We start from the raw sequence: 57,671 nt of genomic DNA on the forward strand, positions 1-57,671 counted from the left end.
TTGAAGATAAGTGCAACGGAATTAACGTCGTAAGTCCATTGGAACAGGCCATTTATGTTCAGGTCAAAGAAATACTATCGTCAGCATCAAACCAAATTTTGTTTGAAGATCATTTTCCTAAAAAATCAATTCCCAGAAGAAATACTGGTTATGCTTTAGATTTACTGGCCGATACAATGCCTTTTAAAGATACAGAAGAGCAATTCAACTTCTGTAAATTAATAGCAGGATCAGAAGGAACTTTGTTCTTTTCGACTGCTATCAAATTAAATTTGGTCGACGCGTTAAAACCTTATTCTGCATTGGTGTGCATTCATTTTGAAAGTATTAATGAATCACTTAAAGCCAATATTGAGGCTTTAAAATTTCAACCGGACAGTGTGGAGTTAATCGATCACTATATTCTGGAATGTACAAAAGAAAATATTGAACAAAGTAAGAATCGTTTTTTTGTAAAAGGCGATCCTCAGGCGATTTTAGCCGTTGAATTTTTAAGAGATTCTCCTGAAGAAATTGACACCATTGCCAAAGAAATGGAAGCTTTGCTGCGTTCTAAAAATTTAGGGTATCATTTCCCAATTGTTTATGGTGAAGATACCAATAAAGTCTGGGCTTTGCGCAAAGCTGGATTGGGCTTGCTGTCTAATATTCCCGGTGATGCCAAAGCGGTTGCCGTAATTGAAGATACAGCGGTAGATGTAAACGATTTACCCGATTTTATCGAAGATTTTAATGCTATTCTAAAAAAACGAAATCTAAACTGTGTACACTATGCGCATGCGGCAACAGGAGAATTGCATCTTCGTCCTATTATTGATTTAAAAACCGAAGAAGGGACGGTGCTTTTTAGAACTATTGCGACAGACATTGCGCATTTGGTTAAAAAATACAAAGGCTCTTTAAGCGGTGAACATGGAGATGGAAGGCTTAGAGGGGAATTTATTCCGCTGATGTTAGGAGAGGAAATCTATCAATTGTTTGTTCAGATTAAGGAAGTTTGGGACCCGTGGGGTATTTTCAATCCCGGCAAAATTGTGAACACACCACCGATGGATACAAACTTAAGGTATACTGCCGGACAGGATACCCCGATGCCGGAAACTTATTTTGATTTTTCGGAACACAATGGAATTTTGCGTGCTGCCGAGATGTGTAACGGATCCGGAGATTGCCGAAAAACCGAAAAAGGTGGCGGTACCATGTGTCCGAGTTATATGGCCACACGTGATGAGAAACATACCACACGCGCCAGAGCAAACATGCTGAGAGAGACGATAACCAATTCTGCCAAAGCTAATAAATTTGACGATGACAATCTTGTTGCCGTATTGGATTTGTGTTTGAGCTGTAAAGGCTGTAAATCAGAATGTCCTTCGAATGTGGATATGGCCAAATTAAAAGCTGAAACTTTACAACACTATCACGATAAAAATGGAGTGAAATTTCGTTCCAGACTTATCGGAAATACTCCTAAAATAAACAGCTGGTTTGCTGCGATTCCTTGGATGTATAATTTATCTACAAAAGGGGTTTTGGGGAATGTGGTTAAAAAAACAACAGGATTTGCTACAGAACGAAAATTGCCCTTGATGCATAAAATTACTTTCGCTAAGTGGATGAAAACGTATCGTCAAAAGGGTGATTTTGGTAACGGGAAGGTATATCTGTACAATGATGAATTTTTAAATTATTATGATGTCGAAATAGGGCAGACCGCGGTACAATTACTGAATCGTTTGGGGTATCAGGTCGAAATTCCAAAAATAGGGATTAGCGGCAGGACGTACCTTTCAAAAGGAATGCTAAAAGAAGCGCGTAAAATTGCAGAAAAAAATATTAAGGATTTTGAGCAGGAGATTCCACAGGATGGTATTTTGATCGGAATTGAACCCTCGGCGATCTTAACTTTTCGGGACGAATATCCCGATTTATGCCGAGGAGAATTAAAAGTGAAAGCAAAAAAAACTGCTGCAAAAGCTTTTCTGATCGAGGAATTTTTGGCAAAAGAGCTAGAGGAAGGCAGAATTTCTTCAAGTAATTTTACCGACAGGCAGGAACGTATACGCATGCACGGACATTGTTTTCAAAAAGCCTTATCGTCATTGGTGCCTCTTAAAAAAATACTGGCTTTGCCTGAAAATTATACCGTTTTGAACATTCCGAGTGGTTGCTGTGGTATGGCTGGGTCTTTTGGCTATGAAAAAGAACATTATGAGTTGTCGATGCAAATTGGCGAGTTGGTTTTGTTTCCAACCATTCGTTCTGAAGAAGAAGCCACTTTAATCTCTGCCTCAGGCACTAGCTGCAGGCATCAGATTGCTGATGGTACGGGTAGAAAAGCACAACATCCGGTTGAGATCTTGTACAAAGCGTTAAAATAGGCTGTAATGGGCCGTTTTTGAGTTTTTAAATAATTATAAAATGTAAAAAGACAGATTTTATCATTGAAATTAAGGCGTTTAACTTTCAAAAAAAACAAAAAGTGTAGTGGAAATAGTTTTCGACGAACGATTTTTTCATCTCCGCTAATCAGGACTGTGGCAGCTTGTTAATCAATTGTTTATAGTTTGTTGATAAATAATAGCTTATGTTTGTTTTTTTAACAAGCATTCAAAAGAATAATATTTAAATTTGAGTAGAGGTTAAAGGTTTGTCATTTTAAAACATCTATTATGGAAAAAGCTATAAAACTAAAAGTTCGCAAGGAATTAGATGGTCGCCAACAGTTGAACATTATAAAACTTAAAGGAAGTTTAATTTCTAAAGGGTATACAGAAATCATACATATTCTGGATCAGGATGATGAATTTCATATTAACTCTTTTGAAACACGATCTGAAAGTACTAACGAAGTTCAGGAGTTTATTACAGCTTTTATACACAGAGAAAACCTAACCGATACAATCTCGTTTTATAAATAATACTTTTGCAGTAAACGATAAATAATGCATAAAAAACAAGAACCCCGTTTCTATACCGAAACGGGGTTCTTTGTTTTAAAATAGTTTGTCCAAAGTCAAAGTTTAAAGTTCAAAGTTTCAAGTTTCAAGTTGAAACCTAAAATCTAAAACCTGAAACTTGAAACCTGAAACAGAATGTTTATCACATCCCACCTCCTAAAGCTTTGTAAAGTAAGATTTGTGCATTTGCATTTTTCAACTGAATATCTACAAAATCAAGTTCGGCCTGCAATTTGTTTTTTTGCGCATTGATGATTTCAAGGTAATTGGCGTAACCACTCAGATACAAATCATTGGAAACATTTACAGCAATTTCAAGATGCTCAATCTCTTTAGATTTATATTTCAGCACATTTTCAAAAGCTTCAGTTCGGTGCAGTAAAGCACTTAGTTCATTATAAGCGGTTGTAATGGTGTTTTGATAGTGTAGAAAAGAAATTTCCTGTCTTCGGTTGGCAGTAAAAAATTCCTGTTTGATTTGTCCTTTATTGAAAATCGGAGCAGTGATTCCGCCTAATAGTTGCCAGGCAAACGAACCGCTGTCAAAAAAAGTAGTCAAAGAAAAAGAGTTCATTCCTACGTATCCACCTAAATTTAGAGTGGGAAAGAAGGCTGCACGAGCCGCTTTAGCATCTGCATTTGTAGCCCTCAATTCAAAGTAAGCTTCTGATACATCGGGTCTTTTGTGTATGATAGAGTCTACACTTATTTTTTGATTTAAGACTTTAAGATAACCCGACGAAAAATCAGTGTTTCTTTCGATTTTTCCGCCGTATTCTCCAAGCAGCGTAAGTAGTGCCTTTTCTGCCTGATTGATTTTAAGATTTAATTGTTCTGCCTCAGCCAATATATTGTTGTTTTGCGCATTGAATTGCTGTACGGCAAGTTCTGTTGCTTTTCCAACAGATCGCTGTGCCGAAACGATATGCAGTGCCTGCTGCTGTGTATCAAGGTTTCGTTTGTAGATTAGTGCTTGTTTGTCTAAGGCTACTAATTCGTAGTACAGTTCTGCAATATCGCCTAACAATTTAGTCTTCAGCAATCGCATTCCTTGTTGAGAGGCAAAATATCGGTCACGTGCCGCTTTCTTCCTATTGCTTAGTTTTCCCCATATATCAGCTTCCCAGGATACTTTTCCTCCCAGGAAAAAGTTAGGAGTAGTAGCCGTTGCAATTCGTTGTTTGTCGGATATGTTTTGAGACAAATTAGTATCAAAGTTTCCAACACCCTCCATAGTATATTTGCCATAACGGGTTCCTGAAGCATCGGCCTGAAAATCCAATGAAGGCAATAAAGCCAGTTTAGCTGCTTTCAGATGCGAGTTGGCTATTAAGATACGCTGTTCCATGATTAAATAATCCGGATTCTGAGCCATCGCTTTGTCTAATAATTGTTCTAATTTTTGATCCTTAAAATAAGTGGCTGTTTGCAGCGGAACAAAAGTTGTTCCGCTGTCAGTAGCTTTTTTTGAAGTAACATCGAAATTTTTGGGCAGTGCTTTAGCAGCGAGATTATCATTAACTTTTGGAGCAGAACAAGCTGTGAATAACAGAATTCCGGTTACCAATAAGAGTGAAAACAACTTAAACTTATAGTTTTGATCAGTAACTGCTTTATATTGATTTAGTGATTTTTTCATTATTGTGTTTATTTTTTCAGTGCTTTTTCAAATTTGGCAAACAGTATATAAAGACCCGGTATGATAACAAGTCCAAACACCGTTCCGATGAACATTCCTCCCGCGGCGGCTGTACCAATCGAACGGTTACCAACGGCTCCCGCACCCGAGGCGATACATAAAGGAATCAGTCCTGAAATAAAAGCAAAAGAAGTCATTAAAATAGGTCGGAAACGCAGTCGGGCTCCTTCGATGGCAGCCTCCGTGATGTCCCGTCCAATTTTGTTCTGCGCCATCGCAAATTCTACAATCAGAATGGCATTTTTGGCGAGCAACCCGATCAGCATGACGAGCGCTACCTGAGCATAAATGTTATTGTCGAGTCCCACCATTAACAGCGCGAGATACGATCCGAATACTCCCACAGGCAAACTTAAAAGTACCGGAAACGGAAGCAGTAAACTTTCGTATTGGGCAGCAAGAAGTAAATAGACAAACAGTATGCATAAAGCAAAAATGTAAATCGTCTGATTCCCGGACAGGATTTCTTCACGCGTCATACCTGACCATTCCAGTTCAAACCTGCTCGGAAGTTTTTCGGCAGCGATTTTCTCCACAGCAGCAATTGCCTCACCGGAGCTGTATCCGTCAGCAGGTTCTCCGTTGATCATAGCCGACATGTACATGTTGTATCGGGTTAAAACTTCGGGACCGTACACACGTTCCAGTTTGATGAAAGTAGAGAACGGAACCATTTCGCCGGCATCATTCTTAAGATACATATCCAGAATACTTTCGGGATTCTTCCTAAACTGAGGACTGGCCTGAACCATTACTTTATACATTTGTGAGAAACGAATAAAATTAGTCGCATAAAAAGAACCCAGCATCGTTTGCAGAGTCGACATGGCATTGTCTACCGAAACTCCTTTTTTAGCCGCCTGATCGTAATCAATATGAATTAAATACTGCGGGAAAGTAGCATCAAAACTGGTAAAAGAGTTTTGTATTTCAGGTGAAGCATTGAGTTCCTTGATGAAATTTTTGGTTACGGCATCGGTATTAGTAATCGTTCCGCCCGATTTGTCGAGTAAGCGAAGTTCAAACCCGCTTGTATTTCCAAAACCGGGTACCGTTGGCGGTGCAAAAATCTCAATCTGAGCATCAGAAATGTTCTTTGTTTTCTCTCCCAGTTTGGTGATGAATTCGTTTACCGAGATATCACGATCGTTCCAGTCTTTTAAATTGATCATTCCCATTCCGTAAGAAGCTCCTGCAATTTCGGTTACAATACTGTATCCGGCAAGAGTGGTCACGTTGTCGACACCCTTAATTTCTTTGGCTAATCGGGTAACCTCATCCAGTACTTTTTCAGTACGTTCTACCGTGGCGCCCTGAGGTGTAGTCACACTTACATATACCATTCCTTGATCTTCAGAAGGAATAAATCCACCTGGAACAAATTTACTGGTTCCCCAGGTAAGCAGACAGAATAAAACCAATAATCCGGCTGTAACGGTAGTACGGTCTGCAAATTTGGCCAGTATTCTGATATAACCTGCCGTTACATTATCAAACCATTTATTAAAAGCGTCGAAGAAACGATTCAGTAAAGAAGTCTTCTTCTCGTCCGGATTATGCGGTTTAAGCAATATAGCACAGAGCGCAGGAGTTAAAGTAAGTGCATTGATACCTGAGATCACAATACTAATCGCCATGGTTAAAGAAAACTGTCTGTAGAAAACTCCAACCGGACCGCTAAGAAAGGCAACAGGAATAAACACAGCACTCATTACTATCGTTATGGCAATAACTGCTCCCGTAATTTCTTTCATGGCACTTATGGTTGCCGGAAGTGGAGCCATATGTTCTTCGGAAATTTTAACGTGGACGGCTTCGACGACTACAATGGCGTTGTCGACCACAATTCCGATCGATAGTACTAAAGCAAACAAGGTTAGCAGGTTGATCGAAAAGCCCATCATCGACATGAAAGCAAACGAACCAATAAGCGCTACTGGTACGGCTAAAACCGGTATTAAAGTAGAACGCCAGTCCTGAAGGAATATAAAAACCACAAAGGCTACCAAGATAAAGGCTTCGACAAGTGTTTTTAAAACCTCATCGATCGATGCGTCCAGAAAGCGCGATACATCGTAAGCAATATTGTAATCCATTCCGGGAGGGAAGGAAGTCTTTTGAAGTTCGGCCATTTTTTCTTTTACGCTGGCAATTACTTCAGAAGCATTTGAACCCGGACGCTGTTTTAGCATGATAGAAGCCGAGGGTTTACCATCGGTTTTGGAAACCATTCCGTAACTCATCGATCCAAATTCGATCTTAGAGATGTCTTTTAATTTTAAGATGGTTCCATCTGAATTGGCACGAATCGGAATTTCTTCATACTGTTTGGGTTCGTAAAATTTCCCTCCGTATTTGATTACATATTGAAGCTGATTGTCCAATTGTCCGGAGCCTTCACCTACTTTTCCGGGTGCAGCAGAGATGTTTTGTTTTTGAAGAGAAGCAATGACCTCATTTGCCGATATAGCATAAGAGAGCATTTTTTGAGGATCAAGCCATACCCGCATCGAGTATTCTTTTTGTCCCATAATTTCAGCACGTCCGACACCATCTATACGTTTCAGTTCCTGTAGAATGTTGATATCGGTGAAGTTAAAGATAAATTGCTCGTCCTGAGTTTTATCCGTACTCGTAATATTCAGGTACATCAGCATACTGTTCACTTCTTTCTCGGTCGTTACTCCGGCACGAATTACCTCTTCAGGCAACTCATCGAGTATAGTAGTCACACGATTTTGGACGTTTACGGCTGCCAAATCGGGATCGGTTCCCACTTCAAAAAAGACTTGTATCAGCGTCAGACCGTCGTTTGACGTAACCGTTGACATGTAGGTCATACCGGGAACACCATTAATAGCGCGCTCTAAAGGCAGTGCGACGGCATTGGCCGAAACTTCGGCATTGGCTCCTGTATATTTAGCCGTTACCGTTACAGATGGCGGAACAATATCAGGAAATTGTGTAATAGGCAACTGAAACAAGGCCAGTATACCAAGGAGCACTATCATAACCGAAATGATTAACGATAGTATTTTTCGTTTGATAAATAACTCTATCATTTTATATTTTTTTGATACTAATTAATAAGGAACTATAAGCTTGCGTTTTGGATGTTAATTTTGTCACCGTCCCGTAGTGATTGAGTTCCTTCTTGTACAATCAGGTCGTCGCTTTTTAATCCTTTGTTGAGGATAAATACATCGTCAAGCGTGCTTCCAATACTAATGTTGGTCATTTTTACAATTCCTTCTTTGTTGACAAGAAATACAAACTGTTTGTCCTGAATCGAAAAAACAGCTTTCTGCGGAATTAGAATCACATTCTTTTTAGGTTCTGATATAATTAGTTTTCCCGATGTTCCGTGTTTGATAAAACCTTGCGGATTATGAAATTTTGCTTTGTACTGAATAGAACCTGTTTGTCGGTCAATTTCACCGTCGGCAGTTCTTAATTCGCCTTTTTGGTTGTATACGACTCCGTTTGGTAATTCCAGTTTAATATCGCCTCCTGCTTTGTTCAGAGTTTTGTCGGTCATCATTTGAAAATAGATGTTTTCAGGGATCGAGAAGTAGGCGTAGATATCATCCAGTTGAGAAACCGTTGTCAGCAGGGAGCCATTCTCTACAAGACTGCCTTCTTTGAACGGGATACGATCGATCGTTCCGTCAAAAGGAGCCCTGATAGTGGTGAAACTAATCTGCTGATTGATTGCTTTTCGTTCGGCAACTGCATGGGCAACTTTGGCAGAAGCGGCTTCATACTTGGCTTTTGAAAGTTCCAGTTCTTTGTCGGCAATTACTTTCTTGTTAAACAGGGTTTGTGCCTGCTCAAGCTCGACTGTAGCAATCCTCAGGTCTGCCATGGTACTTTTGTATACCGCCTGAGCTTTTAGTAATTGTATTTGGAGCTCAACATCACTGATTTTAAAGAGCAGTTGCCCTTTTTGTACCTTTTGTCCTTCGCTCACATAAACCTTATCCAGTAATCCGGGAATGCGAACGTGTATTTCTACATTGTTTTTGGCGTGCACATCAGCCACAAACCGGTTAGAAACGATGGTGTCCTGCAAGGTGACTTTGTAGACGGGCAGTGTCTTGATTTTCGAAGTCTCTTTTTTGGTTTTATCTCCACAAGAGCTCAGAAATAAAACAGATAAAACAATTAACAAGAATTGATTTTTTGTAGTGTTCATAATGAATTTTTAAATAGGGGTATATAAATGAAGGTGCTCCCCAACATTGATTTGCAGGGAGTCGTGAATAATTTAAATGTTAAATAAGGGATATTGTAACGACTACTGCTTTTAGAGAGCAGTAACGTTTGGATAGAATTTTTTTATATCACAAGCTGTCCTTTGCAATAAAACACAGAAAGTGCATTGCATAAGAGGAATATAAAAATGAAACGGATTATGACCTAGAATAACTGGTACAGGTGCAGATGGGTATGACGCTGAATCTGGTAGACAGTGGCCATACCATAAATTAAGCGATTTTTGAAAATTCTGAATGGTACTAATTTGGTATAGTACGGTGTTTTTAAAGTACTGCTGTCTGAAGTTGTAGCACGGTGTTTGATCTTCTTTTTGACAATGAAATGAATGTCAAGATCTTTGGGACTAACCAAAGCGGAAGACGAAAATTGAGGTACTTCTGAAGCAGTGAAGTTTTCCTGAAGCTGACAAATCGTAAGTTCAGCAGTATGTTTACCAGATTCTCCTCCACTTAAAAAAGGGAGTAAGAACAGCAAAATAATACCTATGAACTTTAGTGGTTTCATGTATGCAGTAAAAAATTGTAGCTTGTCATCTGTAAAGACAACTTCTATTTGATATGGGCCAAATATAGGCATTTGCAAAATAAAGGATTCTTAAAATTTTAAGAAAATATTAAAAATTGAGGATAGGATAACATTCCGGAAAGACACCATTCATTTTTAGGACGGTTTTATAGAGGCTTGATGTTATAAAAACAGAATTCATTCTTAATTTTGTAAAATGACAAAGAAGCATTAAAATTATTGAAATGAATAAAGTATTCTCCCAACAGGGCACATTTTTATTAGGAACAGATCGATCAGAACAATTTGTTCTGAGTACACCTGTTCAGTTTAGCGAGTATACTGTTTTATTCGTTAGTGAAGGCGAGGGGATTTTTCATGCTGATTTTGCCTCTTTTCATTTTAGAGGCCCGGTTCTTTTGTTCTCAACACCTCAACAATCTATTTATATAAAAGAAATTAAACCTCTTGTATATAGTGTTTTACAATTTCATAGTGACTTCTATTGTATTGAGTATCACAGGAATGAAGTTGCTTGTAACGGTTTACTTTTCAATAATATATATTTAGAACCTTCTATACTATTAACGGTTGAACAGCATCAATTATACACACAATTAATGGATCAGATTACGGATGAACTAAAGCAGGAAACTCCATCCGAGATTGTATTGAGAGCTTATATTCAGTTGTTCTTAGCCAAATCGAGCAGTATCAAAATAAACAGCATGGAGAAGCAGGAACTTCAAAAAGATGAAAAAATGGATCAGTTTCGCCTACTTTTGGAGGAGTATTTTCTAACCCTTCATAAACCAAGTGATTATGCGTCCTTATTAGCGATGACTCCAAATAGTTTTACCAAACAATGTAGAAAACGCTTCCATAAAACTCCAACGCAAATGATTCAGGAACGACAAATTCTTGAAGCTAAGAAACACCTGCACCTGACCAGAATGAGTATTAAAGAAATTGCTTTTGCTTTGAAGTTTCAGGACGAATACTATTTTAGCAGGGTCTTTAAAAAAAGGACAAACATTTCTCCGCAAACTTTCAGAAAAACAACCGGAATCTCGATCGTGGCAGATTTGTCTAGTTAATATCCTTTTTCGTCCATTCTTTACCAAACCTTTGAACGGTAGTTTTGCTGTGTTATTTAAAAACAAATAATTTAAAAACTACAGCAATGAAAAATACCATTTTGAATACAATTGCAAATTTAGATCAGTTAGGGAAAAAAGCAGTACGTGCCGGAATCGTAATTGTTTTTTTATGGATTGGCGGACTTAAGTTTTTTACCTACGAAGCAGACGGAATCGTACCTTTTGTAGCCAACAGCCCTTTTATGTCTTTCTTTTACAATCAGCCCTCTGAGTACAAAGAATTTGTCAATAAGGAAGGGGAGCTGGTTACCGAAAACCATGAATGGCAGATCGCCAATAATACGTACGGGTTTGCCAATGGTCTCGGAATTTTGTTAATCGGAATAGGGATTTTGGTAGCGATTCATCAATGGGCACCTTTGGCAAGTCTGATCGGAAGTATACTGGTTTTTATACTGACTATTGGAACATTATCTTTTTTAGTCACAACACCCGAAAGCTGGGTACCACATTTAACGGATGAGCAATATGGCTTTCCTTATTTGTCAGGCAGAGGACGTTTGGTTCTAAAAGACATTGTGATTCTGGGAGCTTCCTTAATTACGATGAGCGAATCGGCCGCATTGTATCTCAAGAGACCGTCTTAAAAAGCTAAATCACAGTAATACCAGAAAAGCCTTTAGTGCTCAGGGCAGCTAAAGGCTTTTGCATTTTCAATTATTAAAGCTTTAAAACTATTGCACGGTTACGGCATAACTTAGATTTGAGGTTGCAGTACCTCTTTTAAATCTCATTCTGTTGTATGCTCCGACAGGAACTCCGGCAGGAATTTTCAGTACGGCTTTATAAGAAGAAAGACTTACAATTTCTAAAGGATAGGTGACAGCAGTGTTAGTTGTATTGTAAATTTCTACTGCAGTAAGTTCATTTAATAAACCGCCTCGCACTTCAAGAGTTTCTCCTGAACGTTTAGTAGTTGGAAAACCAAATCTCTCTGTTTTGAAATAGTCAGGTTCTGTTACTTCAATCTTAAATCTGTTTTCTACACTGGCATTCTGAAGGGTGTAAGCTCCATTTTTAATGCGAAGATCATATAATCCCAGTGGCATATTTTCCGGAAGAAAGTAATATACTCCATACTCAAGAAAAGGCGCTGTCGTTTCACCATTGCCTAAGTACACGATTTCTGCTGTGTATTCTGTTTTTTGATCGGCAGCAGATACAAAGTAAACTCTGGTATCTTTAAGACTCATCCATAAATCATTGATGATCGCCGGATCGCTCGTACCACGATTGGTGATTTTTGCCATAAAACCTTTGGCTAGTGGCTCTTCCTGTGTTGAAGTCCATGTACGCGGTTCCTTTTGCCTGAAATCTATTTTTAGGGTGTATTTTTTTGTAGTACCTGCTTTTGATGTAACGGTATAAACGGTACCGTCTTTAAAAGCTACCTCTGCACCAGATGCTGGAGAGATAGTAGCCTCGGTACCCAGAATGATTTCCGGTTTAACCGTTTCGGGAAGTGTTATGTGGTTGCTCCAGGTAATTACTATATTTTCCTCAGTCAGAGCGGCACTAATCGCATTGTTTTCAGTATCCTTGATGGTAAAAGATTCAATATGGGTGTAACCCGGAACTTTAATAACATCGGCCGGAATAGTATTTACCTTGTCGATATACTCCGTTTCGCACGAAACACATGCCAATGCTATAAAAAGCAGGGTCATTTGATATAAAAAGACAGGATTATGTATTCTTTTAGTCATGATTGTGTTGTCTATGTAATTATTACTTGATTTTATTTATTAGTTTTGCCACTTATTGGATAAGCGGGTTATTATTTTTAAAATGCCTGTTTTACAATGCTTACGGTAATTTTACAGAGCCGTTTGTGGTCATGGGGGAATGATTTAGGGAATAGGGTATTTTGCAGTCGATCGCCGGTCAGCATTTGCTGCAGTTACTTTTATCTATTTCGTGCTCCCATGTTCTTTTTTTACGCTGTTGTTAATTATTTTACCTGAGTCCAGTTATAGTTTACAGTACTGTTTGAAGATCCCGGAGTAATACTGGTTACCTTAACCAGGTAAGCTTCTAATGCTGATGCAGGACTAGTAACTGATTGTGAATTTGTACCAGAATTAGTTCTCCAGATTACAATAGCTTTTGCAGGAGTCATAACATGTGTAAGGATGTTGTAAGAGTAGTATCCTAAACCATAATTTGCGCCGGATATAGTTCCGTTGTATCCTAACACATTGTACGGATCTGCAGGTGAAGTACCCACATTACCAGATGCGTTTTTAACTACAATAGCAGAGTTCCAGCTATCCCAGTCGTCGCAAGTCTGATTTAAGTTAACAGTACCCACATACCATTTACCGGCATTACCTACCGGACGGATTGACCCTCCGTAAATACCTTCCCATTGAACGTTAACACCTCCAATTGCAGCCGCAACAGGAGTCCAGTTCGTATAGGTAGAAGACGGTGCAGCAGTTCTGTTTACCGTAACAGAGGTAGAAGTAACTGTACAAAGAGCTAAAGCAGATTTCTTAGTTAAATTGGATCCTTGCGATTGTTCTTTTGCTACCGCTTGTGTTTCGGCATTTTGTTCGTCAGTACTACAAGATGTAAATGAAATAGCAGCCACTGCTAAAATTGATAGAATTATTTTTTTCATAATGATTTATATTTGATAGATTAATTGGCTTCTTTCATTACCCTCGCAGTGTAAACAGGCATTTTTTATTTTCTTAAATTTAATTGGTGATCCTGAACGGATATTTCATGGTAGTTGACAGATTGTAACTTTCCATCATTAACCAGTAATCGGTATCCGGTTGAAGAGGTACAGTTGTATTGGCAGCATCTGCAAAAACATACATGACATAAAAACTTCCAATATCAAGACCTTCATTGTATTGTTTCATCTGCCATTTTTTGTTGCCTTGCGCGTCTACCACAAATACTTTTGTCACCTCATAAGACGGCAGGAAGTTTTGCCCTTTTACCGTAAGCGGACTATCGGTACTAATCGAGAAAGTTTCTGTTGGACTTGATACTTCATTTACGACTAATTTAGGCTGTTGTATGACAACGTTCACTGTGTAAACCGCGGTTGTTCCGTCTGCTGCCTTTGTGGTATAGGTTACCGGAGTTTTACTAAAAACAGGTATCAGTTCTTTTGCGGCAGGAGAAATAGTGGTATTTGCCGGTAATGTTATGGCAGCTTCAAGATATTGATACTCATAATAAGAAGGCAGGTAAACTGTAATGGTCTTTTTGAGATTATTTACAGCACTATGAATGGCCTGAGTGGTGCCCGGATTGGTTACACGAAAAGATATAATTCTCTTAGCATCCAGACCGGTAACTATTTCTGTAATGGGTGCTTCTTTTACATCTGTCCATCTTTCTTCCTCACTGCTGCATCCTGTTAACAGAGTAAGTAGTGTAAAAGCTGAAGAAAATAAAGTTGTTTTTAATGGGGTAATTTTACTATTCATGTGAATTAAATTGATTATCGGATTTCAAATTTGGTACTTCCCGCTGGTACCATTACATATTCAAAAGTGTAATACATGTGTGGAGTGTCTTTAAACCAATCTTTAGCGCTGTATACATCTTTATAAACAGATATCATTTTGATTTTTGCGTAATTACCGTTAGCGGTTTTCAGGATAATCGTTCTGGCCGGAATTACAGTCCCGTTTGCAATTTTTAACGATTCCCCAAGTGCATAAGCCACATGTGCTTTCTGCGGATTCTTTCCATCCGATACCACTTCACCTCCAAAATCATACAAGTACCATCCTGTTCCGTTTCCAAATGAGCCCGCATCATCAGTACCGATAAGGTCAATTCCGGTTTTAAACTGACTGTCTGCAGGAATATCGATAACTTCGTTAAAAGGTTTGGCTACAATTGTGATTCCACCAACACCTCCCGCAAGAGAGCCGTTGTTTTGGGAGTTACTTCCATTGTTTCCGGATAAAAAGCTCGCGTAAAGCCCGCCAAAAGCCAGATCCCATTTGCGGGTTTTTTTATAAGATCCTTCTACAGCTTTATTTTCTTCAAGACTGTAGTAAAGTGTTGCTGAAGGAGCAGTAGGATTTGCATCAGAAGTACTCCCTTGATAGTTTTTGACCTGTATTACTTTATAGAATAAACCGGTTGAAGGAATTTCGGTTTTCGGATCGGTTGCCTTATTTTCGTCTGCTGAGCAGGCGGTAAACAAAACAGTTAGGAGAAAAATGACCAGTAAGGTTCCGGGCATTTTTGGGGTTAGGGTTTTGATTTTTGTCATGTTGTTAAATTAATTGGTATTTAAATTTTTACTTCCGTCCTGCTGTACAAAGTATTTGAAAGTAAAATAGGGAGCAGGCCAGTTTAAATCAGTTACAGCAGGGGGATTGCCTTTGTAAGCATTTATGAGTTGTAGTTTTGCATATTTTCCATTAGGCAGACGTAACGCGTAAGTACGATCCGGAATAGCCTGCATGATATGACTGCTCAGGCTGTAATAAAACCAACCCGCAGAGCTTTCAGAGGAAGACCATCCAATTTTAGTAACTTCACTGTTGTTAAAATCAGTATCTGAAGGTGCCTGATTGACATTTTTATAAGCCTCTTTCAATAGTATTACCGCTGTGTTTTTTGCCGGACCGCCGTAACCGGGATTGTACTGGTATTTTGTGTTGTTTATAAAAACCTCACTATTGTAAGGCCCTGTAAAAGCAATGTCCCAGTCGTTTGTTTTCATGAATTGTAAAGAATCTGCTTTTGTATGCAGCCAGATTTGTTTCTGATCGCTAAAGCGAAAAAGAAAAGTATGGAAACTTCTTTTTTCCTTGCCCTTTGTGTCGGTGCTCATAGAAGCTCCGGTATCTCCGGCAAGATCTGAAACTACGGTACTTTTGCCATCCGTCAAAGCAGCTGTTGGATTTTCGTCAGTGCTGCTGCACGAAAGAAAGTTCATACTTAGAATAAGTAGTAGTAAAGGCCATTTTTTGAATCTATTATTTGTTATCATGATGAAATATTTAAGGTAAATTATAGTTTTATTGATCTTTAAAAAAACGATAGCTTATGCCGGCAAGTACTATTCTTCCGGGCTGTCCGGGCATTAACGGATCGGTATAGTTGAAAATATTATCAGCTGTAAATCGAATACTGAGATGGTCTTTTAACAGTTGTTTTTCTATACTGGCATTAGTAAGCCAATAATTCTTCACAAAAATGTCGTATTGGTCAATGAATTGATTGCCGTTTCGATCTCCGAAAGGATACTTGCCTCTAAAATTAACCCTGATATTTGCATTAAGTTTCCACGGAGTGTAGCGATAGAAAATAGAGGTATTGGCCATGTGGCGGGAACGATTTTCGATACCCCAGTAATCAGACGGACTGGGTTTATACGAATTTCCGGTTGCAGGATCATGTATGTTTTGGCTATAAGGCCATTTACCCGCACTGATGCTATCTTTAATACTAAGATCTTTAGCAATTAAATATTGATAACCGGCACTTATTTCCAGATTCTTTATCGGACTGAGCTTTAAAGCAATTTCAAATCCTTTGTTAACAGCTTTCGGCAGGTTTTGATACGTATAAATAATTTGACTGTTCGTTCCTGTAGCGACTTGAATGCTATTGATTTGATTGGTTATTTTATGATAAAAAAGATTTCCTTCTATTTTAAACTTTTTGGAAGATTCCAAAACTAACCCTGCATTGTACGAAGTACTCTTTTCGGCCTGAAGATTTCCGGCAGTTTGATTGAGCACATATTGCCTGATTTCACTAATCTGACCGTCCTGTTTTAACTGCTGTAGTGTAGGAGCGAGAACCGCATTACCAATAACCAGATAATTTCCGTTAGGATTAAAGAAAACGAGGTAATTGGTTTTAAAATCAGGAGCTTTAAATCCAGTTCCAATACCTGTTTTAAAAGTCAGTTTAGGCGTAAGGAAGTATTGTAATCCAAAACTAGGATTGAGTCTTCCTCCAAAATTATTAGTATGATCGTAACGGAGTCCGCCCACAGCTTTTACTTTCTGAACAGGAGACCATTCACCCTGAACATAAGAGAAAAAAGTCTGTAGAGAATTGACGCCATTCAGCGATTTATCGTTCATATTTTCCAGACTTCCGCCAATGCCGCCAACAAGCTGGTACGAATTGTTATTACTGTAGGAGAATTGCTGTTCTATGCGGTGAAGTGTCTGTTTGAAAACATCCTGACTAACAGCATTATTGCTTTGCTGCCAGGCCACACTCATATCGGCAGTATAATGAGTGAGGTAGTATCGCGTAATGCTTCTTAAATTAGTATTGAAACGGTGATCGAACGAAAGTGAAAGGTTAAGATCCTGCTCGTCCTGATGGTCTCCGGAAATGTGTCCAAGACCAAAATCCTTTTGCATAAAAGAACGTCGCAGACCGTAACGACCGCTTAAATTTAAATAACTCTCAGCACCAGTTTGATAGCGTGATCTTCCTTGTAAGCTATAATTGTCGTAGGGTGGAGAAGTGGTACCTTTAATGTACTTTGAATTGGTATTAAAGCCATCGGTTCGATAATAATTTGCCGCTAAATTGGCAGTTCCCTTATTTTGCGCGAATGGAGTTTCACCTTCTACAGTGGCATCAAGAATGTTCAATGAACCATAACTTACAGAAGTCTGTAGCTGCGGATCAACTACGCCGTGTCGGGTAATAATATTAATGGTACCACCCAACGCTTCACTGCCGTAAAGACTGGAAGATGCTCCTTTTATGATCTCAATACGTTCAATGTTAGATATACTGATTCTTGAGAGATCGAAGTTACCATTGTTGCGTCCCACCATAGGCTGACCGTCAATAAGTACCATGATGTATTCGCTGCCAAAGCCCTGCATTTGAACACCTACAGATCGTGCGCCTCCACTAATATTGTTGACAATTGCAATTCCCGTCTGCTCTTTTAAAACCTCATCAAGTCTTCGGCTGCCCATTAATTCGATGGTTTTACGATCAATAATGGTTACGGGCATCGCACTATACTGAGCATTGACAAGACTTTCGGGATTACTCTTTTTGGAACGACCTTTTACGCTTACTTCATTCAGATCAATACCCGGCTCCATAGTAATGTGCAGTGGCTTCATAGCGGAGCCATTCAAAACAATCTGTCGGATGTAATCTTTAAATCCCATGGTGGTGATTCTGATGTTGTAAGTTCCATTTGATACACCGCTAAATGAAAAGTATCCCGTACGATCTGATAGTACTGACTTGCCTGAAGACTCCAGTGTTACGAGAACCTTTTGAAGCGGATTTCCGCCATGATAGACAAAACCGCTAAAATCGGAACTGTTTTGAGCCTGAACAAAACTTATATACAAAACAAGCAAACAAGTAAGTATTGTTTTTTGGACAGAGGCGTTGGTATTTTGGTTTTTCATTCTTTGTGTTATCCATTGTCTAAAGAAATAAGTGCATTATTAAATCACTATTCTTATTTAGACTGTGTAAAAATAATAATTAATACTATTGTAATAGTAATTTTTTTACAGAACGGGTGGAAATTAAGTAGGTAAAAGATTATCAATGTGAATTTAAACTTGAGCTAAAAGGTTTTAGCTGATTGTTAATTAGTCTTTTAGATGTTTAAAGAATAAGTAAGTTGAGTTCTGTTTTTAAGAAAAATTTAACAGAATAAAAGAGATGAAAAAGCACAAAATACAGTGGCTTTTTTGGGTTATTTAGGTGCCGGTTCTTACAAAATCGTCTCAAAACAAGAGAAAATAGCTTTTGAAAATTTTAAATACTATCTGTTTTGGATTTTGAATGGTGTGACAGCTGAGCTGTTCTGTTGGTAATAGAATAAAAAAATCTCATTTCGAAATGAAATGAGATTAGCGAGGTTGCCATTAGGAGAAAACGTCTATATCCATTCTCCTGCAATATTGTGATCGTTTGGTAAATAGGTAAGATACTGCACCATGCGTGGGTTCTGACCCTTATTAGGTGTGGCACAATGAGGCAATGCACTGTTCCAGATGATAAAATCACCCGCTTTTCCGAGCACGGGCTCCGATTTCAGGGTTTTGATAGCTTCTTCTCTGGGATTGACATTCGGATCAAGGTTATTTAACCAATCGTCTATTTTATTATGAAATCCGGGAACACAATGAAAAGCACCATCTTCAGGTCCGCAGTCGGTAAGGTAAAGTAGTCCCTGTATTTCAAACTGAATGGGTTGTCTTAAACTCATGTCCCAATGAAGCGGACTTCCCAAGAAGGTAAAATCTTTGGTTTCTGGCGGATTGAAACTTACTTTATCGATAGTTTTATAAATCTGGTCAGTGTTGTAAAGCTGTTCGTATGCTCTTTTAATTTTGGTTGAAAATCGGTTTCGGTTTAAAGTTTCATGATCTGAAAAATTAAGCATAAGGCCTTTTTGATCTTCGTGTCTTTCGTACCAGGTTTCTTCTTTAAAAGGATCCATTTGCAGAAAATCCCAGATAGCACGTTGCGTGTCTTCACAATCTTTCTCCGAAATAGCCTTTTTTAGAACCACATAACCGTTTTCATTCCAGAATTCCAGATCTTCCTGCGAGAGAACATCAGTGGTAATACCTTCAGATTCATAATTGATATTTCGTTTTCTGTTACTGATCCATATTTTAAAAGTATCAAAATCAGGTTTTTCAAAATACAAATACTGTAAAGTGTCTTCCATACCAATACCCAATTGGAACAAGGCTTTAATTTCTGCATTCCAGGTTTCGTCATCGGTTTGAACGGTTGAACCGTCCGGCTGTAAAGTGCGTTTCCATAACTTTTCAAGAACAGTTAGTGAGTCTGTCATTTCGGTAGTTTTTATCGTTTATGAATCAATACTTTCAAAAGTAAGGTATTTAAAGCGGTCTGCTAAAAGTAAAAATACGTGTTTTTGTCTTTAGTTTATGGTTTATGGTTTATAGTTTATGGTTTATAGTTTATGGTTTATAGTTTATAGTTTATGGTTTATAGTTTATAGTTTATAGTTTATAGTTTATAGTTTATGGTTTATGGTTTGCGCTACGCATCTTTCATCTCACATCTTGCTTCTCATATCTTGCATTTAACATCTTGCATCTAACATCTTGCTTCTCACATCTTGCTTCTTGCTTCTTGCTTCTCACATCTAACATTTCACATTTCACACTTTATAGCTACACTCCGTTAAAGAACAAAATACGGAAAATTTAAGATCCGATTTATTTATCACTTCACAAAATGGAATAAAACAGGTGTATTTACGTATTAATAATTGCAGTTTTTTACTTATACTTGTTGGTGGTTTATGGGATAATAAATTGATTATAAGCGACTAATTTTTTCACCTCTTTTCATAGTTAAGAGTTGAATTTTTACCTTCCAAGGTCATCCAGTAAGGAGTATGCTAAAAATCCTTTAAAGAGTAAGCAAAACTTTAAATTCAGAGATAATGGACATCAGTTTTTTTTCCTCCACTATTGTTCAGGTCGCTATTTCACTGATCATAAGCTGGGCGTTATTTGCTTTATTGTGCAGTATGATTCTTGAACTAACGGTACAGATAAAAAGTGAAAGAGGCCGGTTTTTCAGAAGTAAAATTATTGAAAAGCTTTTTGATTTTTCCAATCAGATCAATTGGGGATTGTTAATGTACAACAACAGCAACATCAGATTATTGACGAAATCGGAAAAAGCACCTCCAACCGAAATTACTTCCAAAACTTTGGCAGAAGTACTGGTGGATACCGTTGCTAATGCTCAGGCAGCTAAAATACTGCTTCAGGACGATGAAGTAAACCATGAAAAGAAGTACAGCAATGACCTGCTGAATAATTTTGAGTTTGCGATTACTTATTTGGGGCAAAGCGATTTGATTTTGATGTTGAAGAACGCCATGAACAAAGCCAAAATTAGAGCTTCCGGGGCGGCAAATGGGGCGGCAGAAAAGGTCCTTTATGAAGAATTGATTAAAGAAGTTACGATTTGGTTTGATCAGTTTAGTGACCGAACCAGTGTATGGTATAAAAAACTCTCCAGAAAGCGCTTGTTCATTATCGGGCTTCTGGTGAGCTGTATCATTAATATTGACAGTATCGTTTTGTTTAAGTATTATGATACTAATCCAACGGCAAGAACCGCCATGATTGATTATTATACGAAGAACAAGATGCAATTAGAAGTACTCAGCGCGAAATATGGTACACCGGGACAAGGCACAGCAACTGATACAGCAGCCCTGAATTCAACCAAAAAAGATATTAAGGGTTTATCCAAACAAATAGATAGTTTAAAAACCAATTTAGATTTGCCTATTGGGTGGAAAAAAGCACAATGTGCTGATGTGAAAAGCAGTTCAGAAAAAGATTGTTTCACCTTCTCTTGTATTCTGCTTAAAATACTGGGGATCATTATTTCAGCCTTTGCGGCAAGTTTAGGAGCTCCGTTTTGGTTTGATATTCTGAAAAAAGCAACTTCTACAGCGCAAACAGTAATTAAAGAAGTATAGATTATGGAAAATAATTACAAAAATGCTCATACGCACATATTCACCATGAATAATGCGCCAAAAAACTTTCTGGAATTGTATATGCCTCCATTTTTGGCTAAAGGAGTTGATAATTTTACGAACACCAACCTTGGAGCATGGCTAATTAGACAATTGGCAAGCAGTAATAAAGGAATGGCCAAAAGATATGCTACCTTTCTTCAAATCGGTAAAAGTAAATATCAAACCGATATTTTTGAAGATTTAATGTCCCGATACCCTAACGAAACATTTCAGTTTATTACGCTATGTCAAAACTTGGAATATTTAGGTGTTGGCAGATCTGTTAGCGGTTTTGAAGGGCAAATAGAGGAAGTGATTGATATCAAAAGAAAATACCCTACCAATATTCTGCCTTTTTTCGGACTTGATCCAAGATGGAAAAGCAGTGGAGATGAAATTCAGAAAACAGTAGAGCGTTATTTCGAAACTAAAATTGAAGTAGGCGGAACGTATGTATATCCGTTTCAGGGACTAAAAATGTATCCAAGTACCGGACATTATGCCTTTGACACAAAACTTAGAAAGACGATGGAATGGGCTGCCGACAATGGTGTTCCGATAATGACACACACCTATTATCTGGGTGGAATTTTTAACTATGATAAGAATTACATTATACGAAATTTAAATCCTGTTGATCCCTATACCGGAAATGTGTACGGAGTACCTAAATTTATTGAGGAGAAAGGAGGTTTCTTTGGAAATCTCTTTAACGGCCAAACACGGACTAGTTGTAGAAGCAGCTGCTCTTATTTTCTCGAGCCACATTCGTATGAGTCTATGCTGAATACCATTAAAGACCTTAAAATATGTTTTGCACATTTTGGTGGAGTGAAGCAAATACAAGTAATACAAAAGAATAATACAGAGAACAATCAAATCAATCCTTACGGGGTGTTAAGAAAGAACTGGTTCAGTCAGATACAAAATCTGATGTCTCAACATCCAAACGTTTACACAGACATATCGTATGATGTCGCCGAATGTCTTCTAAAAGAAAATAATGCGCTTTATAAAGTGTTTTTTGATGAGGCTAATAAACCCTATGGCAATCAAATATTGTTCGGTACCGATTATTTCATGACGGAGAAAGACAGTTTGGAACAAGTTGCGGTGCAGGGATTTAGAAATTATGCTTCAGATAAGATACTTAACAGCGGAAACTCTTTATGGGATCAAATGGCAAAGAATAATATTAATACTTATTTGAAGAGTAAGTATTATCCTTAATGGTTTTAATCAATCGTACTGTTTAATTAATATAAGGAGATGAAATTTTTTAACCTCCAGAATCAAGTGATTCTGGAGGTTTTTTTTTGCGATAAAGGCTGAAAGCTCAAAAGCACAAGAAACGTGCAACGTAATATGATCTACGTTAAGTAGGAGTAGTGCCCTGACAGGTTAAGAGCAAAGAGAGGATCTGAAATCGGCCCTTTAGAACTGTAATTCTTATAATTGTATTTTTATTCAGAAGGTTTTGTAGCGTAAATGCTTATTTAGATTAATTATCTTTAAATCAGGTGTTTATACTCTTTTGTACTTCGCTTAGTTTAACGAGTTTTGTTGTGTTTGGAATAAAATCCTACAAATTACATTGTATTTGTAGGTAAATAGCACTTGTGCAGATACACTTACTGCAACGTTAAACCTTACAATATTCTACCAATTATTTAACCTTTAAACCATTCAAATTATGGAAACCAGAAGCCCCCCTTTTTAGTTGTAAAGATTTTTGAGATATAAAGAATGATTCACCCCTTAAATCAAATTATATGAAAAATTTATACAAAATTATGTTGCTGTGTGTCTGTGGAGCTACTTACGCACAAACCCAGAATGATATTGCAAAAATTAGGTCCGGAAGTAACGTGTCTGAACTACAGTCTCTGAGTCAGAGATACCAAACCGAGGCGGACCAGAAGAAACAAAGAATCAGTAATCTTGTGAAAACTAATGGCTGGCGCACTTCATTTAGTAATAAAAATGGAACCACGAGCGAATTAGTAGATGTAAGTGCCGATGGTAAAACGCCTATTTATTTTGCTACCGAAAATGTAAATGCCGCAAAATCCACACGGGCAAATTACTTGAATTCCGGTGGTGGTTTAGGACTGAATCTTAACGGACAAAACATGACGGCTTATGTTTGGGATGGCGGTGCTACACTTCCTACTCACAATGAGTTTGGCGGAAGAGTGTCCATTAATGATGGGGTTACTGCTATTGTTGCCGGAAGCAACAACAGTCAGCACGCCAATCACGTAACAGGTACTATTGTTGCGGCAGGTACTGTAGCGGCATCCAAAGGAATGGCCTTTCAGGGAAATGCCAGAACGAACGAATGGACTAACGATTTGTCTGAAGCCACTACAGCAGCGGCAAACGGAATGCTGATCTCCAATCATTCTTATGGATGGGCTACAAGAAATTCTGCTGGAACAGTTCTGATCGCTCCGTGGCAGTTTGGGGCTTATCAAACTACTGCCAGAGACTGGGACAATCTGATGTTTAATGCTCCTTACTACCTGCAGGTGAAATCAGCCGGAAATGACGGTGGTGATAACACCGCAAATACAAGTCCGTTAGGTGGTTTTACCGCTTATGATAAACTTACAGGATTTTCGACTTCTAAAAACAATCTGGTGATTGCTAATGCCAATGATGCTGTGATAAGTTCAACAGGAGCTTTAACCAGTGTTACCATTAGCGGCTCCAGTAGTCAGGGACCTACAGACGATTTGAGAATCAAACCGGATCTTGCCGGAAACGGAGCCTCTGTTTATTCGACAGCCACACTTACAAATCCGGTAACACCATTAACCAATAGCAGTTATGGTAATGCCAGCGGAACTTCAATGGCAGCTCCAAACGTAACCGGAACACTACTTTTGCTACAACAACATTATAAAAATCTGACCGGAAACTTTATGCGTGCTGCTACTCTAAAAGGATTGGCATTGCATACAGCCGACGATGCGGGAGCTGTTGGACCTGATGCAATTTTTGGATGGGGTTTACTGAATGCAAAATTTGCTGCGGAAACCATTACAAAAAACGGAACAGCGTCTATTGTTCAGGAAAGTACACTGGTGAATGGGGGTACTTATACATTGTCGGTAACTTCAGACGGAGTTAATCCGTTAATTGCTTCTATTTCATGGACAGATCCAGCCGGTGTTGCTTATTCAGGAAGTACACCAAATATTGGTACAGCAAAATTGATAAACGATTTAGACATTCGTGTGACTAATGGGGCAGGAACTAATTTTCCATACCGATTGCTTACTGCAACAACAAACGGATTGGGTGACAATACCAGAGACCCTTTTGAGCGCATCAGAATTGTTGGCGCAGCTGGAACGTATACCATAACCGTAACTCATAAAGGAAGTTTGGTAAATGGAAGTCAGAATTTTTCAACAGTGGTAACCGGAATTACCGTACCGGATCTTTACATCAAAGACAGACCGTTTGATGTGGGATTACAGCCAAATCCGGATTCAGGACCTATGTGGATCAGTGATGATATTTGGGTAAGACAAACGATTGACGGAGGAACTACTCATGAAAATCCTGAGTTTAAATTAAGCTCTCCAAACGGAGTGTACGTTAAGGTGTACAACAAAGGAACAGTTCCTAGTGCATCCGGAAAAGTGAAACTGTATTTTGCAAAAGCTTCTTCAGGATTAACATGGCCTACCAACTTTGTTAATTTTTATGTTGGACCTGTATTGCATGGTGATTATATCGGAGAGGTAGCTATCCCGGCAATTGCTGCAGGTGGAAATGCTACGGTGGTTATCCCTTGGTATCCGCCAAATCCTGCTGATTTCACTTACGATGTACACCATTTTTGTTTAGCGGCAAGAATAGAATCATCAGAAGATCCTATGTTTAATGAACAAACTAATGTGGGTATAGGTGTAAACACCAAAAACAACAACAATATAGCCTGGAAAAATTTAAGTGTTTACAACCTGAACACGACAGATTTTGTTCCTCCAACTGCAGTATTCATCAGAGGAATCAGATCTAAAAATATCAACGTGAGATTTATAGACAGAGGATTTAACGAACAGTTGAAGAATAATTTCTTTGATTTGGGCGGTACAGTTGAAGCTACACTGGATCCAAAACTATTTGAAAGAGCGCAGGCCAATGGAAGTCTGAAAGGTGTACAGATTTTAGATAAAAATAAAATCCTTATTACTTCCAGAGAGGCATCTATTGCAAACCTGCCTATTGATATCGATGAAACTTTCGGAATCACATTTGATTTCAAAGTGGCAAAAGATTTCCCTGTTGAAGAGCAAATTACCTTAGACCTTGTTCAGGAAGATGCTAAAAGCGGAGAACTTGAAGGAGGAGAGCGTTTTGCACTGGTAAAAGCTAAACCGAATACTAAAGCCGGCGCTACGTCACTTGTTGAAGCTCCTGAATCCCGTTTGGTTGCCATCTATCCAAATCCAACAAACGGTATATTTAAAATAGCCGTAAATAGTGAGGAGCAGGGAACATTAAAAATAACAAGCATTTTCAATACGGTTGTTTTTGAAGAAAAAACAAATAAACAAAAAGAATTTAGTGTAAATATCTCCAAACAAGTTCCGGGAATTTACATCGTTCAGTTTATTTCTGAAAAAGGAAAAGTAGTGACTAGAAAAATAATTAAAAACTAATATTTTTCTAGTGAAACGCTTATTATTTTTATGAGTGTATGAAATTAAAGGAAGTCGTCTCAAGGTAAACTTGAGACGATTTCTTTTTTTATAAAAGAAAAGCTTTGCAGACTTTGGCTTTTAAACGCAAAGTACGCTAAGTTTTTTTTATGCGTAGGTTTTATATAAAAAACATAAAGTCCGCAAAGCTTTGTCTAAGTATAGCTTTGCGAACTTTGCCTTTCTAAACGTAATACAGCTAAAATTCTTAGCGTGCTTTGCGTTAAAATTTTAAGCTTCAAATGGAGTGAAGTACTTTGACATTTAACGCAAAGTGCGCTAAGTTTTTTTATGCACAAGGTTTTATGTAAAAAGCATAAAGTTCGCAAAGCTTTGTCCAGATATAGCTTTGCGAACTTTATTTTTCTAAGTGTATGCAGCTAAAATTCTTCGCGTGCTTAGCGTTAAAATTTTCAGCTTCAAATGGAGTGAAGTACTTTGACATTTAACGCAAAGCGCGCTAAGTTTTTTTATGCACAAGGTTTTATGTGAAAAGCACAAAGTTCGCAAAGCTTTGTCTAAGTATAGCTTTGCGAACTTTGTTTTTCTAAGTGTATACAGCTAAGATTCTTCGCGTGCTTTGCGTTAAAATTTTCAGCTTCAGATGGAGTGAAGTACTTTGATATTTAACGCAAAGTACGCTAAGTTTTTTTTATGCGTAGGTTTTATATAAAAAACATAAAGTTCGCAAAGCTTTGTCTAGGTATAGCTTTGCGAACTTTGTTTTTCTGAGTGTATACAGCTAAAATTCTTAGCGCGCTTTGCGTTAAAATTTCCAACTTAGATGATTATTGCTCTATTTTCAAGGATGAACTTTTGCAACATACGAAGACACTGTTACGGTACCCGAATCATCTTTCATTGTATAAACACCTAAAATACTATTTTGATAAGCGGTATTAGCACTTGTACTGTTAGCATCCGGAAAATCAATATCTATCCAGTTGGCTTCTCCAAATGAGCCATCTGAATTTCGATTTACAGCAACAAAGGAAGCTCCCATATCTTTTCCGTTAACACTAATCCAGTCAGACGGCATATGATAACCATTGTCTTTGGATGCGGTGATCCCTTCAAAATGTGTAACTACAGACAGAATCGTTTCATTCTTGTAACTAAACGATTTTAAATTAGTTGTTTTCCTCGTTTTGGAATTGTAATCCACAAGGAAAGCCTGACTTATCTCCCCTAATTTAGCACTCGAGTAACCGCCTGCCATAGTATAATGATCGCCACCATTATGCCAGATACCGTACAAAGTAGTCGTTAAGGAATCGGGAACTTTAAAATCAATGTATTCTTTAGTGACAACATCATACAGAAATGCATATCCATTCTTGTCATTCTCTACATCATAATTTCCAACAGCGATTCCGCCCATTATACTATGAACAAATACATTATTGGTATTACCGCCATTTGGCGACACCTGAATCCAGGTTCCTGAACCATCTACAGGACCTTCGTAATAAAAACCAAGATTTCCGCTTGGAGCTTTACCGGAAGAGGCAGATATTTTATAGGAGCCTACTATTTGTACTTTGCCATGATGTCCGTTATTAGGACCGTAACAAGAGGTATTGATAACTGTTGCTGTTGGCGTGCTTGGAAAATTTACAATATTCCATTTACCCTGATTACCGCTTCCATTTAGCGGTCCTTCATAGATTAAGCCTTGAACAATATCATCAAGACCTATTAAACTACCTGAAATGTATACATTTTCAGATCCTGTTACGCCTCTTACGCCTTGTATGCTGGTTTCTCCGCCATTAGGATAATTGAAATCCGTATACTTTGCCGTATTGACTTCCAGATTTATATTTTCTGACATAATTTTTCTTTTTTGATTAGTACTTTATTTTTTTGGAACTGTGTCCTGCAGCTGTTTTTTAGTTAAACGTTGTCGTACTATAAACATCTTTTGGCGCATTCACCCAAAGTTTTTCAACCTCCAGTTGATGCAGTTGTTCTTCTAATTCGTGTCTGATTTCACTATAAGCCGGATCGTAGGCAAGATTGGTGATTTCCAATGGGTCATTAACTAAATCATACAGCTCATACTGTTTGAAGTAGGCCGTGGCGGCATCAAAGTAATAATCGAATTTCCATTTTTCGGTTCTGATACATCGAATGCGATTCGCAGCTCTTACGATCGTCCAGGTACTGTTCGAACCTGCTTTGATATCATCGTAAGTAAACAGTATACTGTGCTGAACAGGAGTGTTGTCCTGCATTATTGGCAGTAAACTGGTACCTGCAAGTCCCGTTGGCGGATTGGATACGTTGGCCATATCAATAAAAGTTGGAAAAATATCTGCTAAGGTTGCTAAGGCCATAGAGTGTTTGACAGGATGATCTTTAAATAATATCGGATTAGATATAACAAGGGGAACTCTTAAAGCTTCTTCATAAGCGACAAAAGTTTTCTGACGTAATCCGCCATGAGCAAGTCCCATTTCTCCGTGATCGGATGTCATTGTAACTAAGGCTGAATCGGCGAGTTTTTTGCCGTGTTCATCTTCTCTGTACAATTCGTCAATCAGGTAGCCAAACTGTTTGTCGGCAAGACTCAACAAATAACCATAAAAATTAATATAATTCAGTTTATCTTCGGTACTATTGATCGCTCCAAGAGTTAAAGCCATATTAATCAGAATTTGTTCCTGAGCCATAGGTTTTTTACTTTCCAGTAAATTTTCGTTTACAGTGGAAGGAAGCCCAATTTCTCTACCTGACCAGCTATCCGGATGATATCCTGATGTACCCGCTGTATTAGGATAAGCCAATACATCATGAGGATTTACGAGTGAAAGAATCAAACAATAAGGTTTATGATTTCCAGCAGCTCTCTGCGCTCTCACTTCTTTTAGATATTGAATAGCTTCGGCGGTGTATCTGGCGTCGTGATTGGCGTAGCCACCTCCAAAATTAAGCGGGTTCACATCTTCACCGGCGTCGGGAGCAATCCAGCCCATAGCCCCAAAGAGTGAAATATCGGCGGCCGTTAAATCCTCATAGTTTGTTTTAGTTCCATTAGGAGCAACACCTTTACTCATGTGCCATTTTCCCCTGAATTGCACATCATAGCCATCGGCCCAAAGTGTATTCATAATATTAGGCAGTGCATTGCTAAGCGTAGGCTCCTGAGGTGACAACAGACCACCTTCAGTTAACGTTTGACTTACGCCATGTTTTGCGGGATATAGACCTGTGAATAAGGTCGAACGGCTAGGGGAGCACATGCAGGTGTTACAAAATGCACGGTCAAAACTAAAACCATTCTTTTTTAGAAAAGTTAGTGTAGGAAGGTTTTCTTCCTCCCATCCCGGTGGAAAATGTTGAGTAGCGCGCTGCTCATCAGTAATAATTAAAATCATGTCCGGCTTTTGGCCAATTTCGTTAAGTTTTTCTTTTAAGTTCATTGTTTGTGGTTTAAGGGGTTAATAAAAAATGCAATAATTGTTATATGGATTTGTAATGCATATTGATGGGTCAGTTTGAAATAATTCAAAAAGAGGGATTGGATTATCGTATAAAATTGAGGCGTGAAGTGAGAATGATAGTAGTGCTTTTTCAATATAATGTTCGGACAAAATAAATTGCAAAAGGCTTGTAGACGATACTGCAGTGTAGTGCTGAATCTGATTAATAAGAATAAAGTTACAATAACAAAACAGATTTAAATTACGTATAAATACCTGTTTTGTAGTAGTTTATCTAATTTTTAAAAACTATTAAAGAGTTCAATAATCTGAAAGGACTCCAATTAGAAAGAGATTTTGTTATGGAAGAGACTCTTTTTGGTGAAGGAATAAAGATAAAGAGCAGTAATTTCCGGACTAAAAGTATAAGTGCAACTAAGAATTCTAAGGCTTGTGGGAATTGTGCTAAACGACTAAAAAATGTTTAAATAACCCGTTGGGTTAAGTTTAATAAAAAAAATGATTAATCACATAGAAACATAGCTTTTAATCTAAAAGAAAATACATTCCTTCCACCTCATATTAGATGTGTTTAAATGAGGTGAAATGGATGTTAAACCTATGTTCCTACGTATTAAAATGAATTATACTCAGAAAGTTTAAAATAGTAATAATTTTAAGTTTTAGTTTTTAGTTTCCCTTCAATAAATTAATGCTTACTGTAGCGATATCGGCATCCGGGAATCGTTTAAAAATCGATTGGTCCGGAAATAATCCGGCTTCTGCTGCGACTTTATTAAAAACGTCAATTTCTACAATATACTGGTCCGAGAAACCGTGAGTAGCATCATAAGCCGTTGCGGGAGTTTTTCCGATATTAACGGCTGCAAGTTTCGGATTGATGGTATGCAATTCAATCAACAGCAAGCCAAATTTACGCACATAAGGAGACCACTTTTGTAAATGTTCCAACAGATTATCTTCGACCAGATTGTTGCTGATTCTTTTTCCTCTGTAAGTAAATGCACCGGTAGACGTACTGATTCTATCTTTGTTGATGTGTTGGGGATCTGTCCAAATTCGGTTGTGATCTAAAAAAGTCCTTACGTTAAGCAGGTCTTTAAGATCTATATTGTAGTTTTCTTTCAGATCTTCCGAAAGCAGTTGAGGGTTTCCAATATCGCCCCAGATCACCTTCGCCCAGATGTCCGCTTTGATAAGGTTAGCTCTGGTTACTTTTAAAGCTGCCTGATTATAGTCGGCACCAACCAAAAATAAAGGGTAGTCGTCAAGCATTTTTCCACGTAAAGTCTGCCTATCGATAACTTCAAAAATATGCTGTAAAAAAGCACCATTACCGCAACCCATGTCAAGTATTCCTTTAGGTTGCTGTTCGATTGGTAAATTAAACAGGGTGACAATAATTTCATCTACCACTTTAAAATAAGTATCGTGAGCACCACCGCTTCCCCATACATTCATTTCGCGATCTACGTGAATTTCATTTTCACCATCGGCTATCATTCTTAAAACTGAAGGATCACCAAAAATCAATTCTTCGATTTTGGCAAAGGTGGGTAAATAAGAAACTGTAACACCGTAAGCACTGGCTCTTTTGGCATAGAACAAACCGGTTTCGGTAAACTGATAATTGCCATTTTTTTCTAAGAACCATCCAAGATGTACAAAAAAGTCCAGTATTTTTTTAAAGTTTTCCGGAGATTTATGAAACTCTTCGGGTTGGAAAGAAGTCTCCATAAAGTATTTGTGAAACATTCCTTTCATGGCCAGACGTACAATGGTGGGACCAATCAAATGTCCTTCGACGTGTTTTAAAACCTGTTCCTGAAGACTACTTTTCAAAGGATCATCAGAAGGTTCGATTCCATATCCTTTTTTGTATTTTTCAAAAATAAGATTGAGTTTTTCAAAAGGAACATCGTCAAAAAGTCGTGGATGAAACTGTCCGGAGAATTGGAGTAAATCAACAACATCCTGATAGAGAGGAAACAGCGAAAAGGCAATTTCTGTTTTTTCGTTTGTGATGATGGTTATTTCCTGTTTTCGATTATCTACTTCATATTCTAGAAAGCCCTGAGAGGCCAGAATTCTCAAACCCACATTCAGATAGCCTTCATTTGCTTTAAAAGCACTAGCTAGCTGCGATAGTTGTACTTGCTTTTGCTTTAGAATATACTCTAAAACTTTGTGGTTTTGTAGTGCAATTGCAACCGGAGCAACAGCCAGGCCGTCAAGGTGTCTGAAAATAGAACTACGAAGTTGAGATTTATCGGTCATAGAAAAGGGTTGAAGGTTAGTTAAAAATAGTGATTTTTTAATTTACGACCGTTGCTTTTTTAGGGGCTATTTTAAAATTCTTTTTATAGCTATTTTTCGCAAATAACTATTGGGAACCTCAAAGCAAGTGAAACGTCTTTATTAGAGCAAAAAACTGTTTTTCTATATGTTAAATTAAGTGATTGACAAGAAGTAGAAGTAATCAGCTAACCGCCATTTTATTATACTTATTGCGATATTCCAACGGATTTAATCCTGTTACTTTTTTAAAAATGGTTCGAAATGCTTTTGTATCGGTATAGCCTACATCATACATTACCTCATTGATATTTTTACGGCTGGTCTCGAAACTTTTTTTGGCGTACTCAATTTTCACCCGATTGATGTATTCTAAAACTGAATTGTTGGTTGCGGTTTTAAACCGTCTCTCAAAACTTCTTCTTCCCAGCAATACCATTTCAGCCAATTCATCAATGGTGATTTTTTCCTGTATATTATCTTCAATAAAATTCTGAACCTGTTTAATAGCCTCGTCGTTATGATTCTTTTGCCCCTGAAACATAGCAAAAGAAGCCTGACTGTCTCGGTCGATATCGATGGCAAAGTATTTGGAGGCAAGTATTGCAGTCTCTCTGTCGGTATATTTTTCGACCAGGTGAAGCAATAAGTTCCAGTAAGAATGTCCACCTCCGCTGGAATAAAGACGGTGTTCTTCGGTAATAATGCTTCCGTCTATGACTTCTACTTCAGGAAACATTTCTCTAAACTCATTTTGAAATCCCCAATGGGTAGAACATTTTTTGCCGTTTAGCAGACCAGTGGAAGCTAACAAAAACGCTCCAACACATAATGATGCGATCTCGGCGCCCTTATGATATTGTTCGCTGATCCAGGGTAATAGTCCTTGATTTTGGGCAATTGCAGCTTTCATGTCTCCAAATAAGGCAGGAATGACAATTAAATCAGTGGCAGTAATATCTTTTGTGAGCTGAGACGTATTAACGGAATACAATCCGTTATTAAGTTTTACTTCTTTTTCTAAACCTACTAATTGTACATCAAACAATAATTTTTTACCGGAGGCGGTCATAAATTGATTTACAGCCGAAAATAAGTATTGCGGATCTGCAATTGCCTGCAGAACCGAACTTTCAGGAACAAGAATGCTTACTTTTTTTATCATGGTTTTTTAAGGGTTAGATCAAATTAGGTAAACGATTTACAATTGACTGACTGTTTGTGAGCCCTTGATTTTACTTGGTTGACTGTTGAATGCAACACTTTATCGGGATCATAGCGATACAACAATTGATTTCAATGCAATTTCAAAGATAAAGATAGTTTGTCGTAAATGCCCTTTTTGTTGTCGTTTTTGTGTAGGTGGATTCTGTGATTTCTACTCCATCTTTGTACTATCAATTAACAATTAAAAAATCACACAAAATGGCAACAAAAATTTTCATCAATCTGCCGGTAGCAGATTTACAAAAAGCAATGTCTTTTTACACAGCAATCGGATTTACAAACAATCCACAATTTACAGATGCTACAGCAGCCTGTATGGTTCTAACCGAAGAAATTTATGTGATGTTGTTGACTCACAATAAATTCAGTGAGTTTATCAATAAAGAAATCGGTAATGCTTTCGAGAAAGCTTCGGTAATTAATTCCTTGTCAGTAGAAAGTGTAGACGAAGTGAACGAAATGATCAATAATGCCTTAAAAGCAGGAGGTAAAGAAACTGCAGAGCCGAAAGACTATGGTTTTATGCAGCAACGCAGTTTTGAAGATTTAGACGGACACCTTTGGGAAGTGCTGTATATGGATCTGGCGAAAATCCCACAACAATAACCCTATTCAAATGGCACAGCTTAATTCTTATTTAACATTTAACGGTAATTGCAGAGACGCGATGTTGTTCTACAAAGCATGTCTTGGTGGTGAACTCGAACTGCAAACCATAGCCGATTCACCAATAGGGGAAGAGCTGCCGGAGAAAATGAAAAGATGTATTTTGCACGCCACTCTTAAAAGCGATACTCTTACCATTATGGGATCGGATATGGCTCCCGAAAACCTGACAAAAGGAAATGCCTTCTCGATGATGCTCACGTTTGACAGTGAAGAAGAAACACGAAAGGTTTATGCTGACCTATCGAAAGATGGTCAGGCTACGCATCCGTTAGAAAGGACTTTTTATGGAGCTTTGTTCGGGAATCTTACGGATAAGTTCGGACATCAATGGATGCTCTGTTACTCGTACCAGGAAAAAAAATCTTTATCTGTTGGGTGTAATTAATTTTTGATGATTATACCCAATCGGATAAAACTCTAAATGACTATTAACGGAACTAACAATAACAATAACTATCAACCAACAACCCATAACCCATAATTCATAATTCATAACTCATAACCCATAACTCATAACCGATAACCTCTAAAATCATGAAAAAAGATAAAATCATATTCTGGACGACAACGATCATCATTTTTATTATGGAAGGAATCATTCCGGCCTTAACCTCACAAACGGAACTGGCTAAACAAGGGATCAGTCACATGCAATATCCGGTCTATTTCTGTAATGCATTGGTGGTTTTTAAAGTAATCGGAGCACTAACAGTAATCATTCCGCAAGCACCAAAATTTGCAAAAGAATGGGCGTATACCGGTTTTGGCTTTGTATTTATATTTGCAAGTATCAGTCATTTCGCAGTTGACGGATTTGGTTTTCAGGCGATATTGCCTTTGATATTCCTGGGTATATTGGTAATTTCCTATAAATTATATCACAAACTAAATGAATACGATTATGCACTTTCAGAAAAATATCAGCTGCAATAAAAAGAAAACTGCAAAATATCGATATAAAATGAGACGCCTAAGCTAAAAGGTCGTCTCATTTTTTTTTCTTTACTATCAAACCCGGAAAGGTTTTAAAAAACTGTCCGGTATATTAAATGTAACGTTTAGATACTACATCTTTTTTTCCAGCGAGCCGTAATCCTGCATTTTTGAACATAATATGGATTTCTGATTTCTTTTATTTCACTCATATCTTATTTTGAAGCACATGAAATAAAAGTGCTAAAACTATTTTTTTAAGAAAGTATAAAACTACATGTACTTTAGAGCATCACTTTAGAAAAAATCCTACACAGAAGCGCAAGAGTGATTACTAGTTAACTATTTTATTATAAGTTATTTATCGGTAACAGGTCAATTTATTTAACATTTTTTATATAAAAAAAAGAGTTAAAATTTTGGCTTTCGTTATTTTAACTTACTTTTGTTCTATCAAATTGGTAGAGTATAAAATTAACAGACTAGTGAAGACTAAAAAGTAGAATATTCACGACTGTTTTTTAACCAGTGAGAATTAATAGGAGATAAGTTCTCTTTAAAAGTAGCCGGACAGTAAAGTAATTTTTAATCAAACGTTATAATTCCACTAAGATGAAGCCCTTTTTTTTGAGGTTGAAATCTTACACAAATACATTAAAAAAATAGTAATCCAAAATAATAAAAAATGAAGAAACGAATGCATAGCTGTTAAAAAAAGAACCATTTCTGCGGGAACAGAAATGGCGAAGCTTAAAGAAATTGTACATCTCTATAAGGAAAGCACGAGCGGAATAAATCCGACTTCAGGGCACCTTATGTATTAAACTAAAACAAAGTAATGAAAAAAAAATTAAACAGATATATAGGATTATGTATTTTGTTAATTTCCGCAGGTATTAAAGCACAGGAAGTTAAACCCTTAATCCAGTCGAAACTCGAAGGAACTGTAATCGATGCTGTTACAAAGGAGCCCGTTATTGGAGCTTCGATAAACATTAAAGGAACTACTCACGGGGTTGTAACGGATATGGACGGTAAATTTTACTTTCAAACCGGGCAAAAACTTCCTTATACGTTAATTGTAAGTTATTTGGGTTACAAAAAAGCGGAAGTTACAGCCAATGAAAATTCAGTTGTGGTTACGCTTACTCAGGAACAGAATGCACTGTCAGAAGTAGTGGTTACGGCACTTGGTATTACAAAAGAAAAGAAGTCTCTGGGATATACTACACAGGCCGTTAAGGGCAAGGAATTGTCAGACACAAAAGAAACCAATTTTCTGAACAGCCTTAGTGGTAAACTTGCCGGTGTTCGTATTACCAATTCGCAAGGTGATATGGGATCTTCGCGTATCATCATTCGTGGGGAAACGTCTATTTCCGGAAATAATCAGCCGCTTTTTGTGGTCGATGGAGTTCCTGTAGACAACTCACAACTAGGAAGTACGGGAGGGACCACTCGTGATTTTAAAAATGCTATTGCCGATTTAAATCCACAGGATATTGAATCCCTAAGTGTATTAAAAGGTCCTAATGCTGCTGCTCTTTACGGATCACGTGCTGCACATGGAGTAGTGCTTATCACAACAAAATCCGGAAAAAGTCAAAAAGGGTTAGGAATAAGTGTTAATTCCGGAATCACAATTTCTCAGGTGGCTACTTTGCCTAAATTTCAAAATTCATACGGACAAGGATCAAACGGAAAGTTCAGTTACGTAGACGGTAAAGGCGGCGGAATCAATGATGGAGTTGATGAAAGCTGGGGGCCAAAATTAGACGGTCGTCTTATTCCTCAGTTCTATTCCAATGGTGTCGCGGTACCTTTTGTGGCACATCCTAATAATGTAAAAGACTTTTTTAACACTGGTGTTACCTACGATAATAGCGTATCTATAGCTAAATCGGATGAAAAATCAGATTTTCGTTTAGGAATAAACAATCAAAAACAATTGGGTACAGTACCTAACAGTGAAGTAAATAAAACAAACTTTACGGTTAATACAAATTACCAAATTTCTAAAAACATAAAAGTAGGGGTAACGGCTAACTATATTGTGACTGATGCACCCGCACTTCCGGGTGGTCCGCAAGGTAACCGTGCCGCTGGTGTGATGCTACAGTTCCTTTGGTTCGGACGCCAGGTAGATATCGATCAGCTTCAGAACAACAGAGAGGTGAACTGGAATAACAGCTATTACAGCAATCCCTATTGGAACGCCTATTACAACACCACTAGCCAACAGCGTAACCGTATAATAGGAGATATTCATTTGGATGCGAAAATTATCGAGGGACTTAATTTTAAATTCCGTACCGGAGTTGATTATTATAACGATCGCAGAAAGTACACCATTAAATATGGTACAAACGGAACTCCATTTGGATCCTATGCAGAAGATGCTTACACGGTAAACGAAAGAAATACAGAAGGAATTTTTACGTATACCAAAAAACTAACCGAAGACTTTAGTGTGGATGCTCTTGCCGGATTCAATATTCGTAACCACAGTGATGCCAATAACTATCAAAAAGCACCACGTTTAGCCGTACCGGATTTATATACCTTAACGAATTCAAGAGATCCGTTGACTTCATCGAATTCACTGTCAAGATTAAGAGTATACAGTGCCTATGCTTCAGCACAGTTTGGATATAAAAACTATGCTTATTTAAACGTAACTGCGCGTAATGACTGGTCGTCAACCTTACCAAGCAGCAACCGTTCTTACTTTTATCCTTCCTTCAATGGTAGTTTTGTAGTTTCTGATGCTTTCAATTTGAAAAGCAACACACTTGATTTCTTAAAACTTCGCGGAGGCTGGTCTGAAGTAGGAAACGATGCAGATCCGTATCAATTGTCTACGGTTTACGATTTTCAAACTGCATTTGACGGAAACCCTATTCAAACTTCAGCGAAGAAAAAACTGAATGAGAACCTGAAACCGGAAACCACTCGTTCTACGGAATTGGGTATAGAATCTTCGTTCTGGAAAAACAGACTGCACTTAGATGTAGCTTACTACAATACCAACAGTTTTGACCAGATTTTAGAAATAAAAACTACGGCTTCAAGTGGTTATAATTCGCAATTAATCAACGCGGGTAAAATAAACAATCGTGGTATTGAAGTTCAGTTAGACGGAACTCCGATTCAAACCGAGAATTTTAAATGGAATGTAGGAGTTAACTATTCAAAAAACATCAGTGACGTAAAGATTTTAGATTACGACAAACAAATCCAAAACTATACGATTGGTTCATCAGGAGGTGTTGATGTACTGGCGTCGGTAGGACAGGCTTATGGAGCACTTTATGGTACAGCGTATCAGCGCGATGCAAACGGAAATATAGTAGTTGGAGCTAACGGATTGCCGAAAGCGGATCCTCAAAAACGAGTATTGGGACATTATACTCCGGACTTTTTAGCAGGTGTAACCAACACTTTGAGTTATAAAAATCTTGAATTTTCATTCCTTATTGATGCCAGTGTAGGCGGAGATATTTTTTCGGGTACCAACAGAACAGGTACTTATACCGGAGTACTGGCTGAGACGCTGGCTGGTCGTGATGCAGCAAACGGAGGGTTAAATTACTACTATCCGGGCAACAGTACAGCCAATCCAAAAACATTGGTAACGAGTGGTGGAGCACCAAATGGAGTAACGGTGTATGATGACGGAGTTCTCTTTAACGGAGTTTATGCAGACGGAACCCCAAATACTCAGGTGATTAGTGCGCAGGAGTTTCATAAAGCATCTTACAATATTAGTGAAGCCTATATTTACAGTTCGACTTTTGTAAAACTGAGAGAAATAAAACTGGGATACAATTTCAATAAGAAATTTGCCAGAAGACTGGGACTGGAAGGAGCAAGTATTACTGCTGTAGGCCGAAACCTTTTGTTTATTTACAAAGATGCGCCAAACATTGATCCTGAAACCGCTTTCAATACCGGAAATGCTCAGGGATTGGAGAGTTTGTCTTTACCAACTACGAGAAACTTCAGTCTGAATGTTAATCTTAAATTTTAAAAACGCGAAATCATGCTAAAAAAAATAGCTTATATAACACTATTTGCGGTAGCACTTACCTCTTGTAGTGACACTTTGGACGATATTAATAAAAATCCAAATGCAACCGAAACACCCTTAGCACCTTATCTATTGACAGGTACGTTAAAGCAGGGAGCCGATTTGTACTGGGGAGCCGACAATAATTTTAATGCGTCGTTACTATTTGTACAGCATTGGGCTAAAGTTCAGTATACAGAACCGGACCGATATGACGTATCGAACACTTCTTTCACTTCATTGTGGAATACGGGATACGCCACTTTGATTACAGATTTAAACACGATTCTGAAATTTCCGGATCAGCAGGCAAATCCAAATTACAAAGGAATTGCGTTAACCTTGCGTTCATGGGCATTTTTATTGCTTACAGATGCTTACGGGAGCATTCCTTATAAAGAAGCAGGCTTAAAAGTAACTCCGGCATACAACACTCAAAAAGAGGTGTACACCGGTTTATTGGAAGATTTAAAACAAGCGCAGTCTTTACTAAATCCAACCAGTGGAAGCGTAACGGGAGATTTGGCTTATAAAGGCGATATCTCGAAATGGAAAAAATTGGTAAACTCCCTTCGTTTGCGTATTGCATTGAGAATTTCTGATAAAGAACCTGCGTTAGCCAAACAAGCCGCGATCGATGCAACGACGGATGCTGCCGGAGTAATTAGCAATAACAATGAAACTTTTAAGTTTACTTATACGAGTTCGCCTCAGCAAAATCCTGCTTCGGCCTGGTTTGAAACCCGTGATGACTTTCGTATTTCGAAAACATTGGTGGATAAGTTAAATGAATTCTCCGATCCGCGTTTGCCGGTTTATGCTCAGTTGCCAACAGATGCAACTGTTGGAAAATATGTGGGAGGTGCTAACGGATTATCCAACAGTGATGCCAACAGTCAGGGATTTGCTAAAACATCAAAGCCGGGAGCTTATTTTTTAACCTCGTCATCACCAGCTGTAATTGTTTCTTATTCAGAAGTATTGTTTAATCTTTCAGAGGCGGTGGCTCGCGGTTATATTGCCGGAGATGCAGAACAGTTGTATAAAAATGCGATTACAGCATCGTTCAATCAGTTTGGAATTACTGATGCCGCTACAATTTCAAATTATCTTAATCAGGCAGCGGTAAAGTACGATGCAGCGAATTATGCTAAATCGATTGGTACACAAAAATGGATCGCATTTTTCGGGCAGGGTCTTGATGCTTTTGCAGAATGGAGAAGATTGGACTATCCGGTATTGAAAGCAGGTCCGGCTACCGTTTTAAACGGACAGATTCCTTCACGTTTCTTTTATCCGGGAACAGAACAGTCACTGAATGGAGCCAGCTATCAGACAGCTGTATCGGCTCAGGGAAAAGATTTGCTGACTACAAAACTATGGTTTGACGCAAAGTAAACCTTAATTTAAAAAGAACAAAGCAAACGGCTTAAACCAGCTCGTAATCAATTATAACAGATAATACTTCAGAGAAAATTTTCTCTGAAGTATTATTCATTTATAGACCAAAGTTATCTTGGTATTTGTGGTCTTTCCATCTTATACTGTCTTCCGGATAACGTTTTAATAAAAGAAACCAAAGCCACAATTTCGTCATCAGTAAGATTTAACGGCTGCATTAAAACATCTGTCTTAGGAAATAGAGGATCAGCTATTTTTTCTGTTTCATCAGGATCAATCATGTGCATGCCGCTGTTATACATATTCACAATTCCAGTGATATTATCAAATAAACCATTGTGCATCCAGGGGCCTGTATAAAGTACATCACGAAGAGAAGGAGTTCGGAATTTTCCAACATCTTCCGCTTTTTTAGTAACCGTATAAAGTCCTAAATCTTCATATTCCCTTTTGTAATAAGTAAGCCCAATATTATGGAATGACTCATCGGTCAGGTATTTTCCGGAGTGACAATTCATACATCTTGCTTTGGTTCGAAAAAGGTGCAGACCATAGATTTCCTGATCTGATAATTGCGTGTAATCGCCATCCATAAAGGCATCAAAACGGCTTCGTTTGCTTAAAATTGTTTTTTGGAATACGGCCAGTGACTGCAGGATTTTTTCATAAGTAATCTCAGAACTTCCATAAGCATTTTGAAATAAAACAGGATAACCTTTAATTTTTTTCAATTTTTTAGCCAGATTTTTAGGTTCCATACTCATTTCATGATGCGCTGTAATGGGCCCTTGAGCTTGCTCTTCTAAAGTGGCAGCCCGTCCGTCCCAAAAGAATGATTTTCGGGCTCCGATGTTGTATAACGAAGGTGTATTTCTTTTTCCTTGCAAATGATCATTCCCTAAAGATACTTCACGCGCATCTCCCCAAGCCAGTTCCGGATCGTGGCAACTGCTGCAGGATACCTGACTAGACCCCGAAAGTTTGGGATCGAAAAAAAGCAGCTGTCCTAAAATTACTTTAGGATTTTCCATGGTATCGTAGTAACTCGTATCGATCGCAAGAGATTCGAATTCCTGCCATTGTACACCGTCATCAATAGTAGGTTTTGGCCATTGACTGGTTGGTTTACTATAGATTTCACGCCAATTTGAACTTGCAAGTTTCTCACTAAATGAAGCACTGAAACTTAACAATACATAAATTAGACCTATGAAAAGAATAGAAAAAGAGGTTTTTAATAAAAGAGACTTCATTATAAGCGGATAGTGATGTTATAATCTAAATTAAAATGTCAAACCTATTGACATTTGAAAAAAAGTGTTGTTTTGTTTTTGAGGAAAACGGTAGTAATCCAGACTTGTCTTAACGAAAAAGTTAAGATCCGGTTGGTACTTGTAATCCCATCGTGCAGCGAGATTTATTTTAGTGTACGGGGAGGACAGAAAAGCAAAGTTATAATTGAGCATATTAAAAATTAAATTGGCTTTGCGATCGCTTAATTCCATTTCTGAACTTAAAATCCAGTTGTGTTCGAGTGAAGCCGAAACATTAATTAAGGACGGAGATAAAAGTTTTGAAATGGCAAAATCCAATCGGCCGATACCTTGCTGTAAGTCGATAGTCCGAAGAGGATCAATATATTTTTCCGCAGTACTTTTTAAGTTAAAGCTTGGTGCAATCGACCATGATAATTCAGGATTTGGAACGTAGTACAATCCTGAAAACACAACAGACGTAACCTGATTGGTATATTTGGTATGCTCAGCTATTTTGATGTAAGATGTAGTACTTTGGTTGTCAAATATATTTTCTTTTCCGGTTCGATCTGTGTAAAAAAGCCCAATTTTCGCGCCCCAAAACTTCTCTTTTGTTTTTTTTAAATAAGAAACCTCTCCTTCATACTGATTCTCTAAAATTGTAGACGCGACAAGGTTTTGGAATTCGGTCATGATTTTTTCATAACCAAATTGATGGTATCCCAGTAGTAAACCAAAGCCATTTCGGTCTTTTGGAAAAAACTGCACATTGGCGCCATAGCCTCTTCCGTCATAATACGAACTCAGTTTACTTCCGGTAAGTAATTTATTGTAAACGCCAAGTCCTGCCATATGATAAACTGCGGGAGCTCCTAATTCGCTAAAGAATTTTAGATTATTCGATTGTGTATATTTTTGCAGATTTAAAGCCGAACCTAATACATAATGATCACTAAGATTTAAGGAAATACCGGTAGAAACATTAAGATCTGAAACCGTATTTTTAGGTCTTGGATCAATATCCCTATACTCCATTAATGCCCTGTAATCAGTACTAATACCCAGAGTTATTTTATTAAAAGCTTTAGTATAACCGCCACTAAAGGAGTACTCTTCATACGAAAGATCACCTCCTATAGAATCTGCCGTTACATAAGGATAAATTGTTTGATAATCTGAACTTTCGTTCCAACGCACATTTTTGCGTTTACCATTCTTGTAATGAGCGTTTCCAAAAACAGTATTTTCAGAGTTAATCTTATAATACGATTGTGCCTTAATAAGAAATTGACGAATTCCATTTCCCAACTGTTGGATATTGGTTTGCTGTGCTGCCGAGCTATAACCCGCGCTCAATTCTGATAAAGAGTAACGGCGGGCATAATGCTGATTTGCAGGATTGGTATAAAATCTTCGGGCAAAAGTATTCTCGGGAGACAAGTCTTCGTGAATGCGAAGGAGCACAGAAGTACTGTCCTGTGCCTGCAGCAAACCGCAACTCAAAATGATAAATAGAAATAGGGAACGAAAGCTCATGATTAAATTCATTAATTCAGTAAAGAAGGTTTAACCTCAGGGGAAAAATCTAATGTCGAATTATTAGTGTCTTTTAGTATTTTTTTGCCGTTTGAAGTAGTAGAAAGCGTTTTACGACGAACACTTTTTCCATAACGCGTTGCATCTGAATCTACTTTTCCGCAATAAGTCCACCCTTTATCCAGCGATGGAGCAGTAACAATCCATTTAAATTCAGATTCAACACTTAAATTAACAGCGTCTACAATCCATGAATTTGGAATCGAATACACGTTTTCGCCCATTGGATAACTTTCTCCGCCAAATACCAGATTGTATTCGTAGTTATAGGTATAATCTGTTAGATATTTTGTTTTGTTTACAGGCATACGAGCGATAACAAAACTTTTAAAACCTCTGTTATGAATCACCATAGAAGAGAATAAATTCTCCATATTTGGAACAGAAGGATTATCAACATCATCAGCGTCTTCCGTATAGAATTCAAAAGTAGCTTTTCTTAAATCCAACGAAGCTGAATTGTATTCTTTATGGTCGATAGCATCTTCGGCAATAACAAAAAACTCACCCGGAGCGATTGGATAAGTAGTTCCGTTACCGGGAACAATTGCAACAGCAGATACCGCAAACGACTGCGCCATGATATTCGGGCTATAGTCTTGTTTGTCAGTGGTCATGAATTCCGATTGTGCGATCATTAAGCCATCAGCATACAATACTTTATCCGTATTATTATGAATTTTAAAGTATTTGTCACCTAAATATTGTTTGCCCTGGGGTGTTTTGGTTCCGGTAAAAAAGACCTCTTCAATTACAAAATCAGATTGTGTTGTTTTGAGGAAAAGATTTAAAGAAACAGCGGCACTTCCGCCACTAATCACTACGGCTTCTTTATAGCTGCTTACCGAAGCTTCGGTAATGTTACCGTCTATTGTATAGTTGATTTTTCCATCAATAGATATTTCGTAAGAACCTTCACTTAAAGAGACAGAGAGATTATTATTTAAAGCTTTACTTTGAATTACTTTACCGGTATTACGCTCTTTAAAAGAAACGGAAACATCAGAAAAGGTAACACTGCTTAGATCTTCCGGATTTACAAGTGTTAAGGTTAAAGCGGTCTCTTTATTGCGGTTATCATCATCTTTAGAACAGGATGGTAATAGTGTCATTATGGCTATTGTGAGATAAATGGGTAGTAATCTGATTTTCATAATTGGGTATTTATTTAATATTAAAAGTTAAAAATTCAAGTTTAATTCCATCCCGAAATATGGTGAAGTAAGACCGCGTCGCTCGATCTTCTGACCATTAATTTCATAGTTTTGATAGTAACTGAAGAGTCGGTTAACGAACATGGAAATTCTAAATCTCTTGTAAAAATCTTTAGATACTTTCAGATTCATATTCATGGACATTGGGATTGATTTTTTTTGAAAAAGAGCATCATTGTATTTGATATCAAGCCATTGCAGAATAGGATCTGATTGGTCTTTTTCGAGATAAGGATGCTGTTTTCCAGAAGGATCAATATAAGCAACCGGTGTTCCGTTCATAGGAAGCGACTGATCACTTCTAAACCATAAAAACTGAAACGATCCCGAGAACTCTAAGCCAAGAGGAGCAACGTAGGTATCTACAATCAAATTGGTATTGAACTGCTGTTTTTCAGAACCATCATCAAACTGATATAGTCCTAAGTAAGGAAGCCTCTTCCCATCAATAATAACATCTTTCTGTCCTCTTTTATAAACCGGACTGCTATTGGTATAAGTGGTTTTAAACCAGGCTCCATTTAGAGTAAATCGGGTATTAATTGTCGTAAAACGTTTTGAAGAAAATTGAAATTCAACCCCGCTTTTAAGCAGCTTACTTCCGTTATTAGTGGTGTTGTATGAGGTTAATAGTGTATCTCTAACAAAACGCATATCGTCTAAATTTGGCTGTGAGGTTAAGGTGAGAGGATCAATAGAATTATGGTCATACTTTTTATACGATAGTGCCTGATATTGAGAATTATTTCTAAATCCGGAATCCATACGTTCATTGAAAAAAGTAACCGAAAAGCGATTATTGTCATAAGAGAAATCCGCTCGAACCTCCCATTTTTTATTTATAGCCGGTGTTAGATTGTAATTTACAGCAGATGTTTTATAAGTCATTAAATTAATTCTTCTGTATTCCGGTGTATTATGATAATAGTTCAATTGCACCAGATCATTATAGATAAAATCCGGGTAAAGCTGAGCCAGTGTTGGGAATTTGGTGTACTGTCCGAAACCGGCCGTAAGTTCTGTTTTTAGTAAACGTTTCCCCATTTTAAAAGATGGAAACACCCATTGCGTATTAACTCGGGGATCAAAATAGTATTTTCCCGAAATGCTATAAGGCGATGGCACATTCAACAACGACATCGCCCGTAAACCTCCTGCGAGATTTAATTGGTGCTTACCAATTGGAATGGACAGGACATCTTCGACAAAAAAAGAAAGATCAGTACTCGCCGGAATGTCTTTATACGATCTGGGACGTGTAGACATTTCAGGAGATGGGGGATGGGTAGTATCGTAAACCTGTCCTTTTCCGTTATTTTTTGAATAAGTCCATTCCGAACCCGCTTTTAAAGCGTGTGTTATTCCAAACAAATGAATTTCGAAATCTCCCATTGTTTTAAAAAAGGCATCAAAAGGCCTTCCGTCAACAGTAAGATTAGAAATGTACTGTGGTGTTAGAAAAATTCCGTCAGATTCACCTTGTTCGGTAGTATTAGGAATAGCTGTTGCACTTGAGACCTGAACCCATTTGGTTTGCTCAATTTTATCGAATTGCTGATTTATTGCTGCCGACGAATGAATTGCTTTTAAAAACGATGTCATTTTAAACTTTAAATCAAAAGAGTTTGCCCATGCAAACCGATTATAGCTTGAAGCATATCGGTCAATTTTGGTATAACCCACATTCGGATCTGCTCTTTCATTGTCTATAGAACCGCTATAATCTAAACTCGAATCCCATTGAAGCTGATGCGAATCATTTTCCCAAATTTTTTGTGCACGTAGAGAGGACGTGATTCTTTTGTAGTTTTCAAAACTGTTACGCGGATCTGATTTTGCATTTAAGTAATCAATTCCCACATTCAGAATCAATCTTTTTTCTTCAGATTCAAAACCTTTTCCTAAATAATACAATTTGCTAAACTCATCAGCCTTAAAACGGGATTCCCAATTAGTACGTCCTCTTTTTCGTTGAATTTTAATAAGTCCGCTCGTCAAATCACCATATTCTACGGAAGGAATCCCTCTCACAATTTCGACTCTCTCAATCTGATCTGTCGAAATAGAGCGCATATCTACTCCTTTAGAAGTTGTATTGCGGCGTGTATTGGCATATCCTGAACCCGGTGTGATAGTCATATTGGGGCCGGTGGTATACTGTAGATTTGCATCGGTATTTATTGGGATCCCGTCAATTACAAAAGAAGTTCCAAGTGAAGAAATATCATAATTAGAATCTGCTGTTCCAACCTCTCTTAATTTAATATGATTCGAAGCATTAAATACAGGATCTTTTGAGCGTCCGCCAGGGAGTAACTCCAGCAAATCGGTGAAACTTGAAGGCTGTAAATGCTGCATGGCTTTTTTATCGATAACAGAGGTACTGGTCATACCTCGAGATTCTACGGCCGTTATGACTACTTCGTTTAGCTGTACACTTGATGGGACTAATCCGAAAGAAAGACTTTGTCCTGTTTTAAACTCGAGATTTTTTTCGATCGTTTCGTAGCCTAAATGTGACACTTTAAGCGTGTAACGGTCACTTTGAATGGAGTTTAAAATTATACTCCCCAAATCGTCTGAATGCGCTTTGTATTGGTGAATTCCTTCTACGGTAAGCAAAACACCTTTTAAAGGAATTTTACTTTCGGCATCGTAAACGGTAATCTGAAGCGTAATTTTAGCAGTATTTTGAGAAAAACTAAGGTTAGAAAAAACAGAGAATAATAAAAGCAGAACTGATGCAATCCTTTTTAGCAGGAATGCAATAAGGCTATTAAAAGAAGTCATTGTATTAAATTTCTGGCAGCTGAATAAGCTATATAACAAAAAGGCGGTTAATCGTTGCAAATATAACTTAATTTAGACTGAATAAAAATAATTATTAATAAAATATATTTTTATAACGATTGCCCATTATTTAAAAATTAGAGCGAAAATGCCGTTTATCAAAAATATTTCCCGAAATTTGTTATTATAGCAACTTTTTATATCGTTTAGTAAATCAACTGTTTATAGGAGTTTTATAAACAGAAAAAACGTGAGTAATAAGGGTTGTTTAGTTTAAAAAGACCAAACCTTCAAGAGCTGTATTTCGTAAGAATTAAGAAGAAATAAAGCCCAAAATAGAGGTTTCCAGCCCCGGAAACTGGCAGTAGAAGCGAATACAAGAAGTTAGAATTGAATCATAATTGCTTACTGTTCTTTTGTAGTCAAATAAAAACAGTTCCTAAAACTCATTATCTGCCATGAAAATCACGAAGCACTCGGGACACAAAGTTCCTTTCGACAAAGAAAAACTGAAGCTTTCTCTTAAAAAATCAGGAGCAGCTCCTGATGTTATAACAGAATCTATGGTCCAGATCGAAAAGCAGATGTATGATGGTATTACTACCAAAGAAATCTACAAGATGGCATTTGCAATTTTAAAAAAAACTGCAAACGGATATGCCGCCCGTTACAATATCAGACAGGCTTTGCAGATGCTCGGTCCTGCGGGTTTCTATTTTGAGAAATTCATAGCAAGATTATATGCCGCAGAAGGGTTTAAAGCCAAGATAAATCTAACGCTTCAGGGTAAATGCGTCTCGCATGAAGTAGACGTTGCTATTATGAAAGATGATGTGATAACGATGATCGAATGCAAGTTTCACGGAAGCAAAGATGGGGCTTCAGATGTAAAAGTACCCATGTATATTCTTTCCCGGTTTAATGATTTAAGAGAAAAACGGCATATTATTTTTTCTAATAATGAAACTTTCACATCCTGTATCATAGTAACCAACAATCGTTTTACCAAAGATGCGCAGGATTTTGCCAACTGTAGTGGAATCTCTCTTTTAAGTTGGGACTATCCGCCAGATAAAAATCTCAAAAACAAAATTGATAGGGGAGCGCTTTATCCTATTACCTGTCTGACAACACTATCAATGGTCGAAAAAGAAAAATTACTTTTCCTCGATCAGATACTGGTAAAAGATCTTCTTGACGATCAGGAAGGACTAAAAAAAATTGGACTGAGTCCAAACCGAATCAAGAATATAGTACACGAAGCTTCACAAATTTGTAAACTTATCTAAGATGAAAGTAAAATTTATAGGAGGTGCAGGAACGGTTACAGGTTCAAAAACACTCATCGAAACTCAAAACAGCAGGATATTAATTGATTGCGGACTTTTTCAGGGCATAAAAGCATTGAGAGAACTCAACTGGGATCCGTTACCTGTTTTACCTTCCACAATAGATTTTGTGCTTCTTACACATGGTCATCTGGATCATTGCGGCTGGCTGCCCCGATTAGTAGCACAGGGTTTTAAAGGCAAAATATACTGTACAGCTCCAACCAAAGCGATAGCCAGATTAGTGCTTTTAGACAGTGCCAAAATTCAGGAAGAAGAAGCCGAAAGAGCCAACAAAGAAGAATATTCTAAGCACGAACAGGCGGAACCGCTTTATACCGTAGAGCAGGCAGAAGCTGTTACTCCATTTTTTAAAATAATAACACCAAATACAACAGTAGAGATTGCAGAGGATATCACTGCCGTTTTTCAAAATGCAGGACATATTATCGGAGCGTGCAGTATTACTGTAAATGCCGAAGGTAAAACGTTAGTATTTTCGGGTGATATTGGACGTGATGATGATGTATTGATGTTTCCGCCAACCAAACCCGTAAAGGCCGATTATGTTTTTCTGGAAAGTACCTACGGAAACAAACTGCATGCAGAGTTGGATGTAAAGAAAGAACTGGAAATACTTATCAATACAGCCATAGCCAAAAAAGAGACGGTAATCATACCTGGTTTTGCTGTAGAGCGGGTACAATCGGTGATGTTTTTATTGTGGAAGCTCAAAAAAGAAGGCAGAATTCCCGACGTTCCCTATATTCTTGATACTCCGATGGGGGCAAATGCGCTGCATGTATTTCTAGAAAATCTGCAATGGCATAAACTATCCGTCGAGGATTGCCACGAGATGTCTAAAATGTTCACGATAGTTTCAAAGTACGAAGAAACCATGCGGATTATAGAAAACCCTCAGCCTAAAGTGGTTCTCGCGGCTAGTGGTATGGCAACAGGAGGAAGAGTATTGTCGTATTTTGAACATTATATAAGTCTCGAAAAAACCACAGTGATTTTTGTGGGGTATCAGGCAGAAGGTACCCGGGGAAGAAAATTGCTTGAGGGTGCCAAAGAAATCAAAATATATGGAAACTATTATTCCGTAAGAGCAAAAATCTTTCAGATCGAAGGGCTCTCGGCACACGGAGATCAAAAAGACCTTTTAAACTGGTTGTCTGCTCTCGAAAACACTCCAAAATGCGTCTTTCTGGTGCACGGTGAAAATCTGCCTGCCGACGAACTACGTGTTAAAATCCAGAAGCAGTACCACTTTAAATGTACCGTTCCGTTAATGGGGAATGAAATGGAGATTTAGGATAGGTTTGTAACTCCTTCAAAAAAAGCTAGGGCCTATTGGTAAATATTATTTTATTCAGATCTATAGTATCAGGCTGTCCTACATTCATTTCGTAGGATACTTCTATTTCATGTTCAGACAGAAATTCTATAGTTTTAGCACATCCGTGAGCGCATGATTCGACCTTAATTGGGAAGTATAATTTTTTATTCTTATCATATCCAATGAGGTTATGACGAAAGTAAGGAACAATTTTAAAAGCTGCATTTTCAATGGCTCCATCGTCATTTCCTCTTCCGTTAAATTGAAATAAATCCTCCGAATAATAAGTACTTTTCACAACAGCCGGATAAGATGATTTTCCATCTTCAGTATAATTGTCTTCGTACCATTTTTGTTCAAAATTCTTATAAAAGTTAATATCCTTTTCTTCTTCTGATGGACTATAAATCCATTTACTCTTATTTGCGAAACGATATAGCTCATTTTTGATTACTATATCACGATCTAATTCACTATTTTCTAAAAATTCCCCATCAACCGCATTATCAGATCTTAGAGTAGGTTCTCCTTCATATTTTAAGGTATAATATTTAAGAGTATTTAAGTTCAACATTATAAAACTCAAATACAAGCCATGATCTCCATTACCTAAAGGAGACTCCATTAAAGCAAATAGAAAATAATCTGCATTTTTTACTTTTTTTCTTAAAAAGAGTTGTCTGTCTATAGTAACGTGACTATAATCACTTATTAATAAGGTGTCACTTTGAATTAATTGTTGTGGTTTATTTTTTTTATACTTTGAAACTAGCAGTATGTTTTTAGCTCCAGCAAGTAAAAAAATATCATCATCACTAACTTCACTTCCGGAAATTTTTACTATTTCGTTATCCTTGGCAGTATTAAAGGAAAATAAAGTTGTAGTGTTTCCTCCTTTAATAACATCGTCCTTAGTATTGGATTGTAGATTCTTTTGGTTACTATTGTTATCAGAACTCTTATCCTCTTTTTTACAAGAATAAAAAACGACAAAAGACAAAAGAATTAAAGTCAGTTTGCTTTTAATGGTATTCAATTAATTTTAAGTTTTAGTTTATTGGCAAGATAAAATTTATTTTGTCATTTTAATTTATAAGTTAATTTTTTTTCTAACAGATTTGGGGTATTTAAAAACTATTATTTTAAGTTTTCTCTAAAGCGTTTAGAATTCGCTAGCTTTACTTAAAAACAGATTGCGATAAGTGAATTAATAATGGACTGAAAGTAAGTTTACTATAAAATTAAGTATTGAAAGAATTAAAAAATGAAAGAACAACTTACTGAAATCATAAGTCAGGTTTATGATAAAAGCAATAGAAATGGATTTACATTTTTAACAGGTGCAGGAATTTCTGCCGAAAGTGGAATACCAACTTACAGAGGAGCAGACGGGATATGGGTAAAAGGAACTCAATTTCATAAACCGGAAGAGTTTGGAACTTTTAAATACTTCAGGGAAAATCCTGAAGAGGTTTGGCAGTATGCACTGTTTAGAAAAAAGATGTTTGAAAATGCTCAGACCAATGAGAGCCATCATGAAATAGTAAAAATTGAAAGTCTTTTACAAGACAGATTTCATTTGATCACACAAAATATAGACAACCTGCACAGACGTGCCGGTACAGAAAGAATCTATGAAATACATGGAAAAACCAGAGAAATCAAATGCTCGAACGGCTGTAAAGAAATAGAAAAATTACCTATAGAAGTCAAAGGAAAAGAGATAGATGAGGATTTGACAAAAGAAGACGTAGAATTGCTTAAATGCAAAAAATGCGGCAGCTGGATGAGACCCAATATTTTGTGGTTTGATGAGTACTACGACGAAAAAACAAACAAAAAATTTAGTTCCTTAAAAATCGCCAAGAATTCTGGTATTCTCTTTATTATTGGAACATCCGGAGCAACAAATTTGCCAATGGCTATTGCCGAAACTACTTTGAAGTACGGAGGAACTATAGTTGATATTAATACCGAAGACAATTTATTCACAGAACTTATTAAAGAAAAGAAGAATAAAATTATCATTCGGGAAACTTCTACCACAACCTTAAAAACGATACGTGAGGTACTGCAAAATATAGCCGGGAAATAGATTATTTTAACACAAAAATTAAGATGTAAAATTGGAAAACTCCTAAAAAATGAGCAACCTAATCTTAGTTTTAGCGCAGTGCATGTTTTGTACGATTCCTTTTTTAACTTATCTTCGCTGTCAACTCATTTAAAAATATAATTTGTGAAAAATAATCAGGAAGTCGTAGAAGAGAATCAGCTTAAACGTGGGCTGACCAACCGTCACATTCAATTAATTGCTTTAGGAGGATCAATAGGAACCGGTCTTTTTCTCGGTATTGGCCCGGCGGCTGTATTAGCAGGACCATCTGTTATTTTAGGATATGCAGTTGCCGGTATTATTGCTTTTTTTATTATGAGACAATTGGGTGAAATGGTTGTCGAAGAGCCTGTCTCAGGAAGCTTTAGTCACTTTGCTTATAAATATTGTGGTTCTTTTGCGGGTTTTGCATCTGGTTGGAATTATTGGATTTTATACATTTTGGTGAGTATGGCCGAACTTACTGCCATCGGGGTTTATGTACAGTTTTGGTGGCCCGAAATTCCGCTATGGGCATCCAGTTTGTTTTTCTTCCTGGTTATAAATGCTTTAAATTTCGCTTCGGTTAAAGTGTACGGAGAAACCGAATTTTGGTTTTCAATCATAAAAGTGGTTGCCATTATTGCCATGATCCTTTTTGGTACTTACCTGCTGATAAGCGGTACAGGAGGGGAGCAGGCTACCATACATAATTTATACAACGACGGAGGTTTTTTTCCAAAAGGTTTCTTTGAAAAAACAGCATCGGGTAGTTTTCAGGGCTTGTTATCTGCAATGGCGCTGATTATGTTTTCTTTTGGTGGTTTAGAGTTAATTGGAATTACCGCTGCTGAGGCAGAGAATCCCGAGAAAAACATTCCAAAAGCTACCAATCAGGTAATCTATAGAATCCTTATTTTTTATGTAGGTGCATTGGTTATTTTATTTGCTTTGTCTCCGTGGCGACAAATAACGACAGACAGTAGTCCGTTTGTAATGGTTTTTCAAAATCTAAACGGAATGGAGTTTGAGTTGTTTGGCACCAAAATATACTTTACCCGTCTGATTGCCAATGTGCTTAATCTAATTGTTTTAACCGCAGCTTTATCGGTATATAATAGTAGTGTATACAGTAACTCACGCATGTTATACGGTTTAGCAGATCAGGGTAATGCGCCTCAATTTTTAAAGAAGTTAAATAATAAATCGGTGCCTATTAATGCGATTTTAATTTCTTCCTGTTTTGCAGCGATCTGTATTTTAATCAATAAAGTAATTCCCGAACAAGCTTTTAGCATTTTAATGTCTTTAGTGGTGTCTTCTTTAATTATCAACTGGGGAATGATTTCGTATACACATTTAAGATTCAGACGTACGAAAGAGCAGGAAAGTACTAAAACGATGTTTCCATCTATATTTTATCCGGTAAGTAATTACATCTGTCTGGTATTTTTATTGGGAATTTTATCCATCATGTGGATGACCGATATGAAATTGTCCGTAGAATTAATTCCGATTTGGCTGGGTATTCTTTTTATTTTTTACAAAGTTTATAAAACAAAAAAGTAAGTAACTTTTAGCAGATTATTCTGTTATGATCCATTACGTATAATTATTTTTAAACACATAGAAACACAGACTCTGATTTTTCGAAAGACGTTTCGCTTAGTTAAAAAGCATAGGATTTACTATGTTTATTTATACAAATGAAATGCCTTACCACGGTAACAAAATTATGTTTCTATGTGTTTATATAAAAACTTTCTAAGCAGCTTCCAAATACAACATGATGAACAACATATTTTCGAACAACAATCAAATTGGAGTAGTAGCTACTTTCTCTGAATTGGTACAGACCCATTTCAAGGGAGAAAGGAACGCACTGTGCTGGTACAGAAATTTGGACGGTGATTTTAACGAAATTGTAGCTAAATTATCCTTAGAAGAAAATATCACAGTAGTTTATCCCGAAGATCTAATCGCACTCCAACTCACCGAAAAGGGGAGTATAGCCAGAGAAGTTATCTTAAACGATTTACAACTATTAACTGATTTTGGAGCTTCGCCCTCACTTAATTTACTAAAGTGTTACGAACGTGATGACGAATTTGATTTCATCTCGACAGATGTGTATTCGTTTCATGTAGATCGTTCGCCCATTGCAACCGATACTTTTTTATGTACCTACCACGGAGCAGCAAGTGATATTGTTTCTAATTCGCAGGCAGAACAAAAAATCCTAATTCCGGAAATCCGTGAAAAATTACAAGAGCTGCACGATGGACCACCGGAAGAATTCGAAAGTTTTCTAGAAGAAAATTATTTCGATTTGCATTATCAGTTACATCCCAATGCAGCACCAGTTAATTTAGGCTTGGGTCATCTTTGGCGTCTGGCTGTAGACCATCCCAAACAACAAGTACTGCCATGTATTCACAGAGCACCCATAGAAAACGATGGAGAGTATCGATTGTTGTTGATTTGTTGATGGAATATTTATGATTTAGTATCAATTTTAACTACAAAAGCAATAAATTATAGATTCAGAAAAAAGATATGAATAAGTTAATAGGTTGGTTTCAAGGTGTTACAGAAAGAGGAAATGCAAAGAAAATATCTGATATCCATTTTAAAGATGAGAATTTTAAAAAAATGATATCTGATCTAAAAATTGATTCGTTATTGAAAGTAACTGAACTCAATTGCGAGGGGTATAACTTTATTTGTATAGATGAAATCAAGTATTTTCCTAATCTGGAAGTGCTAACTATAGATTCATTTGATTTACAAGAGCTGAACGTGACTTTTAACCCTAAGTTAAAAAAGATTGATATTAAAAACAGTGAGCATCTTACAAAAATTGATTTTTCAAAAAATACCTCTCTTGAAATTTTAAAACTAGAGAATCTATTTTTAGAAAATTTAAGTTTAAGAGCAAATACAAACCTGAGAAAAATAGTTTTTGATGGTTTAAGTGATATCGATGAGATAGATTTAACGCATAATATGAATCTTGAGGAATTATATATTTCCCATATGCTGAATTTTAATGCCAGCCTGAATGAAAAAAATAAAAGACTAAAAAAAATATATTGTTCATATGGTGGATCATGCAGCTGGAGCGAAAATGGACTTCCTGAATTAGAAGATCTTACTTTAGAAAATGCTGAGATTAGTTCAATAGATGTTACAAGGCTTTATAAATTGAAGAAATTAGATTTAACTTGGAATCAGATCTCTGAAATTAATCTTTTTAACAACATACTACTAGAAGAATTACGCATTGGAGATAATGCATTCTCCAACATAAATCTTGAAAAAAATATAAATTTAAAATATCTTCATCTGGGTGGAGATTCTAACAGGTGGTCATATGAAAAGATCAATCATGATTTTTTAGATCTCACTAATAACACCAAATTGATTGAATTATTTATTAATTCAATGGGCTTGTCGAATCTGGATCTATCTCAAAATTTATTTCTTAAAAAACTTTATATTAATGAAAATCCACTAAAATCTATTGATTTGTCAAAAAATGATTTGCTTAATAATTTGAGTTTGCTAAATACAATGTTGGAAGATATCAATCTTTCAGAAAATCATAAATTAGAAGAGGTTCAACTACAAAACAACAAATTAAGTTCTATTCAGTTTCCTCTTGAAATGAAAATAAAAAAAATGAGTTTGTCAAAGGATATGTTGGATAATGTCACTATAGAAAAACTTTTAGCTGAGGGTTTTGTTTTTGAAAAAGATTGATATCCTTGGATCTCCAAAGTGTTCAATTGAAAAGCAGCACAAATCTTTTTGCTTCAGCACTTCAATAATAACTTTACATTAATACACAAAGCTTGGCTATGTGAAAGAAAGGTATTCCTTTTTGTACTCTTTTTTACGCATAGAATCTATGTTTCTATTTGTTTAAATAAAATATTTTGAAATTATCACACTGTGCAAAAGCCTCCTACTTTGTGCATTTTTGTGTACTTATGTGTTATTAAATTTTATAAATGTCTCCTGACTTTAAATGTTCCTTCTTACTTTATTTTAGTAAATGAATTCTTAATACTGATGTAAGGTAATTTTAAATATGCCATAACTTTGGCCTTAAGATTAAATCGTTTTTTTGACATAAAAATTTTTTTATGGAAAAGAACAAGGATTTAGGCAGAAGAAGGTTTCTTAGAAATTCTTTATTGGTTGCCGGAGGAGTTTTCATCGCCCCATTGATTGAAAGCTGCAGTAATGATGATAAACCAGACCATGATGATGCTCCGGATGGAATGAAAAACGAAGGTTTTGAAACCGGAGTTGCCAGTTTTGACCCAACTGAAACCGGAGTGATTATCTGGACAAGATATTCAGCAGGCTCTGATGCCGAAATTAATTGGGAAATAAGTAAGAATGCTGCGTTTACCGAAATAACCAGAAAAGGACAGGCGGCAGCATCATCTACAAATGATTTTACAATAGCGGTAGATGTTCAGAATATTCCATCGAATACAAAATATTTTTACAGATTTTTTAATGCCAAAACCAAACAAGTAACCGTTATTGGAGAAACTCGCACATTACCTTCAAAAACAGACAGTGTAAATGATGTAAAAATGGCTGTTGTTTCCTGTTCTAATTTTCCGGCGGGACTTTTCAATGTATACGGAGCGATTGCTTCTTCAGAGGCCGATGTAGTGGTGCATCTGGGAGATTATATTTACGAATACGCGCCGGGACAGTACGGAACAAATCCGTTTACCAATCCTCTGGGCAGAGAACACAAACCAGCCAGAGAGATTACAAGTCTTAGCGATTACAGAGAACGCTACAGACAATATAGAGGAGATAAAAACCTGCAGCTGCTGCATCAGAAAAAGCCTTTTATATGCGTTTGGGACGACCATGAATTTGCCAACGATACTTATAAATCCGGTGCCGAAAACCATCAGCCTTCCGAAGGAGATTTTCAGGTGAGAAAAATGGCTGCTTTCCAGGCTTATAGCGAGTATATTCCGCTTAAAACAGGAAAAGACTTTAGAATTTACAGAAGCTTTAATTTCGGTACTATTCTTTCCCTTTATATGATGGATACCAGAGTGATTGCCAGAGATAAGCAGCTGAGTTACGGTGATTATATCGATAATAGCGGAAATTTTGACCAGACTAAATTCAAAACCGATCTGTTAAGTACCAACAGAAAACTAATTGGAAGCGAACAAATGACATGGCTTGGATCGCAGATCAATGCAGATACCGCTAAATGGAAAGTACTGGGCCAGCAAATCCTGATGACCAAAATGCTGATTCCTGCTGAGCTGTTGATGCTTTTGAATCAAATTTTAGGAGAAGTCTCTAAACTAGGAAGCGCAACACCCGCGACTATGAAGGCGCTTACAACAACAATCTCTCAGCTTGTGGTTATTAAAATGAGACATAAACAAGGAGATCCTTCGTTAACGGCACAGGAAATTGCGAGAGTTACCACGACTTTACCTTATAACCTGGATGCCTGGGACGGCTATTTTGCCGAAAGAGAACAATTGTATGCAATGCTTTCCGGAAAAAATGTAGTGGTTTTGGCCGGAGATACTCACAATGCATGGATGGGTAAACTTACAGATATGCAGGGGAAACGCATAGGAACCGAAATAGCGTGCAGTTCGGTGTCATCTCCGGGATTAGAATCGTATTTCGGAATTACTTCAGACCCTACAAAAGCGATAGAACTGGCACAAGCCTTTACCGTGCTGATAGATGATTTAGAGTATGCCAATTTGTACAAACGAGGATACACCTATCTTAAATTTACAGCATCCGGTTCTGAAGCCGAATGGCGATTTGTAGACAGTGTAACCACTGAAACCACCAATACGGTTACAGAAAAAAAATATACTATAGCATAGGAATTTTATTCGACAGAATTCCTTATGAAAAGTTGCGCAAATGTCTCTGACTTTGCGCAACTTTTTGCGCTTATAAATTATTACAGTTTACAAAACTCTTCATTCCCAGTAGAGTCCCTAATGAAAAGCTGCGCAAATGTCTCTGACTTTGCGCTTTTTTTTGCGCTTATAAATTATTACAGTTTATAAAACTCTTCGTTCCCGGTAGAGTCCCTCATGAAAAGCTGCGTAAATGTCTCTGACTTTGCGCAATTTTATTAGTTCTTATAAAT

The 57,671-nt window shown here is 37.3% G+C and carries 39 protein-coding genes (1 of these 39 running past the window's edge); 19 read left to right on the forward strand and 20 right to left on the reverse strand.

Annotation, left to right across the window (positions count from 1 at the left end):
- On the forward strand, window positions 1-2,381 hold the 3' portion of the coding sequence (locus LNQ34_RS19050; protein WP_230000881.1) for an FAD-binding and (Fe-S)-binding domain-containing protein. Its footprint begins 571 nt before the window's first position; only the last 2,381 of its 2,952 coding nucleotides appear in the window; its start codon lies beyond the left edge, outside the window; the stop codon is at window positions 2,379-2,381.
- Window positions 2,382-2,672: 291 nt separating this feature from the next.
- Window positions 2,673-2,921, forward strand: coding sequence for a hypothetical protein (locus LNQ34_RS19055; RefSeq protein ID WP_017497164.1), 249 nt, complete (start codon window positions 2,673-2,675; stop codon window positions 2,919-2,921).
- Between the two features lie 181 nt (window positions 2,922-3,102).
- On the opposite strand, the gene LNQ34_RS19060 is transcribed toward LNQ34_RS19055, so the two are convergent.
- The 4 genes from LNQ34_RS19060 to LNQ34_RS19075 form a co-directional block, all read right to left on the reverse strand.
- A complete protein-coding gene (locus tag LNQ34_RS19060) occupies window positions 3,103-4,599 on the reverse strand; it encodes a TolC family protein (RefSeq protein ID WP_230000882.1) in 1,497 nt (498 codons plus the stop codon).
- An 8-nt stretch (window positions 4,600-4,607) separates the two neighbouring features.
- Entirely contained in the window at window positions 4,608-7,721 is a 3,114-nt protein-coding gene (locus tag LNQ34_RS19065; protein ID WP_202701996.1) for an efflux RND transporter permease subunit, read from the reverse strand.
- A gap of 32 nt (window positions 7,722-7,753) precedes the next feature.
- On the reverse strand, window positions 7,754-8,854 hold the full coding sequence (locus tag LNQ34_RS19070) for an efflux RND transporter periplasmic adaptor subunit (RefSeq protein ID WP_230000883.1): 1,101 nt from the start codon (window positions 8,852-8,854) through the stop codon (window positions 7,754-7,756).
- 224 nt (window positions 8,855-9,078) lie between these two features.
- Window positions 9,079-9,441: a hypothetical protein gene (locus LNQ34_RS19075; protein ID WP_017497169.1), complete on the reverse strand. Its 363-nt coding sequence runs from the start codon at window positions 9,439-9,441 to the stop codon at window positions 9,079-9,081.
- Between the two features lie 245 nt (window positions 9,442-9,686).
- Here LNQ34_RS19075 and LNQ34_RS19080 point away from each other — a divergent pair, with 245 nt between their 5' ends.
- Together LNQ34_RS19080 and LNQ34_RS19085 are read left to right on the forward strand one after the other, a co-directional pair.
- Window positions 9,687-10,538, forward strand: coding sequence for a helix-turn-helix domain-containing protein (locus tag LNQ34_RS19080; RefSeq protein WP_230000884.1), 852 nt, complete (start codon window positions 9,687-9,689; stop codon window positions 10,536-10,538).
- 86 nt (window positions 10,539-10,624) lie between these two features.
- The gene (locus LNQ34_RS19085) at window positions 10,625-11,188 is read left to right on the forward strand and encodes a DUF417 family protein (RefSeq protein WP_202701999.1); all 564 of its coding nucleotides are present in this window, start codon (window positions 10,625-10,627) and stop codon (window positions 11,186-11,188) included.
- Window positions 11,189-11,275: 87 nt separating this feature from the next.
- On the opposite strand, the gene LNQ34_RS19090 is transcribed toward LNQ34_RS19085, so the two are convergent.
- The 7 genes from LNQ34_RS19090 to LNQ34_RS19120 form a co-directional block, all read right to left on the reverse strand.
- Window positions 11,276-12,307, reverse strand: coding sequence for a hypothetical protein (locus LNQ34_RS19090; RefSeq protein ID WP_230000885.1), 1,032 nt, complete (start codon window positions 12,305-12,307; stop codon window positions 11,276-11,278).
- 245 nt (window positions 12,308-12,552) lie between these two features.
- Entirely contained in the window at window positions 12,553-13,224 is a 672-nt protein-coding gene (locus LNQ34_RS19095; protein WP_017497173.1) for a hypothetical protein, read from the reverse strand.
- 79 nt (window positions 13,225-13,303) lie between these two features.
- Entirely contained in the window at window positions 13,304-14,050 is a 747-nt protein-coding gene (locus LNQ34_RS19100; RefSeq protein WP_202702001.1) for a DUF5018 domain-containing protein, read from the reverse strand.
- A gap of 14 nt (window positions 14,051-14,064) precedes the next feature.
- The gene (locus LNQ34_RS19105) at window positions 14,065-14,850 is read right to left on the reverse strand and encodes an HmuY family protein (RefSeq protein WP_230000886.1); all 786 of its coding nucleotides are present in this window, start codon (window positions 14,848-14,850) and stop codon (window positions 14,065-14,067) included.
- Window positions 14,851-14,859: 9 nt separating this feature from the next.
- Entirely contained in the window at window positions 14,860-15,576 is a 717-nt protein-coding gene (locus tag LNQ34_RS19110; RefSeq protein ID WP_202702003.1) for an HmuY family protein, read from the reverse strand.
- A gap of 28 nt (window positions 15,577-15,604) precedes the next feature.
- Window positions 15,605-17,992: a TonB-dependent receptor gene (locus LNQ34_RS19115; protein WP_230000887.1), complete on the reverse strand. Its 2,388-nt coding sequence runs from the start codon at window positions 17,990-17,992 to the stop codon at window positions 15,605-15,607.
- Window positions 17,993-18,474: 482 nt separating this feature from the next.
- The gene (locus LNQ34_RS19120) at window positions 18,475-19,401 is read right to left on the reverse strand and encodes a phytanoyl-CoA dioxygenase family protein (RefSeq protein WP_230000888.1); all 927 of its coding nucleotides are present in this window, start codon (window positions 19,399-19,401) and stop codon (window positions 18,475-18,477) included.
- 621 nt (window positions 19,402-20,022) lie between these two features.
- Between LNQ34_RS19120 and LNQ34_RS19125 the strand changes: the two genes are divergently transcribed.
- From LNQ34_RS19125 to LNQ34_RS19135, 3 genes are all read left to right on the forward strand, one after another.
- Window positions 20,023-21,078, forward strand: coding sequence for a hypothetical protein (locus LNQ34_RS19125; RefSeq protein ID WP_202702005.1), 1,056 nt, complete (start codon window positions 20,023-20,025; stop codon window positions 21,076-21,078).
- Between the two features lie 3 nt (window positions 21,079-21,081).
- Window positions 21,082-22,350, forward strand: coding sequence for an amidohydrolase family protein (locus tag LNQ34_RS19130; protein WP_230000889.1), 1,269 nt, complete (start codon window positions 21,082-21,084; stop codon window positions 22,348-22,350).
- A gap of 542 nt (window positions 22,351-22,892) precedes the next feature.
- A complete protein-coding gene (locus LNQ34_RS19135) occupies window positions 22,893-25,799 on the forward strand; it encodes a S8 family serine peptidase (RefSeq protein ID WP_230000890.1) in 2,907 nt (968 codons plus the stop codon).
- A gap of 841 nt (window positions 25,800-26,640) precedes the next feature.
- On the opposite strand, the gene LNQ34_RS19140 is transcribed toward LNQ34_RS19135, so the two are convergent.
- The 4 genes from LNQ34_RS19140 to LNQ34_RS19155 all read right to left on the reverse strand — a co-directional run bounded on the left by LNQ34_RS19140 (window position 26,641) and on the right by LNQ34_RS19155 (window position 32,744).
- Window positions 26,641-27,672, reverse strand: a complete 1,032-nt coding sequence (locus tag LNQ34_RS19140) for a hypothetical protein (protein WP_230000891.1) — start codon at window positions 27,670-27,672, stop codon at window positions 26,641-26,643.
- Between the two features lie 58 nt (window positions 27,673-27,730).
- On the reverse strand, window positions 27,731-29,263 hold the full coding sequence (locus tag LNQ34_RS19145; protein ID WP_230000892.1) for a sulfatase family protein: 1,533 nt from the start codon (window positions 29,261-29,263) through the stop codon (window positions 27,731-27,733).
- 690 nt (window positions 29,264-29,953) lie between these two features.
- Window positions 29,954-31,561, reverse strand: a complete 1,608-nt coding sequence (locus LNQ34_RS19150; RefSeq protein ID WP_230000893.1) for a class I SAM-dependent methyltransferase — start codon at window positions 31,559-31,561, stop codon at window positions 29,954-29,956.
- Between the two features lie 202 nt (window positions 31,562-31,763).
- Window positions 31,764-32,744, reverse strand: a complete 981-nt coding sequence (locus LNQ34_RS19155) for a GlxA family transcriptional regulator (RefSeq protein ID WP_230000894.1) — start codon at window positions 32,742-32,744, stop codon at window positions 31,764-31,766.
- Window positions 32,745-33,004: 260 nt separating this feature from the next.
- Here LNQ34_RS19155 and LNQ34_RS19160 point away from each other — a divergent pair, with 260 nt between their 5' ends.
- From LNQ34_RS19160 to LNQ34_RS19180, 5 genes are all read left to right on the forward strand, one after another.
- Window positions 33,005-33,412 carry a VOC family protein gene (locus LNQ34_RS19160; RefSeq protein ID WP_017497187.1) on the forward strand — a complete coding sequence of 136 codons (408 nt, stop codon included), beginning with the start codon at window positions 33,005-33,007 and terminating at the stop codon, window positions 33,410-33,412.
- 10 nt (window positions 33,413-33,422) lie between these two features.
- Window positions 33,423-33,860, forward strand: a complete 438-nt coding sequence (locus tag LNQ34_RS19165) for a VOC family protein (RefSeq protein ID WP_230000895.1) — start codon at window positions 33,423-33,425, stop codon at window positions 33,858-33,860.
- Window positions 33,861-34,009: 149 nt separating this feature from the next.
- On the forward strand, window positions 34,010-34,408 hold the full coding sequence (locus LNQ34_RS19170) for a DoxX family protein (RefSeq protein WP_230000896.1): 399 nt from the start codon (window positions 34,010-34,012) through the stop codon (window positions 34,406-34,408).
- 838 nt (window positions 34,409-35,246) lie between these two features.
- Window positions 35,247-38,438: a SusC/RagA family TonB-linked outer membrane protein gene (locus LNQ34_RS19175; RefSeq protein WP_230000897.1), complete on the forward strand. Its 3,192-nt coding sequence runs from the start codon at window positions 35,247-35,249 to the stop codon at window positions 38,436-38,438.
- A gap of 12 nt (window positions 38,439-38,450) precedes the next feature.
- On the forward strand, window positions 38,451-39,875 hold the full coding sequence (locus tag LNQ34_RS19180; protein ID WP_230000898.1) for a SusD/RagB family nutrient-binding outer membrane lipoprotein: 1,425 nt from the start codon (window positions 38,451-38,453) through the stop codon (window positions 39,873-39,875).
- Window positions 39,876-39,988: 113 nt separating this feature from the next.
- Here the strand turns inward: LNQ34_RS19180 and LNQ34_RS19185 are convergent, their stop codons facing one another.
- From LNQ34_RS19185 to LNQ34_RS19200, 4 genes are read right to left on the reverse strand one after another with little or no spacing between them, the layout of a single operon-like run.
- Window positions 39,989-41,131 (reverse strand): cytochrome-c peroxidase, encoded by a 1,143-nt coding sequence (locus LNQ34_RS19185; protein ID WP_230000899.1) that lies wholly within the window; start codon window positions 41,129-41,131, stop codon window positions 39,989-39,991.
- Between the two features lie 30 nt (window positions 41,132-41,161).
- Window positions 41,162-42,670: a DUF6850 family outer membrane beta-barrel protein gene (locus LNQ34_RS19190; protein WP_230000900.1), complete on the reverse strand. Its 1,509-nt coding sequence runs from the start codon at window positions 42,668-42,670 to the stop codon at window positions 41,162-41,164.
- 11 nt (window positions 42,671-42,681) lie between these two features.
- Window positions 42,682-43,884: a DUF4876 domain-containing protein gene (locus LNQ34_RS19195; RefSeq protein WP_230000901.1), complete on the reverse strand. Its 1,203-nt coding sequence runs from the start codon at window positions 43,882-43,884 to the stop codon at window positions 42,682-42,684.
- A gap of 27 nt (window positions 43,885-43,911) precedes the next feature.
- Window positions 43,912-46,734 (reverse strand): TonB-dependent receptor, encoded by a 2,823-nt coding sequence (locus tag LNQ34_RS19200; RefSeq protein WP_230000902.1) that lies wholly within the window; start codon window positions 46,732-46,734, stop codon window positions 43,912-43,914.
- A 458-nt stretch (window positions 46,735-47,192) separates the two neighbouring features.
- Between LNQ34_RS19200 and LNQ34_RS19205 the strand changes: the two genes are divergently transcribed.
- Together LNQ34_RS19205 and LNQ34_RS19210 are read left to right on the forward strand one after the other, a co-directional pair.
- Complete coding sequence (locus tag LNQ34_RS19205; protein ID WP_230000903.1) at window positions 47,193-48,023, forward strand: restriction endonuclease; 831 nt, start codon at window positions 47,193-47,195, stop codon at window positions 48,021-48,023.
- A gap of 1 nt (window position 48,024) precedes the next feature.
- Window positions 48,025-49,380: an MBL fold metallo-hydrolase gene (locus LNQ34_RS19210; protein ID WP_230000904.1), complete on the forward strand. Its 1,356-nt coding sequence runs from the start codon at window positions 48,025-48,027 to the stop codon at window positions 49,378-49,380.
- A 28-nt stretch (window positions 49,381-49,408) separates the two neighbouring features.
- On the opposite strand, the gene LNQ34_RS19215 is transcribed toward LNQ34_RS19210, so the two are convergent.
- Window positions 49,409-50,440 (reverse strand): hypothetical protein, encoded by a 1,032-nt coding sequence (locus LNQ34_RS19215; RefSeq protein WP_230000905.1) that lies wholly within the window; start codon window positions 50,438-50,440, stop codon window positions 49,409-49,411.
- A 228-nt stretch (window positions 50,441-50,668) separates the two neighbouring features.
- On the opposite strand from LNQ34_RS19215, the gene LNQ34_RS19220 reads away from it, so the two are divergent.
- The 5 genes from LNQ34_RS19220 (at window position 50,669) to LNQ34_RS19240 (ending at window position 57,399) form a co-directional block, all read left to right on the forward strand.
- The gene (locus LNQ34_RS19220) at window positions 50,669-51,499 is read left to right on the forward strand and encodes an SIR2 family NAD-dependent protein deacylase (RefSeq protein ID WP_230000906.1); all 831 of its coding nucleotides are present in this window, start codon (window positions 50,669-50,671) and stop codon (window positions 51,497-51,499) included.
- A gap of 144 nt (window positions 51,500-51,643) precedes the next feature.
- A complete protein-coding gene (locus tag LNQ34_RS19225; RefSeq protein WP_202703725.1) occupies window positions 51,644-53,068 on the forward strand; it encodes an amino acid permease in 1,425 nt (474 codons plus the stop codon).
- A gap of 220 nt (window positions 53,069-53,288) precedes the next feature.
- Window positions 53,289-53,987: a DUF1826 domain-containing protein gene (locus LNQ34_RS19230; RefSeq protein WP_230001327.1), complete on the forward strand. Its 699-nt coding sequence runs from the start codon at window positions 53,289-53,291 to the stop codon at window positions 53,985-53,987.
- Window positions 53,988-54,055: 68 nt separating this feature from the next.
- Window positions 54,056-55,261 (forward strand): leucine-rich repeat domain-containing protein, encoded by a 1,206-nt coding sequence (locus tag LNQ34_RS19235; protein ID WP_230000907.1) that lies wholly within the window; start codon window positions 54,056-54,058, stop codon window positions 55,259-55,261.
- Between the two features lie 386 nt (window positions 55,262-55,647).
- A complete protein-coding gene (locus LNQ34_RS19240) occupies window positions 55,648-57,399 on the forward strand; it encodes an alkaline phosphatase D family protein (protein WP_230000908.1) in 1,752 nt (583 codons plus the stop codon).
- Window positions 57,400-57,671 lie beyond the last annotated feature (272 nt).

This window comes from Flavobacterium lipolyticum (assembly GCF_020905335.1).
In the GTDB taxonomy this organism is placed as follows: Bacteria; Bacteroidota; Bacteroidia; order Flavobacteriales; family Flavobacteriaceae; genus Flavobacterium; species Flavobacterium lipolyticum.

Excerpts from the sequence above, each read along its gene's own strand:
- LNQ34_RS19160 (WP_017497187.1), top strand. The coding sequence starts at position 33,005 with ATGGCAACAAAAATTTTCATCAATCTGCCGGTAGCAGATTTACAAAAA.
- LNQ34_RS19220 (WP_230000906.1), top strand. The coding sequence starts at position 50,669 with ATGAAAGAACAACTTACTGAAATCATAAGTCAGGTTTATGATAAAAGC.
- LNQ34_RS19070 (WP_230000883.1), bottom strand. The coding sequence starts at position 8,854 with ATGAACACTACAAAAAATCAATTCTTGTTAATTGTTTTATCTGTTTTA.
- LNQ34_RS19180 (WP_230000898.1), top strand. The coding sequence starts at position 38,451 with ATGCTAAAAAAAATAGCTTATATAACACTATTTGCGGTAGCACTTACC.
- LNQ34_RS19095 (WP_017497173.1), bottom strand. The coding sequence starts at position 13,224 with ATGAAAAAAATAATTCTATCAATTTTAGCAGTGGCTGCTATTTCATTT.
- LNQ34_RS19185 (WP_230000899.1), bottom strand. The coding sequence starts at position 41,131 with ATGAAGTCTCTTTTATTAAAAACCTCTTTTTCTATTCTTTTCATAGGT.
- LNQ34_RS19190 (WP_230000900.1), bottom strand. The coding sequence starts at position 42,670 with ATGAGCTTTCGTTCCCTATTTCTATTTATCATTTTGAGTTGCGGTTTG.
- LNQ34_RS19170 (WP_230000896.1), top strand. The coding sequence starts at position 34,010 with ATGAAAAAAGATAAAATCATATTCTGGACGACAACGATCATCATTTTT.
- LNQ34_RS19155 (WP_230000894.1), bottom strand. The coding sequence starts at position 32,744 with ATGATAAAAAAAGTAAGCATTCTTGTTCCTGAAAGTTCGGTTCTGCAG.
- LNQ34_RS19230 (WP_230001327.1), top strand. The coding sequence starts at position 53,289 with ATGAACAACATATTTTCGAACAACAATCAAATTGGAGTAGTAGCTACT.
- LNQ34_RS19120 (WP_230000888.1), bottom strand. The coding sequence starts at position 19,401 with ATGACAGACTCACTAACTGTTCTTGAAAAGTTATGGAAACGCACTTTA.
- LNQ34_RS19235 (WP_230000907.1), top strand. The coding sequence starts at position 54,056 with ATGAATAAGTTAATAGGTTGGTTTCAAGGTGTTACAGAAAGAGGAAAT.
- LNQ34_RS19175 (WP_230000897.1), top strand. The coding sequence starts at position 35,247 with ATGAAAAAAAAATTAAACAGATATATAGGATTATGTATTTTGTTAATT.
- LNQ34_RS19085 (WP_202701999.1), top strand. The coding sequence starts at position 10,625 with ATGAAAAATACCATTTTGAATACAATTGCAAATTTAGATCAGTTAGGG.
- LNQ34_RS19165 (WP_230000895.1), top strand. The coding sequence starts at position 33,423 with ATGGCACAGCTTAATTCTTATTTAACATTTAACGGTAATTGCAGAGAC.
- LNQ34_RS19200 (WP_230000902.1), bottom strand. The coding sequence starts at position 46,734 with ATGACTTCTTTTAATAGCCTTATTGCATTCCTGCTAAAAAGGATTGCA.
- LNQ34_RS19105 (WP_230000886.1), bottom strand. The coding sequence starts at position 14,850 with ATGACAAAAATCAAAACCCTAACCCCAAAAATGCCCGGAACCTTACTG.
- LNQ34_RS19080 (WP_230000884.1), top strand. The coding sequence starts at position 9,687 with ATGAATAAAGTATTCTCCCAACAGGGCACATTTTTATTAGGAACAGAT.
- LNQ34_RS19060 (WP_230000882.1), bottom strand. The coding sequence starts at position 4,599 with ATGAAAAAATCACTAAATCAATATAAAGCAGTTACTGATCAAAACTAT.
- LNQ34_RS19115 (WP_230000887.1), bottom strand. The coding sequence starts at position 17,992 with ATGAAAAACCAAAATACCAACGCCTCTGTCCAAAAAACAATACTTACT.
- LNQ34_RS19125 (WP_202702005.1), top strand. The coding sequence starts at position 20,023 with ATGGACATCAGTTTTTTTTCCTCCACTATTGTTCAGGTCGCTATTTCA.
- LNQ34_RS19130 (WP_230000889.1), top strand. The coding sequence starts at position 21,082 with ATGGAAAATAATTACAAAAATGCTCATACGCACATATTCACCATGAAT.
- LNQ34_RS19150 (WP_230000893.1), bottom strand. The coding sequence starts at position 31,561 with ATGACCGATAAATCTCAACTTCGTAGTTCTATTTTCAGACACCTTGAC.
- LNQ34_RS19240 (WP_230000908.1), top strand. The coding sequence starts at position 55,648 with ATGGAAAAGAACAAGGATTTAGGCAGAAGAAGGTTTCTTAGAAATTCT.
- LNQ34_RS19075 (WP_017497169.1), bottom strand. The coding sequence starts at position 9,441 with ATGAAACCACTAAAGTTCATAGGTATTATTTTGCTGTTCTTACTCCCT.
- LNQ34_RS19195 (WP_230000901.1), bottom strand. The coding sequence starts at position 43,884 with ATGAAAATCAGATTACTACCCATTTATCTCACAATAGCCATAATGACA.
- LNQ34_RS19205 (WP_230000903.1), top strand. The coding sequence starts at position 47,193 with ATGAAAATCACGAAGCACTCGGGACACAAAGTTCCTTTCGACAAAGAA.
- LNQ34_RS19090 (WP_230000885.1), bottom strand. The coding sequence starts at position 12,307 with ATGACTAAAAGAATACATAATCCTGTCTTTTTATATCAAATGACCCTG.
- LNQ34_RS19210 (WP_230000904.1), top strand. The coding sequence starts at position 48,025 with ATGAAAGTAAAATTTATAGGAGGTGCAGGAACGGTTACAGGTTCAAAA.
- LNQ34_RS19140 (WP_230000891.1), bottom strand. The coding sequence starts at position 27,672 with ATGTCAGAAAATATAAATCTGGAAGTCAATACGGCAAAGTATACGGAT.
- LNQ34_RS19135 (WP_230000890.1), top strand. The coding sequence starts at position 22,893 with ATGAAAAATTTATACAAAATTATGTTGCTGTGTGTCTGTGGAGCTACT.
- LNQ34_RS19110 (WP_202702003.1), bottom strand. The coding sequence starts at position 15,576 with ATGATAACAAATAATAGATTCAAAAAATGGCCTTTACTACTACTTATT.
- LNQ34_RS19055 (WP_017497164.1), top strand. The coding sequence starts at position 2,673 with ATGGAAAAAGCTATAAAACTAAAAGTTCGCAAGGAATTAGATGGTCGC.
- LNQ34_RS19145 (WP_230000892.1), bottom strand. The coding sequence starts at position 29,263 with ATGAACTTAAAAGAAAAACTTAACGAAATTGGCCAAAAGCCGGACATG.
- LNQ34_RS19100 (WP_202702001.1), bottom strand. The coding sequence starts at position 14,050 with ATGAATAGTAAAATTACCCCATTAAAAACAACTTTATTTTCTTCAGCT.
- LNQ34_RS19065 (WP_202701996.1), bottom strand. The coding sequence starts at position 7,721 with ATGATAGAGTTATTTATCAAACGAAAAATACTATCGTTAATCATTTCG.